General features: G+C 39.1%; 53 protein-coding genes (2 of these 53 cut by a window edge). 27 read left to right on the forward strand and 26 right to left on the reverse strand.

Annotated features, from left to right (window positions below):
* The 4 genes from rsmE to ruvX all read left to right on the forward strand — a co-directional run.
* A protein-coding gene (rsmE, locus tag AAEY62_RS08125) for a 16S rRNA (uracil(1498)-N(3))-methyltransferase (protein WP_350634781.1) crosses the window boundary here: on the forward strand, window positions 1–513 show its 3' portion. 222 nt of this gene lie to the left of the window's left edge; the window shows 513 of its 735 coding nt (coding positions 223–735); its start codon lies off the left edge, out of view; the stop codon is at window positions 511–513.
* Between the two features lie 54 nt (window positions 514–567).
* Entirely contained in the window at window positions 568–1,518 is a 951-nt protein-coding gene (gene gshB, locus AAEY62_RS08130) for a glutathione synthase (RefSeq protein ID WP_024590680.1), read from the forward strand.
* A gap of 115 nt (window positions 1,519–1,633) precedes the next feature.
* Complete coding sequence (locus AAEY62_RS08135; RefSeq protein ID WP_007585401.1) at window positions 1,634–2,191, forward strand: YqgE/AlgH family protein; 558 nt, start codon at window positions 1,634–1,636, stop codon at window positions 2,189–2,191.
* Between the two features lie 38 nt (window positions 2,192–2,229).
* A complete protein-coding gene (gene ruvX, locus AAEY62_RS08140; RefSeq protein WP_008170791.1) occupies window positions 2,230–2,679 on the forward strand; it encodes a Holliday junction resolvase RuvX in 450 nt (149 codons plus the stop codon).
* A gap of 89 nt (window positions 2,680–2,768) precedes the next feature.
* Here the strand turns inward: ruvX and AAEY62_RS08145 are convergent, their stop codons facing one another.
* Together AAEY62_RS08145 and AAEY62_RS08150 are read right to left on the reverse strand one after the other, a co-directional pair.
* Window positions 2,769–3,905 (reverse strand): PilT/PilU family type 4a pilus ATPase, encoded by a 1,137-nt coding sequence (locus AAEY62_RS08145; protein WP_010553294.1) that lies wholly within the window; start codon window positions 3,903–3,905, stop codon window positions 2,769–2,771.
* A gap of 9 nt (window positions 3,906–3,914) precedes the next feature.
* Window positions 3,915–4,955, reverse strand: coding sequence for a type IV pilus twitching motility protein PilT (locus AAEY62_RS08150; RefSeq protein WP_007585408.1), 1,041 nt, complete (start codon window positions 4,953–4,955; stop codon window positions 3,915–3,917).
* 2 nt (window positions 4,956–4,957) lie between these two features.
* Between AAEY62_RS08150 and AAEY62_RS08155 the strand changes: the two genes are divergently transcribed.
* The 8 genes from AAEY62_RS08155 (at window position 4,958) to AAEY62_RS08190 (ending at window position 11,973) form a co-directional block, all read left to right on the forward strand.
* Complete coding sequence (locus tag AAEY62_RS08155) at window positions 4,958–5,671, forward strand: YggS family pyridoxal phosphate-dependent enzyme (protein ID WP_007585410.1); 714 nt, start codon at window positions 4,958–4,960, stop codon at window positions 5,669–5,671.
* Window positions 5,672–5,688: 17 nt separating this feature from the next.
* Window positions 5,689–6,510: a pyrroline-5-carboxylate reductase gene (gene proC, locus AAEY62_RS08160; protein WP_024590679.1), complete on the forward strand. Its 822-nt coding sequence runs from the start codon at window positions 5,689–5,691 to the stop codon at window positions 6,508–6,510.
* Window positions 6,511–6,536: 26 nt separating this feature from the next.
* Window positions 6,537–7,070, forward strand: a complete 534-nt coding sequence (locus tag AAEY62_RS08165; RefSeq protein WP_007585413.1) for a YggT family protein — start codon at window positions 6,537–6,539, stop codon at window positions 7,068–7,070.
* Window positions 7,071–7,130: 60 nt separating this feature from the next.
* Complete coding sequence (locus tag AAEY62_RS08170) at window positions 7,131–7,574, forward strand: DUF4426 domain-containing protein (RefSeq protein ID WP_024590678.1); 444 nt, start codon at window positions 7,131–7,133, stop codon at window positions 7,572–7,574.
* Between the two features lie 4 nt (window positions 7,575–7,578).
* On the forward strand, window positions 7,579–8,178 hold the full coding sequence (gene rdgB / locus AAEY62_RS08175; protein ID WP_024590677.1) for an RdgB/HAM1 family non-canonical purine NTP pyrophosphatase: 600 nt from the start codon (window positions 7,579–7,581) through the stop codon (window positions 8,176–8,178).
* The gene (gene hemW / locus AAEY62_RS08180; RefSeq protein ID WP_024590676.1) at window positions 8,175–9,311 is read left to right on the forward strand and encodes a radical SAM family heme chaperone HemW; all 1,137 of its coding nucleotides are present in this window, start codon (window positions 8,175–8,177) and stop codon (window positions 9,309–9,311) included. Before rdgB ends, hemW begins: the two co-directional genes overlap by 4 nt.
* 68 nt (window positions 9,312–9,379) lie before the next feature.
* Window positions 9,380–11,215, forward strand: a complete 1,836-nt coding sequence (locus AAEY62_RS08185) for a DUF885 domain-containing protein (RefSeq protein WP_024590675.1) — start codon at window positions 9,380–9,382, stop codon at window positions 11,213–11,215.
* Between the two features lie 89 nt (window positions 11,216–11,304).
* Complete coding sequence (locus AAEY62_RS08190; protein ID WP_024590674.1) at window positions 11,305–11,973, forward strand: hypothetical protein; 669 nt, start codon at window positions 11,305–11,307, stop codon at window positions 11,971–11,973.
* On the opposite strand, the gene AAEY62_RS08195 is transcribed toward AAEY62_RS08190, so the two are convergent.
* Together AAEY62_RS08195 and AAEY62_RS08200 are read right to left on the reverse strand one after the other, a co-directional pair.
* On the reverse strand, window positions 11,956–12,399 hold the full coding sequence (locus AAEY62_RS08195; RefSeq protein WP_007585421.1) for a hypothetical protein: 444 nt from the start codon (window positions 12,397–12,399) through the stop codon (window positions 11,956–11,958). The two genes, AAEY62_RS08190 and AAEY62_RS08195, sit on opposite strands and share 18 nt — an antisense overlap.
* Window positions 12,400–12,673: 274 nt before the next feature.
* Window positions 12,674–13,390, reverse strand: coding sequence for an SIMPL domain-containing protein (locus tag AAEY62_RS08200; RefSeq protein ID WP_024590673.1), 717 nt, complete (start codon window positions 13,388–13,390; stop codon window positions 12,674–12,676).
* Between the two features lie 114 nt (window positions 13,391–13,504).
* Here AAEY62_RS08200 and AAEY62_RS08205 point away from each other — a divergent pair, with 114 nt between their 5' ends.
* Window positions 13,505–16,174 carry a bifunctional acetate--CoA ligase family protein/GNAT family N-acetyltransferase gene (locus AAEY62_RS08205; protein ID WP_007586928.1) on the forward strand — a complete coding sequence of 890 codons (2,670 nt, stop codon included), beginning with the start codon at window positions 13,505–13,507 and terminating at the stop codon, window positions 16,172–16,174.
* Entirely contained in the window at window positions 16,174–17,127 is a 954-nt protein-coding gene (locus AAEY62_RS08210; protein WP_024590672.1) for an ion transporter, read from the forward strand. Before AAEY62_RS08205 ends, AAEY62_RS08210 begins: the two co-directional genes overlap by 1 nt.
* Before the next feature lie 16 nt (window positions 17,128–17,143).
* On the opposite strand, the gene AAEY62_RS08215 is transcribed toward AAEY62_RS08210, so the two are convergent.
* From AAEY62_RS08215 to AAEY62_RS08225, 3 genes are read right to left on the reverse strand one after another with little or no spacing between them, the layout of a single operon-like run.
* Window positions 17,144–21,646: an EAL domain-containing protein gene (locus AAEY62_RS08215; protein WP_024590671.1), complete on the reverse strand. Its 4,503-nt coding sequence runs from the start codon at window positions 21,644–21,646 to the stop codon at window positions 17,144–17,146.
* Window positions 21,647–21,671: 25 nt separating this feature from the next.
* The gene (locus tag AAEY62_RS08220; protein WP_024590670.1) at window positions 21,672–22,073 is read right to left on the reverse strand and encodes a GNAT family N-acetyltransferase; all 402 of its coding nucleotides are present in this window, start codon (window positions 22,071–22,073) and stop codon (window positions 21,672–21,674) included.
* 14 nt (window positions 22,074–22,087) lie between these two features.
* Window positions 22,088–22,291 carry a DUF3283 family protein gene (locus tag AAEY62_RS08225; RefSeq protein WP_002962585.1) on the reverse strand — a complete coding sequence of 68 codons (204 nt, stop codon included), beginning with the start codon at window positions 22,289–22,291 and terminating at the stop codon, window positions 22,088–22,090.
* Between the two features lie 118 nt (window positions 22,292–22,409).
* Between AAEY62_RS08225 and AAEY62_RS08230 the strand changes: the two genes are divergently transcribed.
* A complete protein-coding gene (locus tag AAEY62_RS08230; protein WP_024590669.1) occupies window positions 22,410–23,108 on the forward strand; it encodes a transporter substrate-binding domain-containing protein in 699 nt (232 codons plus the stop codon).
* Here the strand turns inward: AAEY62_RS08230 and AAEY62_RS08235 are convergent.
* Complete coding sequence (locus tag AAEY62_RS08235) at window positions 23,105–23,350, reverse strand: DUF1289 domain-containing protein (RefSeq protein WP_007586940.1); 246 nt, start codon at window positions 23,348–23,350, stop codon at window positions 23,105–23,107. The genes AAEY62_RS08230 and AAEY62_RS08235 overlap by 4 nt on opposite strands.
* 105 nt (window positions 23,351–23,455) lie before the next feature.
* A complete protein-coding gene (locus AAEY62_RS08240) occupies window positions 23,456–24,589 on the reverse strand; it encodes a 1-acyl-sn-glycerol-3-phosphate acyltransferase (protein WP_024590668.1) in 1,134 nt (377 codons plus the stop codon).
* Between the two features lie 387 nt (window positions 24,590–24,976).
* On the opposite strand from AAEY62_RS08240, the gene AAEY62_RS08245 reads away from it, so the two are divergent.
* Together AAEY62_RS08245 and AAEY62_RS08250 are read left to right on the forward strand one after the other, a co-directional pair.
* Complete coding sequence (locus AAEY62_RS08245; RefSeq protein ID WP_024590667.1) at window positions 24,977–25,921, forward strand: D-2-hydroxyacid dehydrogenase; 945 nt, start codon at window positions 24,977–24,979, stop codon at window positions 25,919–25,921.
* A gap of 185 nt (window positions 25,922–26,106) precedes the next feature.
* Window positions 26,107–26,487, forward strand: coding sequence for a DUF3192 domain-containing protein (locus AAEY62_RS08250; protein ID WP_024590666.1), 381 nt, complete (start codon window positions 26,107–26,109; stop codon window positions 26,485–26,487).
* A gap of 278 nt (window positions 26,488–26,765) precedes the next feature.
* Here the strand turns inward: AAEY62_RS08250 and AAEY62_RS08255 are convergent, their stop codons facing one another.
* From AAEY62_RS08255 to AAEY62_RS08265, 3 genes are read right to left on the reverse strand one after another with little or no spacing between them, the layout of a single operon-like run.
* Window positions 26,766–27,665, reverse strand: a complete 900-nt coding sequence (locus AAEY62_RS08255) for a diguanylate cyclase (RefSeq protein WP_024590665.1) — start codon at window positions 27,663–27,665, stop codon at window positions 26,766–26,768.
* The gene (locus AAEY62_RS08260; RefSeq protein WP_101163681.1) at window positions 27,649–31,458 is read right to left on the reverse strand and encodes a PAS domain-containing hybrid sensor histidine kinase/response regulator; all 3,810 of its coding nucleotides are present in this window, start codon (window positions 31,456–31,458) and stop codon (window positions 27,649–27,651) included. Before AAEY62_RS08260 ends, AAEY62_RS08255 begins: the two co-directional genes overlap by 17 nt.
* A 51-nt stretch (window positions 31,459–31,509) precedes the next feature.
* Window positions 31,510–32,907, reverse strand: a complete 1,398-nt coding sequence (locus AAEY62_RS08265; protein WP_010553307.1) for a PhoH family protein — start codon at window positions 32,905–32,907, stop codon at window positions 31,510–31,512.
* Between the two features lie 305 nt (window positions 32,908–33,212).
* On the opposite strand from AAEY62_RS08265, the gene rapA reads away from it, so the two are divergent.
* Together rapA and AAEY62_RS08275 are read left to right on the forward strand one after the other, a co-directional pair.
* Window positions 33,213–36,107 carry an RNA polymerase-associated protein RapA gene (gene rapA / locus AAEY62_RS08270; protein WP_101163682.1) on the forward strand — a complete coding sequence of 965 codons (2,895 nt, stop codon included), beginning with the start codon at window positions 33,213–33,215 and terminating at the stop codon, window positions 36,105–36,107.
* A 335-nt stretch (window positions 36,108–36,442) separates the two neighbouring features.
* Window positions 36,443–37,216 (forward strand): YggN family protein, encoded by a 774-nt coding sequence (locus AAEY62_RS08275; protein ID WP_007581974.1) that lies wholly within the window; start codon window positions 36,443–36,445, stop codon window positions 37,214–37,216.
* 110 nt (window positions 37,217–37,326) lie between these two features.
* Here AAEY62_RS08275 and AAEY62_RS08280 read toward each other — a convergent pair whose 3' ends face one another.
* Window positions 37,327–39,756, reverse strand: a complete 2,430-nt coding sequence (locus tag AAEY62_RS08280) for a zinc-dependent metalloprotease (RefSeq protein WP_350634782.1) — start codon at window positions 39,754–39,756, stop codon at window positions 37,327–37,329.
* 154 nt (window positions 39,757–39,910) lie between these two features.
* On the opposite strand from AAEY62_RS08280, the gene AAEY62_RS08285 reads away from it, so the two are divergent.
* Window positions 39,911–40,879 (forward strand): class 1 fructose-bisphosphatase, encoded by a 969-nt coding sequence (locus AAEY62_RS08285; protein ID WP_350634783.1) that lies wholly within the window; start codon window positions 39,911–39,913, stop codon window positions 40,877–40,879.
* A gap of 176 nt (window positions 40,880–41,055) precedes the next feature.
* Here the strand turns inward: AAEY62_RS08285 and AAEY62_RS08290 are convergent, their stop codons facing one another.
* Window positions 41,056–41,382, reverse strand: a complete 327-nt coding sequence (locus AAEY62_RS08290) for a hypothetical protein (RefSeq protein ID WP_024590658.1) — start codon at window positions 41,380–41,382, stop codon at window positions 41,056–41,058.
* A 43-nt stretch (window positions 41,383–41,425) separates the two neighbouring features.
* On the opposite strand from AAEY62_RS08290, the gene AAEY62_RS08295 reads away from it, so the two are divergent.
* Entirely contained in the window at window positions 41,426–41,785 is a 360-nt protein-coding gene (locus tag AAEY62_RS08295) for a DUF5522 domain-containing protein (protein ID WP_350634784.1), read from the forward strand.
* 450 nt (window positions 41,786–42,235) lie between these two features.
* Here the strand turns inward: AAEY62_RS08295 and AAEY62_RS08300 are convergent, their stop codons facing one another.
* From AAEY62_RS08300 to AAEY62_RS08330, 7 genes are all read right to left on the reverse strand, one after another.
* A complete protein-coding gene (locus AAEY62_RS08300; protein ID WP_350634785.1) occupies window positions 42,236–43,069 on the reverse strand; it encodes a sulfurtransferase in 834 nt (277 codons plus the stop codon).
* Window positions 43,069–44,163 (reverse strand): capsular polysaccharide export protein, LipB/KpsS family, encoded by a 1,095-nt coding sequence (locus AAEY62_RS08305; protein ID WP_350634786.1) that lies wholly within the window; start codon window positions 44,161–44,163, stop codon window positions 43,069–43,071. Before AAEY62_RS08305 ends, AAEY62_RS08300 begins: the two co-directional genes overlap by 1 nt.
* 177 nt (window positions 44,164–44,340) lie before the next feature.
* Window positions 44,341–44,760, reverse strand: a complete 420-nt coding sequence (locus tag AAEY62_RS08310) for a group I truncated hemoglobin (protein ID WP_350634787.1) — start codon at window positions 44,758–44,760, stop codon at window positions 44,341–44,343.
* On the reverse strand, window positions 44,760–45,593 hold the full coding sequence (locus AAEY62_RS08315; protein ID WP_350634788.1) for a DUF3034 family protein: 834 nt from the start codon (window positions 45,591–45,593) through the stop codon (window positions 44,760–44,762). Before AAEY62_RS08315 ends, AAEY62_RS08310 begins: the two co-directional genes overlap by 1 nt.
* Window positions 45,580–47,895, reverse strand: a complete 2,316-nt coding sequence (locus tag AAEY62_RS08320) for a bifunctional diguanylate cyclase/phosphodiesterase (protein WP_350634789.1) — start codon at window positions 47,893–47,895, stop codon at window positions 45,580–45,582. Before AAEY62_RS08320 ends, AAEY62_RS08315 begins: the two co-directional genes overlap by 14 nt.
* Window positions 47,888–48,550: a methylamine utilization protein gene (locus AAEY62_RS08325; RefSeq protein WP_007581955.1), complete on the reverse strand. Its 663-nt coding sequence runs from the start codon at window positions 48,548–48,550 to the stop codon at window positions 47,888–47,890. Before AAEY62_RS08325 ends, AAEY62_RS08320 begins: the two co-directional genes overlap by 8 nt.
* 122 nt (window positions 48,551–48,672) lie before the next feature.
* Window positions 48,673–49,776, reverse strand: a complete 1,104-nt coding sequence (locus AAEY62_RS08330) for a phosphoribosylaminoimidazolesuccinocarboxamide synthase (protein WP_010553317.1) — start codon at window positions 49,774–49,776, stop codon at window positions 48,673–48,675.
* A 178-nt stretch (window positions 49,777–49,954) separates the two neighbouring features.
* Between AAEY62_RS08330 and AAEY62_RS08335 the strand changes: the two genes are divergently transcribed.
* The 4 genes from AAEY62_RS08335 to AAEY62_RS08350 are packed head-to-tail and all read left to right on the forward strand — an operon-like array spanning window position 49,955 to window position 53,502.
* Complete coding sequence (locus tag AAEY62_RS08335) at window positions 49,955–51,025, forward strand: CDP-glycerol glycerophosphotransferase family protein (protein WP_350634790.1); 1,071 nt, start codon at window positions 49,955–49,957, stop codon at window positions 51,023–51,025.
* Window positions 51,026–51,032: 7 nt separating this feature from the next.
* Window positions 51,033–51,731 carry an ABC transporter ATP-binding protein gene (locus AAEY62_RS08340; protein WP_101163691.1) on the forward strand — a complete coding sequence of 233 codons (699 nt, stop codon included), beginning with the start codon at window positions 51,033–51,035 and terminating at the stop codon, window positions 51,729–51,731.
* Window positions 51,728–52,987, forward strand: a complete 1,260-nt coding sequence (locus AAEY62_RS08345; protein WP_350634791.1) for an ABC transporter permease — start codon at window positions 51,728–51,730, stop codon at window positions 52,985–52,987. The genes AAEY62_RS08340 and AAEY62_RS08345 overlap by 4 nt, the downstream gene beginning before the upstream one ends.
* Window positions 52,988–53,001: 14 nt before the next feature.
* Entirely contained in the window at window positions 53,002–53,502 is a 501-nt protein-coding gene (locus AAEY62_RS08350; RefSeq protein ID WP_350602938.1) for a DUF3299 domain-containing protein, read from the forward strand.
* A gap of 77 nt (window positions 53,503–53,579) precedes the next feature.
* Here the strand turns inward: AAEY62_RS08350 and mutM are convergent, their stop codons facing one another.
* Together mutM and AAEY62_RS08360 are read right to left on the reverse strand one after the other, a co-directional pair.
* The gene (gene mutM, locus AAEY62_RS08355) at window positions 53,580–54,389 is read right to left on the reverse strand and encodes a bifunctional DNA-formamidopyrimidine glycosylase/DNA-(apurinic or apyrimidinic site) lyase (protein ID WP_007581941.1); all 810 of its coding nucleotides are present in this window, start codon (window positions 54,387–54,389) and stop codon (window positions 53,580–53,582) included.
* The gene (locus AAEY62_RS08360; RefSeq protein ID WP_007581940.1) at window positions 54,389–54,904 is read right to left on the reverse strand and encodes a hypothetical protein; all 516 of its coding nucleotides are present in this window, start codon (window positions 54,902–54,904) and stop codon (window positions 54,389–54,391) included. Before AAEY62_RS08360 ends, mutM begins: the two co-directional genes overlap by 1 nt.
* 118 nt (window positions 54,905–55,022) lie before the next feature.
* On the opposite strand from AAEY62_RS08360, the gene AAEY62_RS08365 reads away from it, so the two are divergent.
* On the forward strand, window positions 55,023–55,949 hold the full coding sequence (locus AAEY62_RS08365; protein WP_197173269.1) for a manganese-dependent inorganic pyrophosphatase: 927 nt from the start codon (window positions 55,023–55,025) through the stop codon (window positions 55,947–55,949).
* Window positions 55,950–56,084: 135 nt separating this feature from the next.
* On the opposite strand, the gene rpmG is transcribed toward AAEY62_RS08365, so the two are convergent.
* The 3 genes from rpmG to radC all read right to left on the reverse strand — a co-directional run bounded on the left by rpmG (window position 56,085) and on the right by radC (window position 57,437).
* Entirely contained in the window at window positions 56,085–56,240 is a 156-nt protein-coding gene (rpmG, locus tag AAEY62_RS08370; protein ID WP_004335545.1) for a 50S ribosomal protein L33, read from the reverse strand.
* Between the two features lie 11 nt (window positions 56,241–56,251).
* The gene (rpmB, locus tag AAEY62_RS08375) at window positions 56,252–56,488 is read right to left on the reverse strand and encodes a 50S ribosomal protein L28 (protein WP_004335549.1); all 237 of its coding nucleotides are present in this window, start codon (window positions 56,486–56,488) and stop codon (window positions 56,252–56,254) included.
* A 274-nt stretch (window positions 56,489–56,762) separates the two neighbouring features.
* A complete protein-coding gene (gene radC / locus AAEY62_RS08380; protein WP_007581936.1) occupies window positions 56,763–57,437 on the reverse strand; it encodes a RadC family protein in 675 nt (224 codons plus the stop codon).
* Between the two features lie 144 nt (window positions 57,438–57,581).
* Between radC and coaBC the strand changes: the two genes are divergently transcribed.
* On the forward strand, window positions 57,582–57,671 hold the start of the coding sequence (coaBC, locus tag AAEY62_RS08385) for a bifunctional phosphopantothenoylcysteine decarboxylase/phosphopantothenate--cysteine ligase CoaBC (protein WP_350634792.1). Its footprint extends 1,104 nt past the window's final position; only the first 90 of its 1,194 coding nucleotides appear in the window; its start codon is at window positions 57,582–57,584; its stop codon lies beyond the right edge, outside the window.

Here is a 57,671-nt window from a genome sequence, read left to right on the forward strand (position 1 = left end):
GAATCCCCACTTAAAATTCATTTAGGCCAGTGTGTATCCCGTGGTGATAAAATGGATTTTACAATTCAAAAGTCAGTTGAACTGGGAATTACCGAAATTACCCCTATTTTTAGTCAACGCTGTGGCGTGAAACTAATGGGCGATCGTATTGAGAAAAAACACCAACAATGGCAAAAAATTGCAATAGCAGCGGCAGAGCAATCTGGGCGTAATTTTGTGCCAATTATTCATCCCCCTGTAGATTTAAAACAATGGCTTGCACAACAAACCAATGCAATTAAGCTCACTCTTCACCCTCGTGCTGAGCACAGCATTAAAACCATTACGGTACCTAAAGATGGCGTACGCTTTTTAGTCGGCCCAGAAGGCGGCTTTACCGACGATGAAATGGCACTAACTAAACAACTAGAATTTGTGGATATTCGCTTAGGCCCGCGCGTTTTACGAACGGAAACAGCCGCTTTAACGGTCTTAAGTGCATTACAACTTCAATTTGGCGATTTAGCTAATTGAAATAACTAAAAGCACCCTCATATAAACAGTAACATTTATAGTAAGGCAAAGCGCATGGCAATTAAGTTAGGTATTATTTCAGATCCTATTAGTGGATTTAACATCAAAAAAGACACCGGTTTTGCAATGATGATGCAAGCGCAAGAACGCGGCTACGAAATTTATTATATGGAGATGGATGATTTATCTCTTCGTAAAGGTAAGTCGTACGCTACAGCGTCTAAAGCGCAAGTGTTTAATAATGCAGAAAAATGGTACGAGCTTGAAGAAAAAGCCACTATAGCCCTTGCCGACCTTGATGTTATTTTAATGCGAAAAGATCCTCCTTTTGATACCGAATACATTTACGCGACGTATATTTTAGAGCGTGCAGAACAAGAAGGTACGTTAATAATTAACAAGCCACAAAGCCTTCGCGATGCTAACGAAAAGCTATTTACAGCATGGTTTAGCGAACATACGCCAGACACACTTGTTACACGTAGCCAAAAACAAATTCGTGAGTTTTTAGCCGAGCATAAAGACATTATTTTAAAACCCCTTGATGGCATGGGTGGCGCATCTATTTTCCGCCTTAGAGAAGACGATGCCAACATTGGTGTAATTTGTGAAACGCTAACCGAGCACGGCAGCCGCTTTGCTATGGTGCAAAATTACATCCCAGAGATCAAACAAGGCGACAAGCGCGTATTGGTTATTGATGGTGAGGTTATTCCGTATTGTTTAGCGCGAATTCCACAAAATGGTGAAACACGCGGTAATTTAGCTGTTGGCGGTCGAGGCGAAGCGCGTCCACTTAGCGAGTCAGATTTAAAAATAGCGCAAGCGGTTGCACCAACGCTTAAAGAAAAAGGCTTAATATTTGTAGGTTTAGATATTATTGGCGATAAATTAACTGAAATTAACGTAACTGCACCAACGTGCGTGCGCGAAATTGAAGCTGCTTATGATATTTCTATCACGGGTATTTTATTTGATGCCATTGAGCGTAAATTAGGTAAGTAATTACCACAATAAAAAGCCCATTAGTTTAAGCCTTTCATGCAATTAATGGGCTTTTTATGTCTATTTAAATAACTATGCCATACTCAAAGTTCATTAACTAAAAAGGGTGAAATCTATGCAGTCATTAGAAAATCATTTTTTAATCGCGATGCCGTCGATGCAAGACCCTTTTTTTAAACGTGCTGTTACCTATATTTGTGAGCACAATGAAGATGGGGCTATGGGCTTGGTAATAAACCAACCTATTGATGTTACCGTTGGCGAACTTTTAGATAAAATAGAAATTGATAACGACAAAACGCAAAACGCAGCAAAAGTAAGTGTGTTTGCAGGCGGACCCGTTAAAACTGACCGTGGTTTTGTTTTGCACTCTCCTCAATCAGGTTATTCAGCAAGCCAAAAACTCAGTAGCGATATTATGATCACTACCTCAAAAGACGTTTTAGCAAGCTTAACTACCGCACAAGCACCTGAACAATTTATTATTACATTGGGTTATTCAGGATGGGAGCAAGGACAACTCGAACAAGAGTTACTTGATAACAGTTGGTTGATCATAGAAGCCGATCCGAAGATCATTTTTGACACCCCCGTTGAAAAACGATGGGAAAAAGCAGTTTCAATGTTGGGCTTTGATATTAGCCAACTCAGCCCTGAAGCTGGTCACGCATAATAGTAATTTAACCCTTAGCAAACTTAAACAAGATACACATGACAAAAAAATCGCTTAAGCCGCAAGGCGAACGCACTGTAATGGGCTTTGACTTTGGCACCAAAAGTATTGGTATTGCTATTGGGCAAGAGCTAACAGGCAGCGCGTCTAGCCTTAAGGCTGTAAAAGCACAAGATGGCATTCCTAACTGGGACCATATTGCTGTACAAGTAACCGAATGGCAGCCTGACTTAATGGTTGTTGGCTTACCACTAAATATGGATGGAACGTCACAAGAGGTTACCTTTAAAGCAAAAAAGTTTGCCAACAGATTACATAATCATTATGGCATTCCGGTACAAACACAAGACGAGCGTTTAACGACTGCGGATGCTAAAGCGCGACTTTTTGAAAGTGGTGGCTATAAAAACTTAGGCAAAGGTAACGTAGATAATATGTCTGCGGTTATTATTTTAGAAAGTTTTTTTGAGTCTAGTTACGGTGAATAAACAGGCTATATAAATAACCTGTTATATAAATAAAAAGCGCCAATTGACGCTTTTTTTATATTAAGTATTTATATTCATTACTTTTTAAATCATTGATCGCTATTTTTATCGTCAAGGCCATCAATAGTAACGCCTTGTAAAAAGCCCGCACCTTGCTGCTCGTTATTGCGCAGTTTAATCATTAAGCGTAAATCATTTGGCGAATCAGCATGATGCAGTGCATCAGCGTAATTAATTCGCTGCTGTCTATACAGCTCAAATAATGCTTGGTCAAAGGTTTGCATGCCCATTTCTTTCGATTTAGCCATTGCCTCTTTAATACCACCAATATCACCGTTTTTAATCAGTTCAGCAACCATTGGTGAGTTAAGCAATATTTCAATAGCTGCAACACGGCTTTCACCATCAGCAGTCGGTACTAATTGCTGAGCAACAATTGCACGTAAGTTAAGTGCTAAATCGTACTTAAGCTTATCGTGTTTTTCTTTTGGAACTAAATGCATAATACGGTCAATCGCTTGGTTAGCATTATTAGCATGCAGTGTTGCAACACACAGGTGCCCAGTTTCGGCAAAGCTTAGTGCGTATTCCATAGTTTCTTGAGAGCGAATTTCACCAATCAAAATTACATCGGGAGCTTGGCGTAATGAGCTTTTAAGTGCTGACTCAAAGCTTTCGGTATCAAGCCCTACTTCGCGTTGAGTAATAATACTTTTGCGATGCTCATGAACAAATTCAATCGGATCTTCAATAGTCAGTATATGACCACGTTGATGTCGGTTACGGTAACCAATAAGTGCGGCTAGCGAGGTTGATTTACCCGTGCCAGTACCACCGACGAACAAAACAAGGCCACGCTTAGACATAATTACATCGGTAAGAATAGAAGGAAGACCTAGCTCACTCACATCAGGTATTTGCGTAACAATACGGCGAATAACCATACCTGCTTTATCGCGTTGCCAAAAGGCAGAAATACGAAAGCGCCCTTCGTCAGTGGCAATCGCAAAGTTACATTCTTTCGTTGTATGAAACTCTGCTTTTTGCTTTTCGCTCATTGCAGATTCAACTAACTCAAGCGATTGCTCATCTGTAAGCCTATCGTCACTGAGGGCTGTTAGCTCGCCGTTTATTTTTGCACTTACAGGTAGCTGACTCGATACAAATAAGTCAGAGCCTTTTTTCTCAATCATGATGAGTAAAAAGTCGTTTAAAGATAAAGCCATAATAGTTTCTTACCCGCCAAATTGTGTTTTGTCTTGTGCTTTTTCTTTCGCTGCCGCATTTGTAACAATGCCGTGATTAACTAAATTAGTTAAACATTGATCCATTGTTTGCATGCCCACAGACGCACCGGTTTGAATAGACGAGTACATTTGTGCAATTTTATCTTCACGAATTAAGTTACGAATAGCAGGTACTGCAATCATAATTTCGTGTGCTGCAACTCGCCCGCCACCAATCTTTTTAAGCAGTGTTTGCGAAATAACAGCACGCAAAGATTCAGATAACATTGAACGTACCATTGATTTTTCTTCACCTGGGAATACATCGATAATACGGTCAATGGTTTTTGGTGCAGATGTTGTATGCAACGTGCCAAACACTAAGTGGCCTGTTTCGGCTGCGGTCATTGCAAGACGAATTGTTTCTAAATCACGTAACTCACCAACCAATATTACATCTGGATCTTCACGCAATGCACTACGTAGCGCATTTGAAAAGCTATGAGTATCGCGATGTACCTCACGTTGATTAATAAGGCTTAATTTATTATCGTGAACAAACTCGATTGGATCTTCGATTGTTAGAATATGGTGATGTTTATTTTGATTTATATAATCGACCATAGCGGCAAGTGTTGTTGATTTACCAGAGCCCGTTGGGCCTGTCACTAACACGAGTCCACGTGGGGTATCGGAGATTGTTTTAAAAATATCTGGCGCACCTAAATCATCAAGCGTTAACACTTCACTTGGTATGGTACGAAATACCGCAGCAGGCCCGCGATTAGAGTTAAACGCATTCACACGAAAACGTGCTAAATTAGGCACTTCAAACGAAAAATCCACTTCGAGATTTTGTTCATAGTCCTTGCGTTGATTATCGTTCATAATATCGTAAACCAGACTGTTTACGTCTTTGTCTGCAAGGGCTGGTATATTAATGCGGCGAACATCACCGTCTACGCGTATCATAGGTGAAACACCCGACGATAAATGTAAATCGGATGCTTTGTGTTGCACACTAAACGCTAATAATTCGGTAATATCCATTTATGACTCCACAACTAACTGATAAATATATGGTTACAATAGCAGAACGACTCACATCCGCCTACGCTAGAATTGCAGACGCGGCAAAAATTGCACAACGAAACACTAACGAAGTCACTCTACTGGCAGTGTCTAAAACTAAACCAAGCGAAGATGTTATTGCAGCTTATGAGCATGGTCAGCGCGAATTTGGTGAATCTTATGTTCAAGAGGCTATAGATAAAATAGCTCAACTACAGTCATATAGCGACATCATTTGGCATTTCATTGGCCCGATTCAATCTAATAAAAGTGCTTTAGTGGCTGCCAACTTTGATTGGGTGCAAAGTGTTGATCGCATAAAAATAGCGAAACGATTAGATTCCCAGCGCCCAGACGATAAACAGCCTCTTAATATACTTATTCAAGTAAATATAAGTAATGAAGAAGCGAAGTCGGGTTGCCACCGCGATGAAATAGATGAACTTGCCGATTTTATTAACCAATGTGAGCACTTAACACTTCGAGGTTTAATGGCGATTCCCGCTAAAAGCAACGATCTGGATACGCAAATTCAATCTTTTGAGCAATTACAAACTTGCTTTGATAAACTAAAGACCCAATATCCTCAAGTAGATACTTTGTCGATGGGTATGAGTAACGATGTTGAAGCTGCCATTAGTGCAGGCTCAACCATGGTAAGGATCGGCACAGACATTTTTGGAACACGAACTTAAAAGGTGATAATAGATTTATGTCAGATAAAAAAATCGCATTTATAGGCACAGGTAATATGAGCTACGCCATTATTGGTGGCATGGTAAAAAACGGTTTTAACGCAAGTAACATTATTGCGACTAACCGCAACCAAGAAAAGCTTGAAAAGGTAGCAGCCGATTTCAAGGTGCAAACCACCAGTGACAATAACGAAGCCCTGCGCGATGCTGATGTAATTGTTTTGTCTGTTAAACCACAAATGATGGGCGATTTATGTAAATCGTTTCAAGAGTCGGGCGTAGATTTTAGCGATAAACTGTTTATTTCTGTTGCTGCTGGCTTAACTGTAAAACGTTTACGTGAAATGCTAGGTCAAGACGTTAAAATGGTACGTTGTATGCCAAATACACCGTCTTTATTAGGCCGTGGTGTATCAGGTTTATATGGTGCGGGCGAAACACAAAGCGAACACGAATTTGTACAACAAGTTTTTGAATGCACGGGCATTGTTGTATGGGTGGAAAAAGAGTCACAAATTAACGATATTATTGCTGTAACCGGCTCATCACCTGCTTACTTTTTCTTATTTATGGAAGCCATAGAAGAAAAAGCTAAAGCTCTGGGCTTTAACGATGAAGACGCTCGTCGCCTGGTACAACAAACAGCCCTTGGCGCCGCCGAAATGGCACTTAGCCAGCCTGATATTACTATTTCGCAACTACGTTCAAACGTAACATCTAAAGGCGGTACTACTCACGCAGCTGTTGAGCACTTAAAAGATGAAGGCTTAACTAAAACCGTTGGCGATGCAATGGATGCGTGTATTGCGCGTGCAGAGCAAATGGAAAAAGAACTTTAAAACCACTTTTTATTGAAGGTTACACTATGAATGCCATGCAATTTTTAATCAGTACCCTGTTTGATTTGTTTTTAATGGTGGTATTACTGCGCTTTTGGCTGCAGTGGGCAAAAGCCGACTTTTATAATCCAATGAGCCAGTTTGTGGTTAAAGCCACGTCGTTTGCGGTAAAACCACTGCGAAAAATCATTCCGGGGTTTGGCGGACTTGATCTAGCATCTCTGTTGCTGGCATTTATAGTGGCTGTAGCCAAAATTAGTACTTTAATGCTTGTTATATATAATGCGTGGGCAATACAGCCTGTAATTATACAAGCACTTATAACGGTACTAAAAGAAGGCCTTAACTTAGTTTTTTGGGTACTTATTATTCGCGCTATTTTAAGCTGGGTTAGCCAAGGTTATAACCCTATAGAAGCGGTTTTCCATCAGCTTACTGAACCAATGCTAAAACCAATTCGTAAAATATTACCATCAATGGGTGGCTTAGATTTATCAGTTTTAGTACTTATTATTGGTATTCAGTTTTTGCAAATGCTGCTTATGGATTTTTTAGTCTAATATGGATTTTTTAATTAGAGGCCCAAAGGCCTCTTTTTTATATGTTTTGAGGAATACATAATGAACCGTTTAATTAAGTTTTGTTTTATTGCTTGTTTAGCATTTGCATTTAACGCGCAAAGCGAAGAAATGCAAGGCGCACAATATAAAGAGCTTGGCCCTTGGCAAGTGCATTACATCGCCTTTCCTTCTACTTTTATTCAGCCAAAAATAGCAAAAGCGTATGGCCTTGAGCGAAGCGGATACAAAGGCATTGTGAATATTTCTATATTAAAAAATGATGCCGAAAATACAGCCCAAACAGCAAAGCTTACTGGCACAGCTAGAAACCTACTTGGCAATAAACAAACGCTTACTTTTAAAGAAGTAAAAGAAGGTGGTTCAATTTATTACCTTGCCCAAGTTGATTATACCAACGAAGAGATTTTACGCTTTGAGATTGAAATACAACAAAGTAATCAATTTCAAAAATTACAGTTTCAGCAAAAATTTTACGTAGATTAATAACATGACCAAAACTTTAGTACTTGCTACAGGTAACCCTGGCAAAGTAAATGAGCTAGCTAACATGCTAAGCCCTCTGAATATTAATGTAGTTCCACAGAGCGATTTTAACGTAGGTGAAGTTGCCGAAACCGGCACTACCTTTGTTGAAAATGCCATTATTAAAGCGCGTCATGCCGCTAAAATTACTGGCATGCCTGCTATTGCCGATGACTCAGGTTTAGAAGTTGATGGCCTAAATGGCGCACCCGGTGTTTACTCTGCCCGTTTTGCAGGCCCAGGTGCCAGCGATCAAGATAACATTGATAAGTTACTCGTAGACTTGGGTAATAACCCTATCCGTAGTGCTCGTTTTTGGTGTGTACTGGTATTAATGCGCCACGCAGATGACTCTACCCCCCTTATTTGCAGTGCAAGCTGGGAAGGCGAAATTACGCTCACTCAAAAGGGCAACGGTGGCTTTGGTTACGACCCTGTATTTTTTGTAGCAGAGAAAAATTGTACCAGTGCTGATCTTACAAAAGAGCAAAAAAATGCAGTGAGTCATCGCGGCCAAGCACTACAAAAACTATTGCTAGAGCTACAGCAAAAAGGCGGCCTGTGAACCTTCCACCACTGAGCTTATATGTGCACGTACCTTGGTGCGTGCAAAAATGCCCGTACTGCGATTTTAATAGCCACGGACAAAAAGGTGAAATACCTGAAGCTGAATATGTTCAGCATTTAATTGATGATTTAAAAGCAGATTTGCACTTAGTGCAAGGACGTAAAATTCACAGCATCTTTATTGGTGGCGGTACTCCGAGCTTATTAACTGGTGCGGCTTATACTCGTTTATTAAATGAAGTCGACAACCTAATTGGTCTTGAAGAGCACTGCGAAATTACCCTTGAAGCCAACCCAGGTACAGTAGAAACAGGTCGTTTTAAAGATTACGTAAAAGCAGGTATTAACCGTATTTCGATTGGCGTGCAAAGCATGCAAAACGACAAGCTAAAAGCACTGGGGCGGATTCATGGCAGTGACGAGGCTAATTATGCTGCGCAGCAAGCTAAAGAAGCCGGTTTAAATAGCTTTAACCTTGATTTAATGCACGGCTTACCAGGGCAAACACTTGACGATGCACTGAGCGATTTAAAGCAAATAATAGCGCTCGATCCTCCTCATATATCGTGGTATCAACTAACTATTGAACCCAATACTCAATTTGCTTCAAAGCCCCCTACCTTGCCACAAGACGAAACACTGTGGGACATTCAAGAGCAAGGGGTAGAGTTACTAGCTCAAGCAGGTTACATACAATACGAAATATCGGGCTATGCAAAACCGGGCTATCAATGCCAACATAACTTGAATTATTGGCGTTTTGGCGATTATCTCGGTATTGGTTGCGGCGCGCATGGTAAGGTTACTGATGCAAATACAGGGCTTATTACGCGTACTGAAAAGGTTAAACACCCACGCGGCTATATGGATTTAATTAAACCGTATATGTACAAAAGCTGGCATGTAGAGCAAGACGATTTAGCGTTTGAATTTTTTATGAATCGCTTTCGCCTTGTTGAGCCTTGCCCAATTAATGATTTTAATAAACTTACAACACTGCCACTGCAAAGTCAGCAAAGTGCATTAAACCAAGCAATTAATAAAGGTTTATTGACTCAAACAGACAGCCATTGGCAGGTAAGTTTAAAAGGTCATCGCTTTTTAAATGACCTGCTAGAATTATTTGTGTAGCCCCCAGCGCTACACAAAAAATAAATATAAAACACCCTAATGGGTTTCTAACAACAAAAGGGAAAACAATGCGTAAACTTACTTTTATTGCGGCCGCAGTAAGCGTTGCACTACTTGCTGGTTGCCAGCAAACAACACAACAAGCGACTTCAGCTCCTATTGCACAAGCAGTTCAATCACAACAAAGTGAAATAGACAAAGCCAATGCATTTTTTGAAGATACATTTAACCGCGACGTAATGAGCAGTCCTGTATATCAAACATACATGGGTATTAAGCAAGATTACGATAAGTGGGATGATGGCAGCGAAGAAAGACAGCTTAAAGATTTAGCGCAAACGAAAGCTGACCTAGTTGCACTAAAAGCAATCAGCCGTGATTTATTAGATGATGCAACAAAAGTTAGCTACGACTTAAAAAAACAAGATCTTGAAAGCTCAATTGCTGACTTTAAATGGCGCTACCATAATTACCCTGTGAACCAAATGTTTGGTACGCATTCTATGATCCCTGCATTTTTAATTAATCAGCACTCAATTAGTAATGTAAAAGAAGCTAAAGACTACATTTCTCGTTTAAATGGTGTAACTGGTGTTATTGATCAGCTTATCGTTGATTTAACTGTACGTGCAGAAAAAGGCATCATAGCCCCTAAGTTTGTATTCCCGCATGTTATTGATTCAAGCAAAAACATTATTCACGGTGCACCGTTTGAAAAAGGCGATGATTCTACATTGCTTGCTGACTTTAAACGTAAAGTAACAGCGCTTGAAATTAGCCAAGACGAAAAAGACTCGTTAATCAGCGATGCATCAGATGCATTAAAATCGGCTGTTAAACCATCTTACTCTAAGTTAATTAATTACCTTGCACAGCTTGAAAAACGCGCAGATGATCGCGATGGCGCATGGAAATTACCTGATGGCGAAGCGTTTTATAACAACGCACTTAAGCGCACAACTACAACAGATTTAACGGCTAAAGAAATTCATGCAATTGGTCTATCTGAAGTGACACGTATTCATGATGAAATGCGTGAAATTAAAGACAAAGTTGGCTTTAAAGGCGACTTAAAAGCGTTTATGCAGTTTATGAAAACTGACAAGCAATTTTACTACCCTAATGATGCACAAGGTAAACAACGCTACCTTGATGAAGCCACTGGGCTTATTGATACAATGAAAACGCGTTTAGATGAGCTATTCATTGTTAAACCAAAAGCTGATTTAAAAGTAAAAGCGGTTGAAGCATTCCGTGAAAAAGCGGCAGGTAAAGCATTTTACCAACAGCCAGCTCCAGATGGGTCACGCCCAGGTGTTTACTACGCTAACCTTTACGATATGGAAGCAATGCCAACGTATCAAATGGAAGCACTGGCTTACCACGAAGGTATTCCGGGACACCACATGCAAATAGCTATTTCGCAAGAGCTAGAAGGTATTCCTAAATTCCGTAAGTTTGGTGGCTACACAGCGTATATTGAAGGCTGGGGTTTATACTCAGAGTTCATTCCTAAAGAAATGGGCATGTACTCAGACCCTTACTCTGATTTTGGTCGCCTTTCAATGGAATTATGGCGCGCATGTCGCTTAGTTGTTGATACAGGTATTCACGCAATGAAGTGGACTCGCCAAGAAGGTATTGATTACTACGTAAATAACACCCCTAATGCTACATCTGACGGTGTTAAAATGGTTGAGCGTCACATTGTAATGCCTTCACAAGCAACCGCTTATAAAGTGGGTATGCTTAAGATTTTAGAACTTCGTGAAGACGCTAAAAAGCAACTGGGTGATAAATTTGATATTCGTCAGTTCCACGACGTAGTGCTTAAAAATGGTCCTGTACCACTTAATGTACTAGAAAACTTTGTTAATGAATGGGTAGCAAGCAAAAAGGCTTAAAACCAATTTAAACAATTGCTTTAAATATGAAAGGTCGCATTTGCGGCCTTTTTTGTTTTATAGTAGCAAAAAAGATTTTGGAAATAATAATGGATTTAAGCATACAACTACTTAATGCGCGTATTTCAAAGCAGCAGTTAAATGAACTCGATAACGACTTTAGACAGTTAAGCCCTGCTCAGCAAACTTTGCAGCTTAACCATTTATATGACAGCGCCCAACGGTTGAGTGTTAAGTATGACTTTATGCAAAACATAGCAATCCGTATATTAAGTACTAATACAGCACCTTCTCTATTTATTAACCAACTCACTAATATTGACGCATTGAGCTTTTTCACCCCAGCGCTGAGAGTAAATAAAGGCTTTTTAGTACAAGATACTCAAGGAAATAACGTACTGCACAATGTGTTTAAGCATGCCGATGCTACAAAGCTACCATTTAACTATGTACGCTCTTTAATGTTGTTTGAATCAAATGATGACTTAGTTAAAGCACTCGCGCAGCCCAACTCTCACGGATTAACACCAGTTGCCTGCTACATTGCCTATGCAAATAAACCGAGCACACCGGTAAAGCATGAATTTTCAGCTTTGTTAGCATTAATGGAAATAGAGCAAAAACAAAACCCTAACGCAAAACAGCAGCTTGCCAACGTACTAAAAGGGCAAAAAGTTAACGAGACCACAATTTTACTGAGCGCCGCTTACTTGCAACGCTCAACGGCGCAAGTTGCTCACTTAATCAAGGCGCTTTAATTCACTCACAACTTCTGTACGCACACTGTCTATGGCATGTGTAATAGATTGCGCAGCACTTTGCTGATCAACCATATTTGGCCAATTTGTTTGCCAGACCTTTTGTAAGTCTTTTGTTTTTAAATGTACTTTATCAACGGCTAAGTAGCTTAAGTCATGAATTAAGTTAACTTTAACCCAGCCTTTTCTAGGGCTGCCATCTATTTTGTTATTATCGTAATGTGCGGCAAATACAATAAGCTCAAGCTCGGCTAGTTCTTGTAAAATTTGAAAGCTAGCAATGCGTGTATTGTTGTTCTCTTCACTTGCCTCCATTCGCCATGCATTATAACTAAAGCCTATAAACGCAAACACTACGCTCGCTATAGCAGTAAAAAAATACGAACGGGGCGCCAGTACAAACTGACCATATTTAGACTCTGACATATTATTTCCTAGGGCCTGTTTATCTTTCGAGGTTAAATTTGCAGCAGTATGTTTGGTATTTAGGCAAGGCAGAGCCTATGCAGTGTGGTTATTCCCCATAAATAGGCGATAACGTGGAATAAATGCCAAACATACGCTGCCCGAAGGGTTCTGCCTAGGGGCAATTTACTCTTTGTTGCTCGGTTTTTACTTAGCCCGCTAGGTTACAAACCTCACGCCGCGATTAAATCGCCCCTAGATTGAACAAATTTTAATCCTGAAAGGTCAACAGGCCCTAGTCATTTAAATAATATTCAACACTGGTTACCACTCTTATATTTTTTATTTGCGGTGTGTTTGAATCTCGATTACTGATACTAAATTGCCCTTGGCGAGCTGTTTTTATTTTGCCTAATTTTGAATTAGAGTCTTTAGCAAATTTATTAGCGACTTCACGCGCTTTTTCAGTTGCTTCTTGCACCATCGCAGGTTTTACATCATTGAGGCCAGTAAAAATATATTCAACTTTTGTTTCGTAGCTGTCCTGCACTATTGCGATATCTTGTTTAGCAAGTTGGCTCACTTTGCTCAACGCGTTTTGCACTTTATCTGGCGCATCAGAATAAACAATAATATTTGAGCGCACTATGTATCTAAATTGCTGATTTTCATTACTGTATTCACGTGCTTGCTTATCAATAACTGACTGGCTGCCTATTGTTATTTCATCGTCGTCAAAACCATGCAGTTTTAAAAAAGCAGTTACAGCATCATTTTTTTTCTCAACTCGGCTGACTAATTTTTCAAGATTATTGTCGGCATCACTAAATTGCAGAGGCCAAATTACCGTATCGGCTATAACTTCTCGCTCGGCCAATCCCTTAACCTGCACAGTACGTTCCATCTCTTTTACACTGAGAGCTGTGCTCTTTAAAATAAACCCTAAGCTAATTAAGCCTATACTTAAACAAATAGCCGCTATAACAATGTAAAAACCGGGGGTTTTATTCACAATAATCTCCTTGATTGATATCAATAATAAGCATCTAGACGCTCGAAATAACACAGTAAACAGGGTACATTGAGACTATAAATAACGCAAAATTTAATCAGCCTAGGAAAAACCATGAGCCTTAAGCGCATTACCCAGTTTTTTAACCCAAGCTCAGTGGCCGTTATTGGTGCCTCTAATATATCAACTCGTGCTGGTTTTGTGGTTATGCGCAACTTACTTCAAGGCGGTTTTAAAGGGCCGATAATGCCCGTTACTCCAAGCCATAGCGCAGTACATGGCGTACTTGCTTACCCCTCTATTGCTGACTTACCAAAAGTACCCGACCTTGCTGTTATTTGTACTAACAAAAATACCTTAATTGATATTATTGAGCAGCTTGGAGAGCTTGGCTGTAAAACGGCTATTGTTATTGCAGATGGGCTTTCTGGAGAGCAAAAAAGCGCACTTAAAGCATGCGCTCAAGCCAAACAGGTTACTTTGCTTGGACCCAATTGTTTGGGCTTGCTGATCCCTCATATTGGTTTAAATGCGAGCTTTTCACATACCGTGGCGAGCCCAGGTAAAATTGCATTTGTATCGCAATCAGCAGCTGTATGCTCAACCATTTTAGATTGGGCTAAAAACAAAGAAATTGGCTTTTCATATTTTGTATCGGTAGGTGATTGCCTTGATATAAACTTTAATGAACTACTCGACTTTTTAGGTCGTGATGCTAAAACCAAAGCTATTTTACTCTACATTGATAACATTGAAGATATTCGTGGCTTTATATCAGCAGCAAGAGCCGCGGCCTTTAGTAAACCTGTAATTGCAATTAAAACAGGTAAAACAAGTGCAGGCGCACTTGCAGCCGAAATTCACACCGGTGGAAAGCAAAGCTCTGATGCTGTTTACGATGCGTTATTTCAACGAGCGGGTATGCTGCGCGTAAATGATTTACGAGAGCTATTTGCAGCGACACAAACACTCGCCATGCATCCAAAATTATTAAAAGTAGAGCAACTGACAATTTTAACTAATGGTGGCGGCCCGGGTGTTATGGCCGTTGATGAGCTAATTCAAAGCTCCGGTAAATTAGCAGAACTAAGCATTGAAACCCGAAATGCGCTAAATAAAGTTATTCCGCAATCAGAAACCACCTCAAACCCTGTGGATATTTTTGGCGACTCAGCACCTGCGCGTTATAAGCAAGCATTAGAAATTTTACTGCACGCAAAAGAAGTTAAAAACTTACTGATTATCCATACTCCCTCAGCGCTTGCGCCCAGCGAAGACTACGCCAACATTATTGTAGAAACCTTACAAACATTACCCAAAATGGCACGCCCTTACGTTATAACTAATTTTATGGGTGAAGACGCATCTTACGCCGCCAGAAAAGTGTGCTCAAACAACGCAATACCAACTTATAGAACACCAGAGGGTGCTGTTGGCGCGTTTATGCACTTGGTAACGTATCGCCGTAACCAAAAGCATTTAACGCAAACACCTGAGTCGAATACTGATGACGCAAAAATAAATAAAGTAGCAGCTAAAGCGCTTATTAATGAGTTTTTAGATGACGGACAAAGCTACTTACCTACCCATCAGGCAAGCCAAGTATTAAATCACTATGGTATTACATGCATTCAAACTGAGGTGGCTTACACCCCAACAGAAGCCAGAGAGCAAGCCATAGAACTTGGTTTTCCGGTCGCGTTAAAACTTATTAGCCCAAGTATTGCTTCAAAGTCTGAAGTAGGTGGTGTGGTGCTTAACTTAAACGACGCCAACGAGGTTGAACAAACCGCTTTTGCAATGCTTATCCGTATTAAAAACACTTATCCGGATGCTGTTATTGAAGGGTTTTCATTACAAAAAATGGCGCCGCGAGCAGGCGCAAATGAGCTGCGAATTGCAATTAAAACCGAGCCTAATTTTGGTCCTGTTATATTATTAGGTGAAGCAGGAACCGGCCTTGAATATGCGCAAGCCGCCGTTGCTCTGCCTCCACTAAATATGAACTTAGCAAAGTATTTAATTGCGGCAGCGCACGATAAAGGCGTACTAAAGGAGCGCATATTACCCGAAAAAGTTGATAAGTATCGTTTGTGTGCACTGCTAACGCGTATTTCTCAGTTAGTTATTGATCAACCTGACATAAGCTCAATGGAACTTAATCCTATTCTTGCCAGTAATGGACAGTTTTTAGTGCTCGATGCCACCATGACACTTAGCCGCTATCAAACTCAGAGCAATCGTAAGCGCTTATCTATTCGTCCCTACCCTATTGAACTTGTTGAAGTGGTAACACTTAAAAACAACACCCAGGCTACGCTCAGGCCAATAAAGCCAGAAGATGAACAAGCTCATAAAGCATTTGACGAGTCACTTAATAAAGAAGACAGATATAAACGCTTTTTTGGCGAACTACCACAATTTAACCACGATCAACTCGCTAAAATGACGCAAATTGATTACGACCGTGAAATGGCGTTTATTGTTTGCCAGCGCTTTGAAGGTAAAACACGTACATTAGGTGTATCTCGCGTCATTATGGACCCCGATAACCTGCATGCTGAGTTTGCCATTGTAGTACGCTCAGATTGCCAAGGCTTAGGGCTTGGTCGCATACTAATGAGTGCTGCAATTAACCACTGTAAACGCCAAGGTGTTGAGTCGATTGAAGGCATAACTTTACCAGAGAATACGGGGATGATTGAGCTTGCCCGTAAGTTAGGCTTTAAAATTAGTCGCGACTTTGAAGAAGGCAGTATTAATATGGTACTTAAACTTAAATAATGAATGAACCACACACTTTAAGACAAAAAATGGCTTGCCTGTTTGAAGGCACAGGCCAGTACCATCGAGCAGGACATATTCTTGATATTGCACTCATTAGCTTAATAATGATTAACGTTGTAGCCATTGTTATTGAATCAATTCCAAGTGTGGCAGAGCAGTATTACAACGAATTCTTAGTTTTAGAAATTGTCTCGGTCGCTATTTTTGCTATTGAGTACTTAGCCAGACTTTGGGCTTGCGTAGATAAAACACAATATGCAGCAATGGAAGGGTCTCATACCAAACGTCGGCTTAGCTATTTTTTCTCCCCTTTGGCAATTGTTGATTTAATTGCGATTTTACCAAGCTTAATGATGTTTTTATTTCCTCTCGATTTACGTTTTTTACGCGTGCTCCGACTATTAAGGGTATTTAAACTCACTCGCTACTCACGCGCCATGCAGCTACTTTTAAAAGCCTTTAACGATGAAGGTAGTTCATTAATGGCTGCTTTTTTTATTATGGCCGTCGTGCTTATTTTAGCTTCATGCGGAATTTACTTAATTGAGCACGACATACAACCCGATAAATTTGGCTCTATTCCTGCGGCTATGTGGTGGGCAATGGCAACATTAACAACCGTTGGTTATGGCGATGTAGTACCTATAACGCCATTGGGTAAGTTTTTCGGCGGTGTTATAACACTACTGAGCATGGGAATGGTTGCGATACCTACCGGTTTACTGGCGTCTAGTTTTTCAGAACAAATACGTAAACGCCGCCAATTTTTTGAAGATGCCGTACATGAACAAATTCAAGATGGCACTCTTAATGATACTCAACAAGAACACCTAGAAGAACTACGCTATAAATTAGGCTTGAGTAAACTAGAAGCTAATAAGGCCATTAAAACGCAGTTGAATGAGCATAATAGCCATTTGTTTTGCAGGCACTGCGGTAAAAGGCCTTAAATAAGTACTGCTATTATTAATTAAATATGTCACTCCAATTGCGATTAATAAGCGGGAGTACTTCGGTATTAGGTACCGGTTTACTAAATAAGTACCCTTGGAAATGCATGCATCCTCGCGCCTTTAAAAAGGCGAGTTGGTGCGAGCTTTCTACGCCTTCAGCTACACATTCTTTACCTAAACTATCAGCAAGCGCGAGTATTGATTGAATAATAGCTTCATCGTCAGAATCTATGCCTATGTCTTGTACAAAGCTTCTATCTATTTTTAATACATCAATAGGAAAACGCTTTAAATAAGTAAGCGATGCGTAACCCGTACCAAAATCATCCATATACAATCTACAGCCCAACTTTTTAAGTTGTTCCATGCTGTGTAGCGCTTCTTTTGAATCACGCATTAATATTGATTCGGTTATTTCAAAAACAATTGCCTCAGACGACACTCCTGAATTACTTAACGCTTTTTTAATTTCAGGAACAAGGTCTTTAAACTCAAAATCAAGAGCCGATAAATTAATAGATAAATACAGGCTAGGTGAGGCTTTTCGCCACTCTTTTAGCTCTAATAAAGCGCGCGCAAAAGTCTGCAGCATAATTTTTGTAATTAGGCCTATACCTTCTGCTGCCACCGAAAACTCTTGAGTTTGCACAAGCTTATTTTCAGGCCAACGCAGCAGTACTTCAAAGCCTTCTGTTTTTTGACTTTCAGCGTTAATAATAGGCTGGTAGTAATTACAAAATTCTTCTTCTTGATACGCTTTAGTTAGCTGAGACTCAAGATGCAGCGCTCTTTGAACATGCTGATTCATCTCTTGCTTATAAAACTGATAACGCCCCTCTAAAGAGTCTTTTGCATGATATAACGCTATGCTCGCAGCTTTTAAAAGCGCAGAGCCTTGCTGTGCATCATCTGGTGATATAGACACACCAATACTTAAATTAACGTTTACAACTTGGCCATTAATCGTAATATTTTGATTCACACAATCCATCAACTTAGTGCATATAATGAGTACTTGTTCGATTTGCTGAATATCTTCCACCAGTACTACAAATTCATCGCCACCAAATCGAGCAACACTATCCGATGGACGCAAGGAGCATTTTAAACGCTCAGCAACCTCTTTAATTAGCTCATCAGCAACTGCATGCCCCAAAGAGTCATTAAAGTATTTAAAACGCTTAATATTTATATGTAATAAAGCAACTTTACATTCGTGCAATTTTGCTTGCTCAAGGGCGTGTTCAACGCGGTCATTAAATAATGTACGATTTGGCAACCCTGTTAAGGCATCGTAGTTGGCCAATAAGTGCAGCTCATTTTCGGCTGATTTTTGTGCATTTATATCGGTTAAAATAATGACATAGCTATTAAGGCGCTGTTCGTTATCGGCCACTGCACTTATTTTCACAAGTACATGGCGTGGCTCACCACTTGCTAAAACTACACTGTCTTCACACGAAAAGTGCTCTCCAATGGATAGCTTTTGCATTATGCGTAAATAATCAAAACGATTGCTGCGCGATATACCTAAATTTAATGCTCGACTAGATAACGACTCAGCAGAGAAATTAAAGGCGGTTTGCAGTGATTTATTAGAAGCCCGAATATTTAAATTTTTATCGAGGATAAACACCCAATCACGTGTTTGCTCAAATGCTGCCGTAAATAGTAAAGCGTGTTCTTCAAACACCATCTCACGGGTCATATTTGTGTAGGTACCCGCTACTTTTTGTGGCGTTTTATCATCCCACTCAACGACTTTTCCAAAATCCTTATACCAGCGCCAATAGCCTTTTGCATGGCGCAGGCGGTAGGTGCAATTAAAGTAACCTTTATCGGTAGATAAAAACTCAAGCCACTCTAAGCGAAATAGCTGTTTGTCTTGCGGATGAATTTTAGATAAATATTCATCAAGGCTCACGGTTTCATTTTCGTAACCTAACTCACTCGCTAAGCGAGGTTGGTAAATACTTGGATTGCTTGATTCCCAATCCCAAACACCCGATTCGCTGCCTTCAAGCGCTAGCTTTAAACGCGCTTCGCTTTCTTTACTTTCTTTATTTGCTGCCAATAAAATACGCTGAATTTTATTACGGCGCATAACCCACATAGCAACAAAGCCAATAAACAGCATGCCATAAAGCACCATAAAATAAGGTGCACGCCAAAGTGGATACTTTACTTTTATTTTTAAAATAGCAGGCGAGGTATATTCGCCAGTCAGGGGGTCTTTAGCCCAAACTTTTAATTGATAATTACCTGGATTCAATTTTGGAAACAATACACGGTTGTTATTTCGGGTATAACTTTTTTGTCCGTTATCGAGTTGATACTCATAAATGATGCGTTCTTGATTACTAAATGCCATGGCCGAAAATGCAACTTCAAGCCCTATATCATCATGGTTTAACACAACCTCGTTGAGCGGTTGTTTTAAATCAAGCGATAAATCTCGTGACATTAAATCAACTCGCGTAATATTTACGTGATCAATAAGCGACTGATAGTTTTGGTTTTCCATTGGATGAAAATAAGTAAAACCTTTTAAGCTACCATACGCAATATGGCCATCTTTAAGCTGTGCCATGGCGTTGCTATTGAACTCAGCAGAGAGTAGCCCTTCTGATGTAGAAAATTGCTGAAAATGAAGTGTTTCTGGGTTTAATCGCCAAATGCCTTTATGGCTACTCATCCAGATCATGCCATCATCATCTAGCACCATATCGTATAGCAGAGTGCCTAATTTATTCCTCTCTAAATCGATTGTATGGACTAATTGATAAGTAGATGCGTCAAGGCCTATTAAGCCGAAATTAGAAAGTGATATCCACAATATATTGTTGTTATCAATTAAGTAAGAAAGCACACTAATGGCTACGTTTTCATGCTGTTTTGGCACTTTATAAATCATTTTAAGTGCTAAATCACTTGGGTTTACTTGGTATAAAATACCGGCATTAAAAAATAATGGTGAATCTGGTTTATTGCTCAGCGCAGGTAAAAAGCCATGGGCTAAAAAGGGTTCAAATTGATCAAACTGACCACCCAAACGCGTTATTACTTGAGAATCTATATTGTATATAAATACCCCATGATCTGAGTGCACAAAGTATAGATCGCCATTTGGCATTAATGTAACGCCATGTACCCTACCGGTAATTAACTCCTGATTAGCAGGGTTATGTACTTTAGGTTCGCTAACTTGATGCGTTACAGGGTCAAAAATAAACAAACCACGATTTGTATAAAGCCATAAATTATTTTTATAAGGCGTTATTTCATATACGGTAAACTCAGTGGTGAGTAAGTCGACTTTGTAATCTTTTAAATAAGCTTTACCAATATTTGTTTTTAAATCAACCTCGGTAATACCGTTATGCGTTGCAAGCCAAAGCTTGTCTTTATATTCGGTAATCCCCCAGATAGAGTGATGCGATAAACCATCCCCCCCGAGCAAAGTGCCATCGACATTATTAAAATGATAGCTGTCATGAGATAAATAAAACGCACCATCAGTCTTAGTCGCAACCCATGTACCACCCGATTTATCTTTAGCCATATCAATAATACTGGTATCGGCAAGTGTGTACTTACTTTGGGCTATTCGAGTATTTTTAATCATCTCCCCGGTGTTTAAATCAAATTTAAACAAGCCTTTATCGGTAGCTAAATCTATTTTTCCGTGTTCGTTTACTATGCTCCAAACATTTAGGTCACTTAGTAATACCTTACTTTCAAAAGGCAAATCGGGGCGTTCAAACATTTTTGATAAGTTACTAATATCAACTTCGTATAAACCTTGGACCGCCCCTACTAACAACTGTTTATTTTCACCTAATGCGAACGACTTAACATTATTTTGGTAAATATGCTCAGCTTCACCTTTTAAGTGCTGTAGGGGTCTAACTTGCTCTGTTGCAATATCAAATACATATGCGCCATGGCTTGTACCTATAAATATATAACCATTGTAGGCAAAGAGCTTTCTCACAAGGGTGTTTTTATATTTAGCCGGAAGCTCAAAAATAGTTGTGATTTTTCCGGTTGCTATATCAAGCTTTGCAAAGTCGCGGCCTCGGCCAATCCAAAGTGTTTTTTTATCAACGGCCACCATACTAAAAACAGACTGATTGATAATTTCTTCTTCACTGGTAGGTTTTTCTAGAAATTGCTGATATGAATCTGTTACGGGGTCGTATCTAAATAGGCCTGCAAGTAAAGAGGCTATCCAAATGTGCCCTTGAGGGTCTTGGTAAATACGATCAATGATCGCTTCTTCTAATTCACCATTAGGGCCGTTTATTGGAATAACTTGATAGCCATCATAACGATTAAGCCCAGCCTCAGTAGAAAGCCAAAGGTAACCATTAGTGTCGATAAGCATTGTATTAACGTAGCTTTGCGATAAGCCTTCGCTTGGAGATAAACGTTTTACTTGTGCGCCTACTTGGCAACTTAGGATAGTTATTAAAACTACAAAGCAACTAATGATCCCATTAACGCATTTACTCATGCTTATTCCATATTATTATTTATTATTATGGGTACTCTAGAGCGACTATATTTCGATGTTTGTAAGTATCAAAAAGTACTTGTAAAGCAAGAGTATATGTTAACACCTGGTTAAAACCAATAGCACAATATAAATCAACTACGTTTTTATATGCGAAGGTATTAATCATCTTATCTTGCGACTTTAAGAGTGTTGATAATAGCTGTTTAGCAACACCTTTACCGCGATGTTCCAGCACAACAAACATGGTAGATAAAAATAAGAACTCTGTTTTATCTTGCAGCCTACATGCTGCAACTATTTCATTATTATAGTAAGTAACCCATACCTTATCTTGTTTATTAGCCCGCCCTCTTACATTATGTTTTTTATAAAATTTATTAACGAGTGGAACTTTTAGCCCATCCAGCAACTTAACTATATACATTTTTATATCAACACTTAGCTAAGCATTAGCGCTAAATATTGCTCAAACTTTTGCTTCAAAACCATTTGTTCAGCCATTGGACGGCTATGGATTGTATTATAAACTTGCTCTCTCGTTTTTTTATTTCGCTTAATTTGATACGCCCAAAAAGACGCTTCATAATCTAACTGAATTTGGTATTTTTCTTCACGTGGCAATAGGCATAAATTAAAACTCACAATACTTCCTCATTCGCTTTTAAAATTATTTGATTAACCCCGAAACTGGGCAAGAGGTAATCTCCTTGTTATTATACGCGTCTTATTTTATTTATTTCTGTAGTAATTGGAACTGATAATGAATAGACATTTTAGTATCTTGTTATTATTGGTAAATTTATTTTTTAGTGCCTCTTGTTTTAGTCATCAATACAACCTCACTTTTAATCGTCCGCAAAGTACACCACAAGCTGATTATGCCTTAGAGTTATTAAAGTTAGCATACGCAGATATCGGTTTTAAAATACATATAATCGATTTTAGCCACCAAAATGCTTTGCTAGCTGCAAATAATGGCGTACTTGATGGGCAGTTAGGAAGAGATGCAAGCGTTGAAGAAAATTACGAAAACTTAATTAGGGTCGATTATGAGCTCTTTAAGTTTGACTTAGTATTGTATAAAAACTGTTTACCTAGCAGTTTAGAACAGCTCGATAGCGTCGCAATTGTTGATGGCTACCCTGTCCAAGAACATTATTTAGCAAGCACACAGTTTGCAGGGAATATTATTAAAGTTAAAAGCATGAATACCCAACTTAATTTGCTTGCTCAGAAAAAAGTACAGGGAGCTTTAATGATTAACTTTATAATGCAAAACAATGAGCTACCTTCACCTCAAGGTTGCTTTGAAAAAGAAGTGTTGAATACTTATCCGCTTTATCATTATTTAAATAAGCGTAATGAAAACTTGGTAGAAAAGCTTAAAATGTCATTAATTAACTTAACTAACAATGGCACTGTATACGCACTAAGAGCCAAGTATGGATTAAGCTTTTAAAAGTCGAACCCTTGCTGCTGCGCCTGTGTGCTTGGCACTGCATTTTGCTGCTTTTTTTGAAGATAACGTTTGTAGCGCTGCTGGCACAAACTAAGCACCTTCTTTTTTTGGTCGTTGGTTAAGGTATTCCACGAAAAGCGTTCATCCCGACTACGATAACACCCTTTGCAATACCCTCTGTTATTAACTAAGCAAATACTCTTGCAAGGACTTGGAATATCAAATATTTCAATTTGTTGCATGCATAAGTACCGCCCAGTTGAAGAGGAGGTATTAGTATAGCGTTATTTTTGAGCAAAAAAAAAGCAGCAATTTAATTGCTGCTTAGTTTCATTGAGCTGTGAGTATTAATGTTCACAGCTATTAGTATTTATCTCTGTTTTACGGTGAAATGGCTTAGCGTACATAGCTAGCACTAATGGTTTTAACTCTTCAGGTACACAGGCTAAACGTTGTTCAAATGTCGCTGTATCAGGAGAGTCTATTACCGCATCTTTGCAACCACCAGCGATGTAATTGCCTGGGTGTAAATAAAACGAATCAACAATTTGCCTATCAATTGTTTTAGCAAGCTCTTCAGCACTATCACATTTAGATTCAATTGGTTGCCCAAATGCTAAATGCACGTGCCCTTTAGCAGTACTAAAGCCTTCAACAATGCTCGCAATATCTTCACCAGCCGATTTAACGTACTCACCATGATGTTGCTTGTGGTAAAGCTCTTTGGCTTTAGCAATTGCACACGGCTCATATTGATAAGAAATAGAAACAGGCACTATTTTTAACTCTTTAATATAATCGCCAAACTCTTTCTTTTGTTTACGCCCATTTAATTGCAGCATTTTTAAAAGCGCAGGATCAGTTTGATCAAAACCGTCTTTTGCACGCCCTTCTTTTTGCGCAATCCAAATAGAATTTCCACCGACCACAGAATCGTAAATGTATGACGATAGTTGAGTCAGTGCTTTTAACATCTCTTTTGGTGCTTTAGCAGAGCGCTTAACTATAAAGCTTTTATTTAGACGCATAAGCTCAGTAATGTAAGGTATTTGCAATAAATTATCGCCAATAGCAATACGCACTGTTTTCATTTTATGTTGGTATAAACCCCAGTTAACTAATGCAGGATCAAGCACTATGTCTCTGTGGTTTGAAATAAATAAATAGGCCTGGTTAGCATCTAACTGTTCTAACCCAGAAAAGGTAACTTTTGATGTGGTGCGCTTCACTAGTTTATCTAAGTATTGTGCCACTTCATTTTGCACATCTTCAACGGTGCTTACTTTGCCCCATTTTTTACGTAACTGACTTCTTACCATTGGACGCGCAATAAAAGGCACTGCCGATAAAAAGCGCGGTAAATTATACTTTGCTATTACATCAATAAACGCATCATCGTTAATTAAACGTGTAAGCGACGCCGCAACTTCGTCGTCGTTGTATGGGCGTATATCTGCGTATTTATCTTCTAATTCACTCATTACTACATCTACAGTGTTAAAAAACGGTACGCCAAAGCGCACCGTTTATGTCTATACCCGATTATAACTCAGCCAATCTAAAATGCGAAATAACCAAAAAAACGATTTTTATTTTTAGCAACTTGTTTTAAAGCCGAGTTTAATTACCTTCTATGACCATGAGCTTGCTTAAAAGTGCAAAAATCTGATCAGTCTAGCAAAATACCATGTTCTCAATCTGCTAGTGGGCAGACCACTAATACAAAGCCCTCTAATCATTTGGTAGTAATACCATTAACAAAGCCTTTCTTTCGTAGTACCTTAAGCTCGTATTTTAGATTTTTGATGGATCGTAGGCATCTTTTTACGATTTTAACTCTTTCAGATCCACTTATTTTAGGGCTCATAATGAACATTACTATTCTTGATAACGCAACGTTAGCTAAAACGTCTCTTACTGGTATTGAACAACTTGGTAAATTAACGACTTATGAACTTACTAGCCCAGAGCAAGTTATTGAACATTGCCAAGGTGCTGATGTATTAATCACTAATAAAGCAGTTTTAAATCGCGACACGATTAGCAAACTTACACAGCTTAAATTAATTTGTGTAAGTGCAACTGGTACTAATAATGTTGATCTAGAAGCCGCTAAAGAATTTGGTATTGCCGTAACTAATGTAGCTGGCTATTCAACACCTTCTGTTGTTCAACATACGTTTTCTTTAATTACTAACTTACTGGGTAACACACACCGCTATCAGGCGGATTGCCAGCAAGGCGCGTGGCAAAAAAGTGAAATGTTTTGCATACTCGATTACAGCTTTAACGACTTACAAGGTAAAACATTTGCCATTATAGGCGGTGGTACGCTAGGTAAAGGCGTTGCTAAAGTGGCTGAGGCATTTGGCGCAAATGTTATTGTTGCAGAGCGCAAAGGTGTTGCATGTCGTGATGGTCGTACGCCTTTTGAAGACGTCATTAAAACAGCCGATATAATCAGCGTACACTGCCCTCTAACAGATGAAACACGTGATTTAATTGCACTTAATGAGCTTAAAATGATGAAGCCAAGCGCTATAATTATTAATACAGCACGTGGTGGAATTATTAACGAATCCGACTTAGCTACAGCGCTTGAGCAAAACCTAATTGCTGGAGCCGGTGTTGATGTACTAACTAAAGAACCTGCTGAGCTTTCAAACCCACTTGCTAATTACAAAGGTAATAACCTTTTACTTACTCCACATATAGCATGGGCAAGTACTGAATCTATTGTGCGTTTAATTAATGAAGTAAGTTTAAATATTGCTGCATTTAATAAAGGCGAATCACGTAACCGCTTGGTGTAGTGATTTTATTGTAGTAATCAAATAAGCTAAAAAATGGCTGTTTTTACTAATACATTTAATATTTTATTAGATAAAAACAGCTTAACCCACTTAACAAACTGATTAATAACAACTTATAAATATGGTCTACTCTTTGCTTTAATACAGCTAATAACCAATTAAAAATCTTATTAAGGTAAATAAAAATGAAAAAATCACTTTTAGCAGCCGCTTTAATCGCTCCATTTTTAACAGGCTGTGTTATTGCCGTATCAGATGGTGAAGCTGAGACTCATTGGGCTGGTAAGAATTCATCTAGCTGGCAAGCACAACATAAAAATAATCGTGAAGCTATATCAGAGCTAAAAATGGATAGCAGTTATCAATCTGTTTTAACGCAATTAAAAACGCCTAATTTCACAGAGCTATTAAAAAAAGATGACGATGTATACCAAGTACTTTTTTATGTAACTCATAGTAAGCATTCAGATTCTAAAACAACGAAAGATGAATGTACGCCACTTGTATTTAAAAATGATAAGTTAGTGGGCATTGGTGAAACCGCTTTAGGTATGATCACGCAGTAACCTATAATACCAATCCGCAATAATACTTAATCATTTTGCGGGGCTAAACGTGTCGCTACCTGTGTTAAAAAACTCTCATTTACGACTGCATGGATGCAGAAGGTAGAGCAATGCAGGAGCAATTGCCGAGAACAACTAAATAGCGAATTTTTTGCCTAGCTATCAACACGTTTTTCCATCCTCAAAATAGATCACTTAATTAAGCGAATTGGTATAAAAAGTAGTTTGATACAAAAACGCCAATATATGAATATTGGCGTTTTTTGTATATTAAGTTTTTAGCGTGCGACTATTCTATCTCGCCCTGCATCTTTAGCGGCATATAAGCCTAAATCGGCCTCTTCTAATAACGCTTGCTCAGCATATACTTTACCACTTTGAGTGGTGGCGATACCTATACTAATAGTGATGTGGTCTGCATTTAATGAGGCTTTATGTTCTATATTCAAAGCATTTACAGCATTGCGTAATTTATTAGCAAACTCCACAGCTTCATGCCTATTCATTCCAGGTAATACAGCTGCAAATTCTTCACCACCATAACGAGCTATAAAGTCACTACCACGTTCACATTGAGCTGCGAGTGCTTGTGCAACATCCTTTAAACATTCATCGCCAGCACGATGTCCGTAGCAATCGTTGTAACGCTTAAAGTGGTCTATATCCATAAGTAACACTGATAGCGGGGTTCCACTGCGTTTACTTCGGCGCCATTCACGAGCTAAGTTTTCGTCTAGGTAGCGTCTATTTGGGATTTCAGTTAAGCCGTCGATTGAGGCTAGCATCTCTAGCAGATCATTTTTTTGCTTTATAAGTAATTGGTTACGTACTCTAACGCGCACAATAGAAGGGCTAAATGGCTTAGTGATATAATCCATAGCACCGAGTTCTAGGCCCTTAGCTTCGTCGTCATGGCTACGATTAGCTGATATAAATATAACGGGGATCGATTGAGTTATCGGATTTTCTTTAAGTTGCACAAGCACTTCATAGCCGTCAATTCCTGGCATAATCACATCAAGGATAATTAAATCAACTTGCGCAGTTTTTACAAAGGTCAGTGCTTTTTCACCACTTTCAACTAAGAATACGTCGTGTTCTACTTTAAGTGTTTTTTCAAGTACTAATCTGTTGATTGGATCATCATCTACAATAAGTACTTTAGCTCTTTTCGACATCCCTAGCCCCTACCCCTTTTATAAAAACAATTACCTGTTCTAACTGCATAATAAGCTCTTTCAGTGTTATTTCAACAGGCTTGTTAGTTGTTTTAAGTGTTCTTTCACACAATAAAGCGCAGTGAGACAATCGTCTAAAACCTAAATTACCTGCTACACCTTTTATACTATGCACTAAGCGTACCAAATCATCCTTATTGGTTGTTTCTTCTATTTGCAATAGCTGGGTTTCGCATAAATTAGCAAATTTACCAATCATTGTATTGAGGAGCTTTTCATCCATACTAAACTGCGTTAATGCGAATGATTTTTCAAAAAAGCTTGGTTTAACTAAGTTTAAATCGGCAATTGCATCAATAAGTACCTTAGCAACAACTGGTTTAGTTAAATGCTTATTCATACCGCACTTTAAAGAACGTTCAATATCAGCGGGTTCACAATGAGCCGTTAAAGCAAAAATAGGCAGTTGCTTTGCGTCAAACTGTTGACGAATTAAAGCCGTAGCTTGGCAGCCATCTATTTGCGGCATTTGCACATCCATCAATATTAAGTCAGGCTTTAAAACTTGCAATAATTCCATGCCGATAGATGCGCTTAAAGCGGTAACAACACTTACGTTTGCTTGGCGTAATACACTGCTAATTATTTCTAAATTAAGTTGATTATCATCAATGGCTAATACAAGTAGACCCGATATATCAACTTTAGTTTCAGCAATATTATATATTACGGCATTGGTACTAGCTTTAGGCTGTTGCTGAGAGTTCAAGCTAAATAGCCTTTGTCCCAATGCCGATGCTTTAACGTGATGCGCAGCTAAATGCTCACTTGTTGGTAAATTAAGGGTGTGCTGATGATTAATAATAATTACCGATGTTTCTTTAGCTGATAACGAATCATTAATTGCTTCAATATTTAAAAGTGCAGGTAAGTCGGCCGCATCGATTATTATTTGCTGAGTATTGGAGAGCTTAATTGGGTATTTAAGTACTTCATCTAAATTAATATTAGCAAGCTCTGTATAAGCATTTGTTACTTGCTTAAGCTCTTTGCTTTGATCCGATAAAATAGCCAATGTATTAGTCGGTAACATCGTATTTTTAGTGGTATCAACCAAAAAACTAACGCTGAAGTAAAACTCACAGCCATGACCTTTTTTACTCTTTAAAGCAATCTCCCCTCCCATTAATGACACCGCATGTTTAACAATCGCTAAACCTAACCCAACACCATGATGTATACGTGTTGAAGACTCATCACCTTGCGTAAAGGCGTCAAATAAACGCCTCTGATCGGCTTCATCTATGCCCATACCGGTATCAATTACTTTAAAGCAAATATGCTGTTGCTCTAGGCTATCGCTTTCAATAAGTTCCATTTTTAAAGTGATAGAACCTGTTTTTGTAAACTTAACAGCATTTGTTAATAAATTACCTAATATTTGCTGTAAGCGAATACTGTCGCATATCAAATCAGGCGCTATTAACGGGTCAATATCAATAACAAATTCAATACCTTTTCCTTCGCACAATGGAGCCGTTAAACTTTCACAAATATCCACCAGCTCAACCATACTAAAAGATGCTTGTTTTAAATCGGTTTGCGAACTTTCTATGCGTGCAAAATCAAGCATTCTATTGAGCATTAGCAACAAGCTTTGTGCTGCATGCTTAGCTTGATCCGTTTGTTGTAATTGCTTTTGCGTTAATCCTTGCTCAATAAGCATATCAAGCAGCCCTAAAACAGCATTAAGAGGAGTGCGTATTTCATGACTTAAATTGGCTATAAAGCGACTTTTAGCAAGGGTTGCTCGTTCGGCATCTAGTTTCGATTTAGTTAATGCGCTCACATCCTGAATGTGAATAACGTAATAAGCTGGGTCGCGGTTTTCATCCCATACAAGCGATACACTCAGTTGCAACCAACTTGTTAAGCGCCCTTGAGCAAGCGTTAAGTGGTATACGCGTTTTTTGTCATCTAGCAATTGCGCTAAAGTGCTTTTTATTTGCTGCCATTGAGTATCGTCAAACAATGCTTTTAACTGCTCACCAACCAGTACTGGCTGTTCAGAAAACTGCTTTCTTGCCGCTTTATTTACTTGTAATATTGTGTGCTCAAGCGAGAGTAAAACCACACAGTTAGCCGCAAATTCAATCGCACTTCTAAATTTAGATTCTGATGCTTTTAAGGCCAATAATGCTTGTTGCTGTTCGGTAATATCGCGACCAATACCCATAGTCCCCAACAGATGTTGGTGCTCGTTATAAAAAGGTGCAATAGTAAGTTGATACGTTTTTTTATCAGTTTCTATTCGCTGTTCAACACTGTTTCTATTTTGTAATACTTGTTTTTCAAGCGCATTTATTTGTTGATCGTTATCACCTAAATCATCTACATATTTACCGACTAATGCAGTTTGATCTTTACCGATGTACGCCTCAAATGCTTTATTGCATCCTAAGAATGATCCATCAATATTTTTAAAATAAATAAGATCTGGCACACTGTTTAGCATAGTGTTGAGCAAAGCCAAGTGGCGCTCTTTTGCTTCGTAACTGCGGCTTAGTTTTTCTGATTGCAACTGAACCTGGTCGTCCAGAGCTTTATTTGCACTTTGTAATGAATCAACTAACTGTTTGTTTTTAGTAAATACACGCTTCACTTTAGAAAACCAAGGCTGCCAGCTCAGCGGTACTTTATAATCGAGCTGCACTTCTTGCTGTGTACCGTTACTCTCTAGGTACGACATTAAGTGAGTCATTGGCTTAATAAAAATGCGCTGACTTAACCAAAAAAACACGCCAAACATAATACTTAAAAATAGCGTTAAAAATGCGAACTCTAATAGTATTTCATACTTAATTGGGCTTATTAATTGGGGTTTGTGCTCGTAAAATGCTGCGTGAATAGGTAACTCATCCATAGGCTGCATAAAGTAATTACTATCACTAGTTAATACTGTTTTTTTACTATGGTGCTGGGCCAAATCAGGCCAATAATTTTTTAATGCTGTTGCTTGCTCTATTAACTGTTTAGAGCTGGCGATAACTTGATGTGATTGGTTCATAAAAACGTATTCACCACTGTTCGGTGAAACCTTTTTTAACCACCCAGAAATTGCCTGAACATCATAAATCAAAATAATGTAATCGGCTGAGCCGGTGCTTCGTTGTCGGCCAATAGCAAAATACGATTTATCATTCACTTTAACAATGGGACTTGAAGTAAGTTTGTTTGGTGAAAATTTTGGCTTGAATTTTCCATCTAGAATTTCAGTAAGCATTAAACTTTGGCTTTTGTTGCGCCTGCTTACATAAGCAAAGCCATTATTATCAACATATGCTACAGCAGACAACGACTGCATTAATGCAAGCGTTGTATTAAACGAAGGCCCTAATGTAATAGCCTGCTGCCACTGCATTAATGCCTTAGCAGATAACGCAAACTCCCCCTTACCTACAATTTCAGTGCCTTGCTCACTAAAGTGACGGTAATAGTAACCATCATATTGATTTATGCCCTCGAGTAAGCTTTGGTTTATTTTTGGATAGGTCGTTTGTTCGTATAAGCTAAACATGGTGGTGAGTAGACTACTCACCGACTCCATCCCGTGAGTAACATGTGCTGAAACATTCGTAAAATCGGCTTCGCGTTTTTCAACCGCCCGCTCAAGCTTTATATTATATAAGTGCAAGCACAGTAAAAAAGCGACAATCAATGGCACTAAAAGCGCAATAAATAATGAACGATAATAATGCTTCAGAGGTAAAAAATTCAATGTACTGCCTGCCATTTGGCTCGAAAATCAATCGATAGACTATCGAGCCAATTTGTTAAGCGCAAGTTATAAATTTTCTTCTGCAAATGACGCTAAGCGACTACGTACAACACCGTTGAGGTTTATAGTTGCGCTGCCTTCAAAGTTTTTAAAGCGCTCTACTATGTACGTTAAGCCCGATGTTACTGGCGTTAAATAGTTACTATCTATTTGCGCCAAGTTACCCGTACAAATTAATTTAGTACCTTCGCCGCAGCGAGTAATAATTGTTTTAAGTTGAGATGCCGTTAAATTTTGGCTCTCATCTAAAATTACCACCGCATTTTGAATACTACGCCCACGCATAAAGTTAACCGATTTAAACTGCACATTGGCTTTTTCCATAATGTAGTTTCGGCTTGATATCGGATTTTCGTCGCCTTTGTGCAATACCTCCAGCGTATCGGTAATGGCTGCAAGCCATGGCGCCATTTTTTCCTCTTCTGTGCCGGGTAAAAAGCCAATGGACTCTGCTATTTCTGGCGTATTACGAGTGACTATTACTTTATCGTAAATACCTTTTTCGATGACCATCTCAAGGGCGCTGGCAAGTGCTAACAAGGTTTTACCGCACCCTGCTGGTCCTGTTAAAATAACAAGTTCAATACTTGTATCCAGCAGTGCATCTAATGCCATCCCTTGATAAATATTTTTGGGCTTAACGCCCCATGCTTGTTGATGCATTAAACGCTCAACACCAATATCTTTTAGCGTTATGTGCTCGTCATCGTACGATTTAACACGCGCCGCAAACTGATCCCCTCCATCAAGTAAATATTCATTACAAAATACATCAGGTATTAAGTTTTTAGGCACATGATGAAGCGTATCTCGTCCGTGTTGCTGCGTATTACATTCCCCTACATGGTCCCAAAAATCCCCTTCAATTTTTTTATAACCACTAGTGAGTAAGCTGATATCGTCAATAAGTTGGTCGGTACGGTAATCCTCAACATATTTAAGCCCTGCGCCTTTGGCCTTTAAACGCATGTTTATGTCTTTTGTTACTAATATAACTTTTGAATCACTGTGCTGCTTTTGTAAATACACGGCGCAATTAATAATACGATGGTCGTTTTCGTTACCCGGCAAACCAGAAATGGAGTCGGCAAATAAATGGTCGTTTACAATAATAAGCGTACCCGCAGAACTCGCTTTTGCCTTTTTGTTACTCGGCAGCGCCACGCCTTGTAGCATTTGCTCAGGCGTTGCATTTTTAAGTACCTCATCTAATCCACGAATAGCGACGCGCGCATCGCGGCTTACGTCGTGTTTTCTGTCTTTTATGTGGTCGAGTTCTTCAAGCACCGTCATCGGAATTACAACGTCATGTTCTTGAAAAGACAAATAAGCGAGGGGTTCGTGAAGTAGTACGTTGGTATCTAGCACATACATTTTACTTTCAAGGTTCGAAGCTTTTTCCATAGCACTTTCCTTACGTTTTATGATTTTTATGCTATACCAAAATAACTAAGTAAAACGGGCAAAACTTAAACCTGCAATACTTAATTGCCAAGGCATAATGTAAGTTTAGTCTATTTGTCATAAAAGTCCGTTTTATTACAAACTGTAATTAGTTTTGATTTACCTAAAAAAGAGTCATAAACAAGTTGTTTTAATAGTAATAATTAACACTTACAAAATTAATTAAAAGTGAGCCAAATAGCGCCTTGCAGTGGTGTTAGCTTACAGGTAACATAGCCGCCTTTTTCATCATAGACGAGACATACATGAATTTTTCCTTAGGTCAGCGTTGGATCAGTGATACAGAGTCAGATTTAGGATTAGGCACCGTTGTTGCCATTGAAGGCCGTCAGGTCAGCATATTATTTCCTGCCAGTGGTGAGAGCCGTGTTTATTCTTCGGCAGAAGCACCTGTTACCCGTGTGGCATTTAATCCTGGCGATGTGATCAAAAGCGTTGAAGAATGGGAATTAGAAGTAGAGTCTATTGAAGTACAAGGCGAGTTACTGTGTTATCACGGCACCCGTGTTGATAACGGCGAAACTGCCAAGCTTAAAGAAACCTTTTTAGATCATTTTATTAAGTTTAATAAACCACAAGATCGTTTATTTGCGGGCCAAGTCGATCGTTTTGATCGCTATACACTTCGCTACCAAACGTGGTTACATAAATTTGAACGTGAACAATCGCCTATTAAAGGCTTAATTGGTCAACGTGCTAATCTTATTCCGCACCAGCTTTATATTGCCCAAGAAGTGGGTAAACGTTTTGCACCACGCGTACTTTTATCAGATGAAGTAGGCCTTGGTAAAACAATTGAAGCGGGCATGATACTACATCAACAAATTATTAGTGGTCGTGCGAGCCGCGTACTTATTGTTGTACCAGAAAATCTACAGCACCAATGGTTAGTAGAAATGCTACGCCGCTTTAACTTACATTTTTCTATTTTTGATGAAGAACGCTGCGACGAAGCGTTTGCAGATTCACCAAACGTGTTTGATACAGAGCAATTGGTACTTACCAGTCTTGAGTTTTTAACCAAGAAAAAACGCTGGTTTGAACAAGCAACACTTGCTGATTGGGACTTACTAGTTATAGATGAAGCCCATCACCTAAGTATAAATAACGGCAAGCCAAGCTCAGAGTACCAACGTATGGCAGAGCTTAGCCAAGATATTCCTGGCCTTATTTTACTTACCGCAACGCCTGATCAACTTGGTCACAGCAGCCACTTTGCACGTTTACAGTTACTCGATCCTGACCGTTTTTACGACTACGACGTGTTTAAAGAAGAAGAAGCAAATTATAAAGACGTTGCTGAAGCTGCAAATCAATTACTGCAAGAGCAAGGGCTAGACGACACAGCCAAAGCCACACTAATTGAGCTATTAAAAGAAACCGATATTACTGATATTCTTGTAAAAGCACAGCAAGGTGATTTACCAGCACGTAAAGAAATACTTAACATGCTGCTCGATCGCCACGGCACGGGTCGCATATTATTTCGAAACAGCCGCAGCGGCATTGATGGCTACCCAAGTCGTAAATTACACGCCTACCCTATGGCACTGCCAAAACAGTATAAAACGGCTATGTCGGTTCTTGGTAACATGGGCGGCATTCAAAACCCTGAACTAAGTGCACACCGTGCTCTTTTCCCTGAAAAAATATTTCAAGAGTTTGAAGGCGAAAGCGCAAGCTGGGGTCTATTCGATCCACGTGTAGATTGGTTAATCGACACTCTTAAAACGCTTAAGCGCGAAAAAGTACTACTTATATGTGCTAAAGCTGAAACAGCTATCAGCCTTGAGCAAATACTGCGTGAGCGCGAAGCAATTAAAGCGTCGGTATTCCACGAAGGTATGTCTATTATTGAGCGTGACCGCGCTGCTGCATTTTTTGCAGACGAGTACGATAATGCACAAATATTACTGTGTTCAGAAATTGGCTCAGAAGGTCGTAATTTCCAGTTCTCGCATCACTTAGTACTGTTTGATTTACCACTGAACCCAGATTTACTAGAGCAGCGTATTGGTCGATTAGACCGTATAGGTCAAACACAAGATGTGAACATTCATGTGCCATATTTTGAAAACACCGCTCAAGAAGTATTGCTACGTTGGTACAACGAAGGTCTAGATGCATTCGAATCTACCTCTTCAACGGGGCAAATGCTTTATAAAGAGTTCCGTGATGATCTACTTGAATATATTTCTGCGCATAACTGCGATGAAGACGAACTCGATCCATTACTTGAGCAAGTAGCACAGCAAAATGCAGTACTGCGTAAAAAAATGGAAAGCGGACGAGATCGTTTACTAGAGCTACATTCATCGGGTCAAGGTGCTGCAGATTCACTTGTAGCTGAAATCGAAAAACTCGACAATCAGTTTGAATTACCAAGCTACATGATCAACGTGTTCGACACATTTGGCGTAAGCCAAGAAGATAAAGGCGAAAATACCATTATCTTAAAGCCAACTGAGCATATGTTAAACCCATCATTCCCATCGCTTAAAGAAGACGGTATGACCGTTACCTTTGATCGCGACACGGCACTTTCGCAAGAAGACGTGCACTTTGTTAGTTGGGATCACCCAATGGTGCAAGGCACCATGGATATGATTTGTGACGACGACTTTGGTAGCGCATCGGTTGCATTGCTTAAAAACAAAAAGTTACCGCCTGGTACCTTTTTTGTTGAGCTTATTTTTGTTGCAGAAGCAATGGCACCAAAAGTATTACAGGTTGGTCGCTTTTTACCGCCTACACCAATTCGTATATTACTTGATAAAGCAGGTAATAATTTAGGTGAGAATGTGGCATTTGAAGGCTTTAATCAGCAGTTATCAGCCGTTGGCCGCCAAACAGCAAGTAAACTTGCGGGTGCACTGCAAAGCGCTGTTCACCCTATGATTACTACCGCTAAAGATATGGCACAAGAAAAACTTGAAGTTATTCGTGCAGCGTCGCTTGTTAAAATGCAAACGTCACTCAGTGAAGAGCAAGAGCGACTGGTAGCCCTTAAGCAAATTAACCCGAATATTCGCCAAGAAGAAATTACCTTCTACGATAAGCAACGCAACGACCTAACTACGTATATTGAAAAAACGCAGTTACAACTTGATGCAATTCGATTAATAGTGGTTTCACACTAGAGATTTTGGCTTTTAACCGCTAGCCTTTTAAGCTGACTCCAGAGTAAATTTGGAGTCAGCTATTAAAAGCTTAATTAACTAAATAGCTGTATCTTTTTAAACTTCATTTTTAAAACCACGTGTTCTTATTTAGATGTGAGCTAACACTACCTCTTTAGCTTTATACTAAGTCCTTTGTTGTACTGTTGATTTTACTCAACATAGCCGTATCTAAAAACTCAAGCTACGCCCTATACAGCTATTGTTTGAGATAGTTGATAGGTTTATTTTCCCTTGCATAAAGTTGTTTTTTTGTTAACCTACTCGCCTTCCATTTTAGTCTTTTTGAGGTGTTTATGGCGTTTCTATCTCGTTCGATATTGGCGTTGTCCATAGCGCTCTCAAGCAGCAGTGTCTTTGCTCAAGCCCAATGCGATGTTGAATTACGTCATGGTTTAATTATTACTGACGATGCAATTCGCATATTAGATAAAGGCCAGACTCGTGTACAAATTAATAACAATAACCAACTATTTATTCGCGGTTATTGGGTTGATTTAAGCGATGACGAAAGCAAAGTACTCGAACAGTTTAGTAATGGTATTCGCCACACAGTCCCCGAATTAGTAAATCTGGCTACAGATGGTGTTAACTTAGGTTTAAGCGCTATTGAACACGTAGTTGAAGGTATGTCAGACAAAGAACCTGAAGTACTTAAAACACAACTAAAGTATGTAGAGCGCGCGCTAATGGATAAGTTTAAGCGCGGCGATGACTTCTTTTTTATAGCCCCTCAGTCACTTTCGCAAATAGATGATTTTTTTACTAAAGAGATCAGCCAGCAAATTCACTCTGCAGTGCATGGATCGTTAGGTGCTATTTTGGTATCACTCGGAGATGCGTTCAAATCGCGTGAAGGTAATATAGAAGATCGTATTAACGACATGGGGCAACGCATGGATATTATCTCAAGAGAAATTGATAAGTCGCTACAAAAAAAGGCGCATCAATTAGAGCTTAAAGCTTCTGAGTATTGCGAATGTTTAAATGCACTCGATGTAACCGAGTCTCGCTTACAGGCAATAGTACCTGGTATGGCCGATTACGATTTAGTGCAAATAAAGTCTTAGAGCACGTATTCGTTTTTATAATCAAATAACACCGAGTATGAACATACTCGGTGTTTTGCTTTATGATTGATTAAATGATTGATTAAAAATAAGCGCTTCTACTTTTTATTCTAAATTGGTGAGCCCGGTGGTATTAGCAGCACTTTAAAGTTATTTGGCCATTGCCCTTTAATTAAAAACTGATTTACTTGCTCAGCTAAATATTGCTTAAACGCACTCTCGCCAGTACTTGTATGGCTCAGCATTGAGTTTTGGTTAAAGTCTTCACTCAACTTAACTAAGTAGTAACGTAACTGCGCTTGCACTTCAGGGCTTGCACTATCGCTTGCTACTAAATCAGCCATAGCTTTTGCTGTTAAAAATTGCACGCGCTGAGTGATTTTACCTGTCATTGTATTAGGTGATGACACGTTAAACACTTGGCTATATAGCTCCTCAAGTAACTCATCTAAACTATAAAAGTCATTACTACGCGCTTGTTGCTGCGCTAAGCGATTTAAACGCTGTGCATTTAATAAAAGCGACAAGCTGTGCTGCACTGCAACCTCGGGTAATGCCATTGCATCGAGCGTTAACCCTGTGCGCCCAACTATGCTCTCGCGCGATTTAGACTCGCCATATGCTTTTGGCGGAATTAGCGATAACACAGATTCAGGAAGTAATAAGTTACTTGGCTTAAGTGTTGCAAAAATAGCGTTTACCGCTTCTTGCTGTGTTTTTTTATTAACGACTTGTGCGCCTATTACGGGTGAGTCACCGCGTGTTTCGTATTCATAATCAACACCGGCTATAAGCTTAACCGCAGCCTCAAGCTGAAAACGGTGAAACAGATAAAGCGGAACTAGTTTTTCCTCTAATTGCGATAATGAGTCGCCCGTTTTAATATTATTAATACCAAACTGCGAAAGCGCTTTTTTACGTACGTCGAGTACTCTTAAAAGTTCCTGCGAAGGATTAGTGCCGTTATCCCATAAATGAGCTGTTGGATGCGCGCCACCTTTAGCACGAGCATCACTATCTGATATAAACTCAAGGCCTTTGGCTTTGTTCTCTTTTAAAATAGCAGCAAGTTCTGCGCTTTCATCTTGGTTAGTAAAATCGCTATAGCCATATTTAATTACTTGGGTATCCCACACGCCCATGCCTGTTGCATAGCCGCGCGTTACATCAAGCTTACCTTGTTCATTAAAACTAAGTAGCGGATGTGGGTAATCCATTACTGAGGCTCTATCCCCTACCGATGCTGCAAAGTTATGAGAAATACCTAACGTGTGGCCAATTTCATGTGCGCTTAATTGGCGAATACGATCAAGCGCCATTGCTTGCAAGTTTTTAGCAACTTCATTGCCTTTTAAATAAGGAGCAGCAAGAGCTTCGGCTATTAAAATATCTTGGCGAACACGCAATGAGCCGAGTGTTACATGCCCTTTAAGTATTTCACCTGTACGTGGGTCGATCACCGAACTTCCGTATGACCAACCACGCGTTGCACGGTGTACCCATTGAATGACGTTGTAACGAATATCCATAGGGTCGGCGCTACTTGGCAGCACTTTTACTATAAATGCATTTTTATATCCTGCCGCCGTAAATGCGTCGTTCCACCACTTTCCACCTTCAAGCAAAGCGCTTTTAACGGGCTCTGGAACGCCAGGATCAAGGTAATATACAATTGGTTTAACAGGCTCACTAATAGGTAAACTTGAATCCTTTTTAGTTAAACGATGACGCGGTATATAACGCACGTACATAGAGTCACCAAGCGGCGCTGCGTAATCTTTATGTTCTATACTCCAAAAACCTGATTGCGGATTAAACTTACGGGGCGTGTAGTTATCATCTGGTAATTGAATAAGTGAATGATGCATGTGTACGGTAAGTGCGTATGGGTCGGCACTTACTTGGCGAACAAATTCACCTGGTTTTGTGCCTTTAAATGTAAGTACAGCTTCAAGCTCGGTGTTTTTTACAAATGCTTTTGAGCGATTCATATAAACGGCGCTACGTGACTCATCAAGGCTAAAGTTGCCTTGCTTTCGTGCAGCAAGCGTCCGGCTTACGCCGTGTACATCACTTAATAAGTAAGGCGTGTAATCAATAAGTGCTGTGACTTTATCTTCTGCGACTACTTTAAAACCAGCAAGTATACTTGATGCAAACGCTTCTTTAATACTTTGCTGTTCGGCCTTGTTACTTGTGTTGGCACGATAGTAAGTATTTACAGCGCGTAACATTACTTTGTCGCCAAAACGCTCAAACTGCACAAGGTGAGTATTACCAAGCTGACCTCTATCAAGACCTATGTCGTTAGAGCCAATACCGTAAGGCAAGCTTTGCTGCAGTAAAAATTGCTGTTCAAACTTATCAACTTTTAAATATACTTTTCCGTTTTGGGTATCGTAAAAAAACGAATAATAGCCCGGAAAATGATTCATTTGCGTAGTAAATTCATCAATTGACTTAATTGCTGCGTGCGCTTGAGTTATGATAGAGCACAGCACAGTAAAGAATATGTAACTTAGTAGTGGTATTTTTTTCATAATCTTATCTTTGTTATTTGTGTTTTAAGTACGATTAGGTGGTCCCATTATAGGGTGCTATTTAAACAATACAGTTATTTAAGACGAATTTCAGCGCTCTAAGCTAATCTCTCTCACATTATGATTGGTTTTAACACGTTATCAGGAAAATAGAATGCGTAGACTCCCTCCAGTATTACTTGAAGATGGTTGTTCAAGAGAACTTTTATCATTAATTCGAACAATTTTAGCAGCATGTAAAGAAATTTCGTTTCGCGTTGGTCAAGGCGCGCTTTCTGGCGTATTAGGCTCAACCCTTGATGAAAACATTCAAGGCGAAACTCAAAAAAAGCTCGATGTATTATCTAATCAGCTGTTAAAAGATATTTTACTGGAATCAGGTACGGTTAAAGCAATCGCGTCTGAAGAAGAAGACTACACAGTAGCAGGTAACCCAGACGCTAAATTTATAGTGGCATTTGACCCACTCGATGGCTCGTCAAATACGGATATTAACTCACTTGTGGGTACTATATTTTCTATTATGGAAGCGCCTGAAGGCTCCGACGCTGCTGATCAAAGCATATTTATGCAGCCCGGCCATAAGCAAGTTGCTGCAGGTTACGTACTTTACGGGCCATCAACAATGCTTGCGCTGACTACAGGTAAAGGCACGCGCATGTTTACCCTTGATAAAACACAAGGCAGCTTTTTACTTACACAAGATTTTGCCGAAATCCCTGCTGATACAAACGAATTTGCCATTAATACGTCTAACCAACGCCATTGGCAACCAGCGATGCAAAACTACATCGATGATTTGCTAGCAGGCGATACAGGCCCGCGCGCTAAAAACTTTAATATGCGCTGGATTGCAGCAATGGTGGGCGATGTACATCGCGTGCTTAGCCGTGGCGGTTTATTTACTTACCCTACCGACACCAAAGATCCTAAAAAGCCTAATAAATTACGCCTACTTTACGAAGCAAATCCAATGGCTATGTTAATAGAGCAAGCTGGCGGTATCGCTTCAACCGGTACCGAGCGTATTATGGATATTCAGCCTGATGCAATCCACCAGCGTGTAGCCGTTATTTTAGGTTCTAAAAACGAAGTAGAAACGTGCTTGGGATATCATAAATAATCGCTTAAAACGATTGTCTTCAATTTAAAAAAACCGCATTCAATTGAAGTGCGGTTTTTTGTAGGTGAGGTTTTACATTTCGCTTTTTAAACACCAAAGCCACGTTACATGAGCGCGAAGTAAATTCGCACCTACAGGGTTGCACATATTGTAGGTGAGGTTTTACACCTCGCTTTTTAAACTTTTACTAACGCAACTATTTGAGCAAGCTTTTGATGATTAAGATCTCCCATTTGCTCGCTATTACTGAGCGCATAAATAAAACCTTCATGCTCAGCACAATCAATGTCATCTCGCGATTCAATTACGTTTGCCCAAAGCTCTAAATCATCTAAGTCTATTTCGTTACTTAAACAGCGCTTAAGAACATCAATTAAAACCTCGGTTGAGAGAGTATAATGAGTTTTATTGCTATCAGCAGGGCTTGAAACGATAACCGATATAGCTTCGTCCCTTTGCTCACCAAATGTAATAAATTCAGCTAATGCTTTTTGTGTATTCATAATATTTGTTATTCTTGGCTCACTGTTACTAAAAAGAATTATAATGACTCAACTTAACTGCGCTCAATGCCACAGTACTCTAACGTGTAATGTAGACGATATATCAGCGTGTTGGTGCAATGAGCTGCCGGCTATTTTACCGCTTGATATCACAGCAACAAGTTGTTTATGCCGCAAGTGCACGCTTAATAAAATAAATACTTTTTTAAAGGGTGTTTATACACAACCTATTAAAACTCAAATAGACTTTGCAAAACAATTTAGAGGTAACGAAAATTTAATTGAAGGGCTCGACTACACCATGCAAAGTGGTTACATGATATTTAGTAAGTGGTTTTTTTTAAAGCGTGGTTCGTGCTGCAAAAATGGTTGTAAAAGTTGCCCTTATGGTTTTAGAAAGTAAAAGCTATTTAATACAAATACGAACAAACATTGGTTTTTACCTTCTCATTTTCTTCTCTTTCACTTCTCCTTGTGAGTAATATTTTTAAATACTGTTATTCACAAAGAGGTTTAGAGACGCTGCGCTTTTAGAGTAAGTTATTGTATAAAAATAGTATTCAAATACGAGTAAGCACTGGTTTTTATCTTCTCATTTTCTTCTCTTTCACTTCTCCTTGTGAATAATATTTTTAAGTACTGTTATTCACAAAGAGGTTTAGAGGCGCTGCGCTTTTAGAGTAAGTTATTGTATAAAAACAGTATTCAAATACGAGTAAGCACTGGTTTTTATCTTCTCATTTTCATCTCTTTCACTTCTCCTTGTGAGTAATATTTTTAAATGCAATTATTCACAAAGAGGTTTTGAGGCGCTGCGCTTTTAACGTGAGCAAGCTTTACATATGCAACATGTCTACTTTTCTCCCGTGGCGATGGGCAATGAATCACTTGCGCCCCACTCACTCCACGAGCCATCATAAACACTTAAATTACTGTAACCACACTCGGTAGCAAATAACGCTAAAACACAGGCTGTAATACCTGAGCCACAGCTAAATTGTAGCTGCTGCGCATCACCGACCACGTCATTAAATATCGCTTTAATTTCAGTAAGTGGTTTTGCTTCACCTTTATTAAGTAAATCCATAAAAGGTAACGATCGACTATTTGGGATATTCCCGCTACGCATACCTTTTCGGGGTTCACTTTCTTCGCCTGTAAAACGTTTATAAGCACGTGCATCTAGCAATACAGTGTTAAGCTCATCGATTGCGTCAACCACTTGTTGGCTATTAATAAAATACTCAGAATTATAGTTTGCCGTAAAATCACCTTTACCTGACGCTTTGCTATAACCTTGTTGTATGGCGTAACCGCTCTCTAACCACTTTTTAAGGCCACCACTGAGTACTTTAACATTGTGATGCCCCATAGCTTTAAACATCCACCACGCTCTTGCTGCACTAAATAAACCGCCATCTTCGTATACAACTATAAACGAGTCGTTATGTACGCCTGCATTTTGCATCACGTGGGTAAACTTCTGCTCGCTGCATACCGTACTTGGTAAGGGATTTGATCTATCGGCCAATTCGTTTTTTATGTCAAAACGTTTAGCGTTAGGAAGCATTGCTTGCGGCGAATAAGTACCCAAAACACCTGGGCGCAGCATACCTGCATCAAATATCACTAATGCAGGGTTGTGGAGTTGCTCGTGTAATTGCTGACAGCTAATTAGGTTTTTCACTACGATTCCTTATCACCATGATACTTAGCAAACTCATCGTTACCCGTAAAACGCGCTTCAATCGCTTTAATGTGTTTATCTTCAGTGTGTTTCCAAACGCCAGGAATACAATATACATGTTCAATAAAGCTAAAAAACTTATCCTTTAATAATGCATTTGGTTGCCAGCCCTGTACTACTTCGTTCATATTCTCTGCTAGCTGCTCTGCAGTGCTTGCATGCTTTACCAAACCCTCAATGTTGTAACAGGCTTGTCCAAGAGTTAAAACTCGTTTATTTAGCAGTAATGCTTCTAAGCCGACCGTTGAATTAATCGTTAATACGGCTTCAGCGCACTTAATCAAATCACTTGTTTGATTTCCATTAGCAAAAATTGCAATCGGATCTTTTTCATAAAGATGAGCGTAATGTTTATGCCACGACGGATGCTCTTTAAAAACCACTTTTAAACTTGGATCGTTTAAGCTTTTGACGGCTTTAATCACCTCGTCGTAAAACATGTCCATAGAGTTTATCCATGGAGAAAAGCTAGCTAATTGAGTATCGTGAGGTACTTGAAAAGGCGCAAATATATAGCGTTCTGGCACATCGGCGCATTCAAATTCACAGCGCTTTTTATGATCAGCTCTTGGAATTAAATCCGGCGCACAAAAATTCAACTTATTTTGTGGGTCAAAATTTAGATAAAAAGAAGGGTCACGGCTTAACGACGCATTATAGTTAATACCGCTAGGGTCTAAACTACTTGTACCGGGTAGTAAACCATTTTCATAATAAAATTGCTTAACACCTAATACTTTTGCAGCCATAGCAACGGTCGTATTTGGAAGTTTATTGCCATTCCAAATAACAATGCAGTCAGGATTAGTCTCGGTTAATAAGGCTAAATACTTAGCGTATCGTAATCGTTCAAATAAAACTAACCCAGCACTATAAACTGCAGTAATGATAGAATTATTCCAGATAGCATTACGTGCTCTTTTGCGTTTTAGTTGAGAGTTAACTACATCAGTAAAGTTAACTTGAAACGCATCTTTTAAATATTTAACAGCAGAAAGCTTAGGCGCTCCCATGATGTGTAATTGGCAATCCATCGACAATTTTTTGATTATTTTTTTATAGTATTTTGCGTGTACATTTTTGCGAGAGATAAATAGATAAGCCATACAAGCTATATTTGCCAATTGTTGTTTTTATGAAATAATTCTATGTGGACAATGCCATCAAAGCAAGGTTCCCTTTACTTAATAATTACTTTAAAAGCTTTATAGTTACATTTTTATAATTTCACCACGAAGTGGTGCCATTCTAGAGAGAATATCGTTTTGCAAACTATGGCTAATGTTCTGCTCATTCATTGCATTTATAAGTAAATCAACCACATGATTAAAGTCTTTCTCTGTAATATGCATACCAGTATGAATAGCCACCATAGAGTCGCCATCATATGTACACGGGCCTTCTACTAGCATGCACATATGAGTAATAAACCCTTGGCGAAAGTACGCTATATTGCTGTGTTCAAAGTAATGAATTATCTGCTCGTCATTACCTATTTGATAGATAAAGCTATCAACAATTCTGCCTATCCCCGCTTTACCATCCAGCTTTTGATAAAGTGAGAGCTTAGTAGAGTTCGCGCACCCACTAAGCAACCCTAAACAAATCAAAAAAATACTAGCGCTTTTCATTACCAATACCCTGTTACCGATAAATACCAACCTGTTTGATCGTCAGCCCCTGCAATGCTTCCTAAATCAAGGTAAGCCGCTGTCACACTTACGTGCTTATTAGGCATCCATGCTACAAATAAATCTTTCCAATCTTGTTCGCCTAAGTTTAAGTTATTTGATTTTTGACGATACTCAACACCTACGGCTATTTCGCGACTAAAAAATATAGCTGTGCTGCCTTCAAATAGCACTTTTCCACTACCATTTTCTCCACCGTAGCCAAGCAAACCAAGTTGATTAGCTTCGCTGTATCGTGTAGTTACGTTCCAAAACCAGTTATAGCCAGCAATAGCCCCTAAATGTAATTTACTAGCAGCGAGGTAGTAGTCAGTACCGCTAGTCTCTTCTGCGCCTACAAGTGTTGCAATACTGCCATCATCCAGTGATTTATGCTGAATACCTAAGCTAAGTTGTGGCCAATCACTGTAAACAATATCACCATATAAACGTATTTTAGCACCTGTAATTGATTGCTCTATTTCAGCATCAAGTGCTGGTACATCAAAGCGCTGTTGGGCATAACTGAGCTCAACACGATTAAATAAATTAAGTTGTGCACCACATACGTCAAGTGTGTAGTCGGTTACATCTGCGCGGCTACAAAAGCCATTTACCGAAAATTCATCATCACTTGCGTACCCAGCAAGTTGTGCCCACGGTACAATACCACCGCCGCCACTGCCTTCAATTTGAGAAACTCCCGGTGTAGCTAGCAGTTTTCCATTGCTTGCAATGCTCGGTACACTAATTATTAAAAACAAACTTGCTAATAAGTATTTAATTTTTTTCATAGTATTCCTCCAGCCATTCTTCTAATAGTTCTGCTTTTAAAGGTCTACTTAAGTAATAGCCTTGTGCATGATCGCACTGCATACCTCTAAGTAAATTTAATGAGCCAAGTGTTTCAACCCCCTCAGCTACAACCGAGAAACCTAGCTGATGCCCCAACGTAATTGATGATTGCACTATAAATTGATCTTTTTGCGATTCATCAAGTTTTAGGATAAAGCACTTATCTAGCTTAAGCTCATCAATCGGTAACATTTTTAATCGACCAAGTGATGTTTGCCCTACACCATAATCATCTAATGATATTTTAACGCCAATTGCCTTTAGGTTTTCGAGCGCTTTAATACCTTTTTCTTCGTTTTCGATCATATCGCGCTCAGTAAGCTCAATAGTGATCAGCTTAGGATCTACTTTGTACTTTTTAAGCGTACGAACTAATGCAGCATGAAAGCCCGGAAATGCTATGTCTTGCGCAGATACATTTATTGCAGCCTGTAAGTTTATATTTTTAAACTGCCAATCAGCTACTTGTGCTACAACCGTATTAACAACCCACCCTGTAAGTTCAACAATAAGGCCCGACTGCTCAGCCAAGTCAATAAACAGTTCAGGATTAACCCAGCTACCATCTTTTCGCTGCCAGCGAATAAGCGACTCAACTTTATCTATTTTTTGCGTTTTCATGTGTAATTTTGGCTGATAGGTCATAAATAACTGACCATCATCATCACTAATAGCCTGCTTTAATTCATCAAGCATTATTAAGCGCTCTAAGTGCGCCTCGTCTTCACCATTTTGATAATAATGTATACTCTCTTGTGTGTTTGCAGCACTTTCAACAGCAATTAGCACGCGGCGCATTAAGTCATCACTTGCAATTCCTTGGGTAGGATACTGCACAATGCCCGCACTAAAGCGTAAGTTAATTTTTAGTTTTTGAATGGTGTAGCACGCTTGTAATTGTGCTATTAAGCCAACAATCCCGCTTTTGTGTTCGCGCGCTGCAGCCGTCGGAAACACAGTTAAAAACTCATCGCCGCCAATACGAGCATGAAAGCCCCCTAACTCATCCGAAAACTCACTTATTCTGCAAGCAACAGCCTTTAGGCAGTCATCACCAATGCGCGGACCGAGCTTATCGTTTATATGGCGAAGACCTTTGATGTCTATTGCAACGAGCGTGTACTCGGCTGATGAATCTAATTCATCATCAAGCACCTCAAGCATTGCTGAGCGGTTATAAAAGCCTGTTAGGGAATCGTGTCTGGCTTGAAAGCTAATTTGTTGCTCGCGCTGATTAATATCATTACCCATGCTATCAAACGCTGCGACTAGCGTGTCTATTTCGGTGCTTTGCCTTCGCCCTTTAAATTCAAATGCATAATTCCCTTGCGCAAATTGCCTTGCTATTACAGCTAGTTGAGTAAGTGGCGTAGTTAAATTATTTGCAAATATGCTGCTCGTAATAACACCTACAAACATAGTTAAAATAGCTAAAATAATAAGTGTAAAAAGAAGTTTTTCAAAGTCACTATAACTTTGTGTTAAATCGGCGCTCAGTAAAATAATTATAGGATGGGTCAACAACGATGGTAAATCTATATCTCGGTTACGATACACCAAATATTCACCAAAAAAACGCGATGTGGTTACGGTACTAAAATAGCTAACAGGTTCAAATTGCTCAGGGCGATTAGCTAATGAACTGATAACAATATCGTCAGCGCTGCCTATAAAACTTACATCCATTCCTGTTAAGCTTTTTAGTTCATGGGCTACATTGTCATCAATTTTAAAACCCACCAAACTATATGCCACTGTACGTGGCGCTCTCACAGGTAATAAAATAATTTGGTAAAGCTCGTTATTTAGCACCACAAAACTAGACTCTTCTGGCGCACTTAAAAGCTCTTCCATCAACGGCTTTAAGTTGTGTGCAAAAACGTCTTCGTCAGTATTGGCGGAAATTAGCTTACCCGATAAATCAAGTAACAGCATTAATTCGGCATCAATACGTTGGCTATGATTAAACAACACACTGCTTATTGTCCCGGCATCTCGCGTTGCTACAGCTTGCTTAAAACCAAAGTCGGAGGTGAGTACTTTTGCTGCGGTTAGTAGTAGGCTTTCTTTTGATTTTAAATATTGCTTATAAACATTTTGCGCTACGGTAATGTCTTGATTTACTTTTTCTTCTTGAAACTTACTCGTAGACCACCAAAAACTAAACAAGCTGACCATAGTGGTTAATAACACTAAGCCAACACATAAAATGGTTATGCGATTTCGTAAACTATTAGTCATTACCAGCCTTAAACTTACTACCAAAGGTATTTCTAGGTGCTGGGGTCGATGTGTTTACTGTTATCTGTAACTGTTTTTGAGAATTAATTGTTATCATTTTTTTATTCTCCAATGGCGCTGTTTGTAAAGGGTGCCACACACTCACTTGTGCAGGCAGCGTATTAATAGGCAAACTAACATAGCCTTTTTTATCTGTTTTATATACGGATTCACTACTCGCTACATAGATATAGCCAACCATAGAGTCATGAATATTACACCCTAAAACAACAACCCCTTGTTGCTCAAACGTAATGGGCTCTTTTGGTTGCCCTGAATATAATCTTAGTTGAAAAGGCTTAGCTTGTGAAAAAGAATAAACATGATGGCGAATATTATCGCTGTTAGGAAAGTTAACTTTTTGACCCTGTTGTACAACTAATAATTCGGGTAAAAACTGCTTATGGACTTGATCCATTATAGCAATGGGCAAATTTGATGGTGTGGCTTGTTTGTCAGCAATATTAAGCTCAACCACTGCACCTGATAACTTTTGGCCGTGTTGATCTTCTATTACTAATTCAATATTCGCACTTAAAGCAAATTGACTAAAAAACAAACCTATAGCTAAAAAGTAATGACTTTTAGCAAACTTTTGCAATGCCCGCTCAAACATAACAACACCTAAATATTAATGTTAGGTTAAGTTAATTAGAGACGAGCACTAATTGCAAGAATTATAGCCCAGTAACTAAAAATAAAGACTTAGTTACTGGCTTTGTTAGCACTTAAGTGCTGCTATTTAACAATTAATCCGTAATCGTTATCTAAAATAGTAATGACTTCTTGACGAGGATTCTCAGGGATCACAATATCTTTACCTACAATTTTGCTCGCTATGCCAACATAGGTATTTGACACTTCAAGCATTACTGATTCTGGTAAAATATAATCTTTTGCTAATTGCTCACGCTCACTCATGCGATCTTTATTTAATAATACGTCGCTCTCTGGCACATTATTAATAAGTAATTGGCGAAAACCTTCTTTAGAATTTTCAACAATTTTACCATTTTTGTATGCTGCTTCATCCCAAATACGTGACGAATCAGGCGTGCCTACTTCATCAATATATATAAGCTGTTGCGCGCCATTTAAATCCTCTACATAACCAAACTCAAATTTTGTATCTACAAAAATTTGGTTAAGCTTCGCTAGCTCATCACTAATTAATTTAAAACCTTCAACTAACAGTTTTTCGTATTTGGTTACGTCATCTGCCGATTTAAAGTTAAATACATCTAAGTTATTAGTAATGTTAGCGCGAGTTATATTTACATCATCAACTGGCGGAATATCAGCAACGCCTTCAATAATACCTTTTGTTGATGGCGTAATTAAAACGTTATCAAGCTTTTGGTTCGCTTTTAAGCCTTCTGGCAAGTCAATACCACAAAAGTTACGTATGCCTTTAGCGTAGTCACGCCACATGCTACCCGTAATATATTGGCGAGCAATTGCCTCTACTTTTACTGTACTGGCTTTGCGTACAATCCACACATACGGATGCGGAATATCAACAATATGATTACCCGCAAGGCCTGCTTTATCAAATAACTTAAACCAATGGGCTGCCACTGAGTTTAAAGCTATACCTTTACCCGGTACGCCATTTAAACCATTTTCGCCTTGCCAAATGCAATCAAATGCAGAAATTCGATCTGAAATAACCATAATAGCAAGCTCAGTACCTGTCGGTACTTGGTAGCCTTTGTCTTTAATTAATCGCGCGCTGTCTTCATCAGTTAACCAATAAACTGAACGAACTTTACCGCTGTGTACTTCACCTTTGGTACGAATGGGTAAATCATCGTTTACGTCTAAAACTTTATAGCTAGTCATGCTATCTCCGGGGTTAGGGATGCTCTTTGAGCAAAGTATGGTATGGGGTTATATGGATTGTATAATAATCTAGCCGACCTCAAAGCTCAATCGGATGCTTAAAACAAATAAAGGCATATATTTATAAGCGAGTCGCAATGGGGTAAACTTAATGTGCCAACCAGCCTGAGGAGATAGCTTGAACTACTTAACTGCCACTAAAAATAAAAAATACTTGATGTATATCTCTCAAAATTATTCGTACGCTATCTTGAGGCCTATTCAGGCTGCAGTACTAGCTAATGGTGGCGAAGTGCGCTGGTTTTTAGCGGGTAGCGAAGTAAATCCCGATTTTTTAACCACAAACGAGCAGCGTTTACATACCATAAAAGATGTTAAAAGCTGGGCTCCAAACATTACATTTATACCGGGCAATATAATTCCTAATTTTATTCCTGGTAAAAAAGTGGCTGTATTTCACGGGTTCAATTCAGGAAAATTAAATCGGAAAGGGCATGAGGATCACTTTAACATTCGTGGTTGTTACGATTTATATTGTACGCAAGGTCCAAATACAACAACCCGATTTAAAGAGCTAGCTAAGCAGTATGGTTTCTTTAAAGTAACTGAAACTGGCTGGCCAACGCTCGATCCACTTTTTAGTAATACTTCAAATAATCCTTATGTAAGTGACGACTCTCGCCCTACTTTACTTATATGCTCTACCTTCTCACGAAAGCTATCACTTGCTCCTAAATTATATGAGCAAATAAAACATTTTAGTGAACAAGGTAATTGGCGTATTTTGATGCAATTTCATCCTAAAATGCCTGCCGAATGGGTTAATAAATACAAAGCGCTGAGTAACGAAAACCTAACATTTATTGAAACAGATAACGTCTTGCCGTTACTGCAAGCTGCTGATGTTATGCTGTGCGATACATCGTCAGTTCTTTTAATGTTTTTACTACTACGTAAACCTGTAGTCACATTTTGTAATCAAAAGCCACTTCCTCATTTACTTGATATTACCGACGCTGATGAAGTAGAAGCCGCTATTGAACATGCGCTTACTAAACCTAGTGATTTAATGCAAAATATTGAAAGCTATTGCCAGGAACTTCATCCATACACCGATGGCCAATCTAGCCAGCGCGTATTAAATGCAGCTAATGAATTTTTACAAAGTAACGATAAACTAAAACCCAAGCCACTAAATATAATAAGACAGCTAAAAATGCGCAAAGATCTAAACTACTGGGGTTGGTAACAAGATAATGATCAACCTAAAAAATGTAACTTTTAAGTGGCATAAAAGCGATAGCTCACCCACGCTCAACATAAAAGAGTTAGTTATCGAAAAAGGTGAGCATATTTTTTTACACGGTCCTAGTGGCTCAGGTAAATCGACATTATTAGCGATTCTTGCTGGCATTAATACAGCCACTAGCGGTGAGGTATCAATTTTAAACCAAAACCTAACTACATTAAGCAATACTACCCGTGATGTTTTTAGAGCGGATCACATTGGCTATATTTTTCAAAACTTTAACCTGCTTCCTTATTTAACTCCTATTGAAAATATAACGCTTGGGTGTGAGTTTTCAAAAAGCCGAAAACAAAAAATATTAAAGCAATCATCAAATAAAAACTCTGCCTTACAAAAAGAAGCGATGCGGTTATTAAATGCTTTAGGCCTTACTGCGCAGTATCACCATAAAGATGTAGCGACATTGAGTATTGGACAGCAACAGCGCGTTGCTGCAGCTCGCGCATTTATAGGCAGCCCTGAATTAATAATTGCTGATGAGCCCACATCTGCACTCGATACAAATAACCGTGAGAGCTTTATAAAGCTACTGTTTGAACAAGCAAAGTTATCTAATAGTACATTGGTATTTGTGAGCCACGATGAAACACTAAAGCCTTTATTTGACCGCTCCATTGACCTTATAAGCTTGCAGGAACAAGTATGATCATCGCTAAACTTGCTTACAAAAGCTTATTAAACCGCCGCGCAAGTGTACTGCTTACATTATTTACTATCGCAATTAGTGTAATGTTACTTTTAAGTATTGAGCGTGTACGAATTGATGCTAAAAGTAGTTTTAGTAATACTATTTCGGGCACTGATTTAATTGTTGGTGCGCGTACCGGCGACATACAGTTATTGCTTTCGTCAGTATTTAGAATTGGCCATACTAATAACGGCGTAAGCTGGAAAAGTTATGAATACATAACAAGTCAGCGAGGCGTAAAATGGAGCATACCTATAAGCCTAGGCGACAGCCATAAAGGCCAAGCGGTACTAGGCACAACACTTGATTACTTTAGCCATTATCGCTTTGCAAAAAAACAAAATTTAACCTTTAACAAAGGCCACCCTTTTGCTGCAATTAACGAAGTGGTGCTAGGTAGTGAAGTTGCAAATAAATTAGGTTATAAACTTAACGACTCTATTGTTATATCGCACGGTATGGGGAACACCAGTTTTCATCATCATGACGATAACCCATTTAAAGTCGTTGGTATTTTAAACCCTACAGGCACGCCTGTTGATAAAACGCTGCATATTCCTTTGGCTGCAATCGATTTAATTCACGGCGGTAAAGCTAGCCTTGAGCATGAGCATGAGCATGAGCATGAGCATGGCGAACATAACAACCTAGTTGGGCACCCAAAACAAATCACAGCTTTTTTAATGGGATTCAAATCGCCTTTATACACACTACAAATTAGACGCAATATAAATCAATATAAGCCAGAAGCCTTGCTTGGGATTATGCCAACCGTAACACTTAAAGAGTTATGGGAAATGCTCGCCATAGTAGAAAAAATACTTTTGCTATTCTCAGCTGTTGTCGTGTTAGTAAGCCTACTTGGCATGTTAACGACATTGCTTGCAAATTTAAGTCAGCGTCGCCGCGAACTTGCTATATTACGTTCGGTGGGCGCTCGCCCTTGGCATTTATTTACACTTATAAGTATTGAGTCACTACTTACCACTTTACTTGGTTGCCTAGTAGGTAGTGCGCTTTATTACTTAATGATTTTTTCAGCCAGCGGTTACTTACAAAGCCATGCCGGTATAAGCGTAAATATTACAACGCTCTCTTACTATGAACTGGGCTTAATCGGCGTTATTATGGCTGCTGGTTTTATTATTGGTTTAATACCCGCTACTCGCGCTTATTTTTATTCACTCAGCGACGGCATGAGTATAAAAACATAATTTTTAGGTATTTTATGACATTTTTTAAAACAGCAGTTAATTACAGCTTGTGTATTAGCTTATTATTTATAAGCTTTATAAGCAGTGCCAACCCACCAAAAGAAATTTTTTGGGAAGACTTAATCCCTAAAAACCACGTGCAAATAGACACTCAAGCACAAGCTAATCACGAAGGTAGTGATCAAAACTGGGTGCAACCCGATTTAGATGCTCCAGTGGTAAAGGCACTTGATGGCCAATCGGTGAGTTTGCCTGGTTTTGTTGTGCCACTTGAGGGCGATAGCGAAGTAATTACCGAGTTTTTACTCGTTCCTTATTTTGGCGCCTGTATACACGTACCACCGCCACCGCCAAATCAAATAGTCCATGTAACAATTAAAGGTGGAGTACCAATAGATAGCCTATACGACGCAATTGTTGTAACTGGAATAATAAGTACTGAAACATGGTCGGGCGAAATAGCGCAGGTAGGATATAAAATGAAAGCGGTCGGTGTAGCACCGTTCGAGCTTTAAAATAAAGGGCCCGTTTTTAAAGCTGGCCCTTAAATATCATTAAATTTAGAATCGATAAAATTTAAATAACTAGATAACTACTTTTGGCAATTTGAGCAAAAAATAGTACTGCGCTGCCCCAATCTAATTTCTTCCAATTCGTTTTCACACGTCATACATGGCTTGCCTTTGCGCCCATATACTAATAACTCTTGAGCAAAATACCCAGGCTTACCATCACTTTGTGCAAAGTCTTTAAGCGTTGTACCACCTTGCATAATGGCCGCAGCAAGCGTGTCTTTTATAATAGGGATAAGTGCTTGATAACGTTTGAGCGATACTTTTCCCGCTTCTCGCTTTGGATGTATACCCGCTTTAAATAACGATTCATTCGCGTAAATATTACCAACACCAACCACCACTGCGTTATCCATAATAAATTGCTTTACGGGTACTTTTTTATTGCGCGACTGTTCGTACACGCGTTTAGCAAAAAAATCATCGGTAAGCGGCTCAGGGCCTAGCTTAGAGAGTAGCTTATGCACTTCACCTGGCTCTTGCCATAAGCAGCAACCAAAGCGACGAGGATCGTTTAAGCGCAGTGCTTTACCGTTGCCAAAAATAAACTCTACGTGGTCATGCTTTTTAAGCGGCTCACTTTTATCTACAACACGTAAATTACCTGACATACCCAAATGTAAAATAGTGCTCCCAAGCTCACAGTGCAAAAGTAAGTATTTAGCTCGTCGTTCAATACTAGTAACAATTAGCCCTTCAAGTTGATACACGTCATCAGGCACTGGCCAGCGCATACTGGCATTGTAAATATTTACCTTTGTAACAACTTGGTTTTGTACGTGGGGAGTGATGCCCATTCGGCTCACTTCTACCTCTGGTAATTCAGGCATTAATTAGACTCACTTTGTGAAAAATCAAAACTAGGAAATAACTGCTGTGCAGTTTTTAAATCGAGTGCGAGTATTCGTTGGCTACTCTTTTCGAGTAAGTAATATTGCCCATCGCCTTTATAAAGCAAATAAACCCAAGGTAAACTCTCGCCAGCCAACTCAAATGTAGCAACATATAAAGGCGCATTAGGATTAAAAACAACAGATTCGTTAACGCCCATTAACTGCGCGCTTTGCCATTGGTTAATTAAATCACTAAGTTGCTGCTCAGATGCTTGCCACACAAGCGGTATGTCTTTTTGTAGTGGGGTTGTACGCCAGCTTGTTCCTATTCGCTCAATTTTTTGATCAACAAATTGCAGTGTCAGTACAAAACTTTGCTGGGGGAGTACGGCTTGTAATGTTGGTTTATCCTCCCCTCCCAAAAGTTGCTTATGCCAGCCATTTAAGAAGAAGATCATAATCAACATCGAAAATATTATAACGTTGTTCCAACCTTTACGGCCCAGTCGCATATTAATACACCTAGTAAATTCAAGATTTTAAAGTGTAACTAAAACTTAATTGCGCTGTCTATATGTTAAAGGCCGCAGACTTTGTTAGAATATCGGCAAATTTAAAGGAGTTCCGTCAATGTCTATGTATGTAGTGGGCCATAAAATCCCAGATTCAGATTCTATTTGTGGTGCAATTGCACTGGCTTATTTAAAAAACCAAATCGATGAGCCTGCAATTCCAACTCGTCTTGGTGAAATTTCACCTGAAACTCAATTTATCCTTGATAAATTTGGCTTCGAAGCACCAGAGCTTAAATTAAGCTACGCGGGTGAAGATGTGTATATTGTAGATCACACAGAAAAAACACAAGCACCCGATGATATCGACCAAGCTCGCGTTGTTGGCGTGGTAGATCACCACAAATTAGGTGACTTAACATCATCTACTCCGCTTGAATGTTGGATTCGTCCTGTTGGTTGTTCAAACACCATTATTAAAATGATGTACGACTTCTACAGCGTAGAAATCCCTAAAGACATCGCGGGTATTATGATGTGTGCAATTTTAAGCGACACAGTCATATTTAAATCACCAACATGTACCACTGCCGATATTAAATGTGTTGAAGCGCTAGCTGAAATTGCAGGCGTAGAAGACTTTAAAGAATTGGGTATGGATATGTTCCGCGTTAAATCTGCGGTAGAAGACACACCAGCACGTGATTTAGTAATGCGTGACTTTAAAGATTTCAACATGAACGGTAACCTAGTAGGCATTGGCCAACTAGAAGTAATCGACCTTGCTGTTTTTGACGATATTAAAGCAGACCTTGCAGCCGATATTGCTAAGCTAAAAGTTGAGGGTAATCGCCACTCTGTATTTTTACTGCTTACCGATATAATGAAAGAAGGCTCAGAAATGCTAATTGTATCTGACGATGCAAACTTAGTTGAGCAGGCTTACGGTGTAAAACCAGAGGATGATAAAGTATGGTTAGATGGTGTACTGAGCCGTAAAAAGCAAGTAGTACCACCACTACAAGATGCATTCACAAAAATCTAATTGTGTTTTCATTTATTGATTTAAAAGCCTTGTTGGTTATGCCAACGAGGTTTTTTTATATCAATTCACTAATCATATTTTTAAAAACAAAAAACCCAGCCTAAGCTGGGTTTTTAAATTCTAAAAGAACTAAAATTACTTAATTTTAGCTTCTTTAAAAAGAACATGTTTACGAATCTTTGGATCAAACTTTTTGATTTCCATCTTCTCAGGCATGTTACGTTTGTTTTTGTCAGTAGTGTAGAAAAAACCAGTACCGGCAGTTGAAACTAAACGGATTTTATCGCGCATGATTCAGATCCTTAAACTTTAACGCCGCGAGCACGGATTTCTGTAAGAACCGTGTCGATGCCTTTTTTATCGATAATACGCATACCTTTAGTAGTAGTGCGTAATGTTACAAAACGTTTTTCACTTTCAACCCAAAAACGGTGTGTTTGTAGGTTAGGTAGGAAACGACGTCTAGTCGCGTTTCTCGCGTGTGAACGGTGATTACCAACCGCAGGACGCTTACCTGTAACTTGACATACTTTAGACATGTCTATATATCTCCAATAACTTCGCTCGAGCTTAATTTAATCTAAGGCCGTGTATTTCCGCCCTAGAGATAAATCGAAGGGCGCTCTTTATACAGCTTTTACAGGCAAAGATCAAACACTGATCTATCCAATCAGCTCATATATGTAAATTTGATAGCGGCTAATTATAAAGATCGAATGCCCTTAGGGAAAGTAAAAACTGCATTTAAATTAAACTAATTTGCCAAAACACGTTAAACAGCTCATTTTTAATACACTTCTGTATCTAACAAAGCTAAATCAGGCCTCGCTCGGCAAACGAAACACACGTTTCTCCACCAACAATGATGTGATCGAGCACACTTATGTCGACCAATTGCAGTGCTTGCTGCAATTTATTAGTAATAAGTTTGTCTGCTTGGCTCGGTTCTGCAATACCACTTGGATGATTATGCGCAAAAATAACAGCGGCTGCATTATTTTTAAGGGCAGCCTTTACCACTTCACGCGGATAAACGCTGGCAGAATTAATTGTGCCATAAAAAAGTATTTCATCTTTTACTAATCTATTTTGGCTATCTAGGTATAACACCATAAATACTTCTTGTTGCAAACCTCGCATTTGAATTGTTAGGTAATCGTAAACTGAGTTTGGCGAATTAAACACGGCGTCTCGTTGGCAACGCTCCTGCATATAACGTTGGCTTAGCTCTAACACAGCTTGTAGCTGAACATACTTAGCGGTCCCTAACCCCTTTTGAGAGCAAAACTCCTCAATGCTGGCATTAAACAAATTATGAAGTGTTTTATTCTCGTTTAATAAATGCTGAGCCAACTCAATTACATTCATTCCCGGTAACCCTGTTCGTAAAAATATGGCAAGAAGCTCTGCGTCAGTCAGCGCCTTAGCCCCCTTTGCTATGAGCTTTTCACGAGGTCGAAGTGAGTTTGGTAGTGACGTAAGTTGCATTATTCATCCTTGAGAGGCGAAAGTGTCTTATAAATGTAATGCAAATTTGAAATTTAGCCTGTTATTTCGAATTAAAAAACTTCGCTGTATGGGTAAAGATTTGTTATTTTAAGCCCAATATTTAATAAAAACTGATGAACATCCATGACTAACTTAACAAACAAAAAAATTGTACTAGGTATTACCGGCGGTATTGCAGCTTATAAATGTGCAGAACTCGTTAGGCGATTAAAA

Source organism: Pseudoalteromonas sp. GW168-MNA-CIBAN-0100 (assembly GCF_040309225.1).
Classification (GTDB): domain Bacteria; phylum Pseudomonadota; class Gammaproteobacteria; order Enterobacterales; family Alteromonadaceae; genus Pseudoalteromonas; species Pseudoalteromonas arctica.

What these genes read in the sequence shown, in the direction of transcription:
- AAEY62_RS08265 (WP_010553307.1), bottom strand. Translation starts at nt 32,907, where the DNA reads ATGGAAAAAGCTTCGAACCTTGAAAGTAAAATGTATGTGCTAGATACC.
- mutM (WP_007581941.1), bottom strand. Translation starts at nt 54,389, where the DNA reads ATGCCTGAATTACCAGAGGTAGAAGTGAGCCGAATGGGCATCACTCCC.
- AAEY62_RS08230 (WP_024590669.1), top strand. Translation starts at nt 22,410, where the DNA reads ATGAATAGACATTTTAGTATCTTGTTATTATTGGTAAATTTATTTTTT.
- AAEY62_RS08150 (WP_007585408.1), bottom strand. Translation starts at nt 4,955, where the DNA reads ATGGATATTACCGAATTATTAGCGTTTAGTGTGCAACACAAAGCATCC.
- AAEY62_RS08145 (WP_010553294.1), bottom strand. Translation starts at nt 3,905, where the DNA reads ATGGCTTTATCTTTAAACGACTTTTTACTCATCATGATTGAGAAAAAA.
- AAEY62_RS08235 (WP_007586940.1), bottom strand. Translation starts at nt 23,350, where the DNA reads ATGCAACAAATTGAAATATTTGATATTCCAAGTCCTTGCAAGAGTATT.
- AAEY62_RS08275 (WP_007581974.1), top strand. Translation starts at nt 36,443, where the DNA reads ATGGCGTTTCTATCTCGTTCGATATTGGCGTTGTCCATAGCGCTCTCA.
- AAEY62_RS08250 (WP_024590666.1), top strand. Translation starts at nt 26,107, where the DNA reads ATGAAAAAATCACTTTTAGCAGCCGCTTTAATCGCTCCATTTTTAACA.
- AAEY62_RS08135 (WP_007585401.1), top strand. Translation starts at nt 1,634, where the DNA reads ATGCAGTCATTAGAAAATCATTTTTTAATCGCGATGCCGTCGATGCAA.
- AAEY62_RS08310 (WP_350634787.1), bottom strand. Translation starts at nt 44,760, where the DNA reads ATGAAAAGCGCTAGTATTTTTTTGATTTGTTTAGGGTTGCTTAGTGGG.
- AAEY62_RS08325 (WP_007581955.1), bottom strand. Translation starts at nt 48,550, where the DNA reads ATGTTTGAGCGGGCATTGCAAAAGTTTGCTAAAAGTCATTACTTTTTA.
- AAEY62_RS08240 (WP_024590668.1), bottom strand. Translation starts at nt 24,589, where the DNA reads ATGAGTGAATTAGAAGATAAATACGCAGATATACGCCCATACAACGAC.
- rpmG (WP_004335545.1), bottom strand. Translation starts at nt 56,240, where the DNA reads ATGCGCGATAAAATCCGTTTAGTTTCAACTGCCGGTACTGGTTTTTTC.
- AAEY62_RS08365 (WP_197173269.1), top strand. Translation starts at nt 55,023, where the DNA reads ATGTCTATGTATGTAGTGGGCCATAAAATCCCAGATTCAGATTCTATT.
- AAEY62_RS08340 (WP_101163691.1), top strand. Translation starts at nt 51,033, where the DNA reads ATGATCAACCTAAAAAATGTAACTTTTAAGTGGCATAAAAGCGATAGC.
- AAEY62_RS08290 (WP_024590658.1), bottom strand. Translation starts at nt 41,382, where the DNA reads ATGAATACACAAAAAGCATTAGCTGAATTTATTACATTTGGTGAGCAA.
- AAEY62_RS08210 (WP_024590672.1), top strand. Translation starts at nt 16,174, where the DNA reads ATGAATGAACCACACACTTTAAGACAAAAAATGGCTTGCCTGTTTGAA.
- AAEY62_RS08190 (WP_024590674.1), top strand. Translation starts at nt 11,305, where the DNA reads ATGGATTTAAGCATACAACTACTTAATGCGCGTATTTCAAAGCAGCAG.
- AAEY62_RS08220 (WP_024590670.1), bottom strand. Translation starts at nt 22,073, where the DNA reads ATGTATATAGTTAAGTTGCTGGATGGGCTAAAAGTTCCACTCGTTAAT.
- gshB (WP_024590680.1), top strand. Translation starts at nt 568, where the DNA reads ATGGCAATTAAGTTAGGTATTATTTCAGATCCTATTAGTGGATTTAAC.
- AAEY62_RS08255 (WP_024590665.1), bottom strand. Translation starts at nt 27,665, where the DNA reads ATGTCGAAAAGAGCTAAAGTACTTATTGTAGATGATGATCCAATCAAC.
- ruvX (WP_008170791.1), top strand. Translation starts at nt 2,230, where the DNA reads ATGACAAAAAAATCGCTTAAGCCGCAAGGCGAACGCACTGTAATGGGC.
- proC (WP_024590679.1), top strand. Translation starts at nt 5,689, where the DNA reads ATGTCAGATAAAAAAATCGCATTTATAGGCACAGGTAATATGAGCTAC.
- AAEY62_RS08260 (WP_101163681.1), bottom strand. Translation starts at nt 31,458, where the DNA reads ATGGCAGGCAGTACATTGAATTTTTTACCTCTGAAGCATTATTATCGT.
- AAEY62_RS08330 (WP_010553317.1), bottom strand. Translation starts at nt 49,776, where the DNA reads ATGACTAGCTATAAAGTTTTAGACGTAAACGATGATTTACCCATTCGT.
- AAEY62_RS08345 (WP_350634791.1), top strand. Translation starts at nt 51,728, where the DNA reads ATGATCATCGCTAAACTTGCTTACAAAAGCTTATTAAACCGCCGCGCA.
- AAEY62_RS08205 (WP_007586928.1), top strand. Translation starts at nt 13,505, where the DNA reads ATGAGCCTTAAGCGCATTACCCAGTTTTTTAACCCAAGCTCAGTGGCC.
- AAEY62_RS08295 (WP_350634784.1), top strand. Translation starts at nt 41,426, where the DNA reads ATGACTCAACTTAACTGCGCTCAATGCCACAGTACTCTAACGTGTAAT.
- AAEY62_RS08360 (WP_007581940.1), bottom strand. Translation starts at nt 54,904, where the DNA reads ATGCGACTGGGCCGTAAAGGTTGGAACAACGTTATAATATTTTCGATG.
- rpmB (WP_004335549.1), bottom strand. Translation starts at nt 56,488, where the DNA reads ATGTCTAAAGTATGTCAAGTTACAGGTAAGCGTCCTGCGGTTGGTAAT.
- AAEY62_RS08170 (WP_024590678.1), top strand. Translation starts at nt 7,131, where the DNA reads ATGAACCGTTTAATTAAGTTTTGTTTTATTGCTTGTTTAGCATTTGCA.
- AAEY62_RS08305 (WP_350634786.1), bottom strand. Translation starts at nt 44,163, where the DNA reads ATGGATTGCCAATTACACATCATGGGAGCGCCTAAGCTTTCTGCTGTT.
- AAEY62_RS08165 (WP_007585413.1), top strand. Translation starts at nt 6,537, where the DNA reads ATGAATGCCATGCAATTTTTAATCAGTACCCTGTTTGATTTGTTTTTA.
- AAEY62_RS08285 (WP_350634783.1), top strand. Translation starts at nt 39,911, where the DNA reads ATGCGTAGACTCCCTCCAGTATTACTTGAAGATGGTTGTTCAAGAGAA.
- radC (WP_007581936.1), bottom strand. Translation starts at nt 57,437, where the DNA reads ATGCAACTTACGTCACTACCAAACTCACTTCGACCTCGTGAAAAGCTC.
- AAEY62_RS08280 (WP_350634782.1), bottom strand. Translation starts at nt 39,756, where the DNA reads ATGAAAAAAATACCACTACTAAGTTACATATTCTTTACTGTGCTGTGC.
- AAEY62_RS08195 (WP_007585421.1), bottom strand. Translation starts at nt 12,399, where the DNA reads ATGTCAGAGTCTAAATATGGTCAGTTTGTACTGGCGCCCCGTTCGTAT.
- AAEY62_RS08245 (WP_024590667.1), top strand. Translation starts at nt 24,977, where the DNA reads ATGAACATTACTATTCTTGATAACGCAACGTTAGCTAAAACGTCTCTT.
- AAEY62_RS08215 (WP_024590671.1), bottom strand. Translation starts at nt 21,646, where the DNA reads ATGAGTAAATGCGTTAATGGGATCATTAGTTGCTTTGTAGTTTTAATA.
- rapA (WP_101163682.1), top strand. Translation starts at nt 33,213, where the DNA reads ATGAATTTTTCCTTAGGTCAGCGTTGGATCAGTGATACAGAGTCAGAT.
- AAEY62_RS08155 (WP_007585410.1), top strand. Translation starts at nt 4,958, where the DNA reads ATGACTCCACAACTAACTGATAAATATATGGTTACAATAGCAGAACGA.
- AAEY62_RS08350 (WP_350602938.1), top strand. Translation starts at nt 53,002, where the DNA reads ATGACATTTTTTAAAACAGCAGTTAATTACAGCTTGTGTATTAGCTTA.
- AAEY62_RS08185 (WP_024590675.1), top strand. Translation starts at nt 9,380, where the DNA reads ATGCGTAAACTTACTTTTATTGCGGCCGCAGTAAGCGTTGCACTACTT.
- AAEY62_RS08320 (WP_350634789.1), bottom strand. Translation starts at nt 47,895, where the DNA reads ATGACTAATAGTTTACGAAATCGCATAACCATTTTATGTGTTGGCTTA.
- rdgB (WP_024590677.1), top strand. Translation starts at nt 7,579, where the DNA reads ATGACCAAAACTTTAGTACTTGCTACAGGTAACCCTGGCAAAGTAAAT.
- AAEY62_RS08315 (WP_350634788.1), bottom strand. Translation starts at nt 45,593, where the DNA reads ATGAAAAAAATTAAATACTTATTAGCAAGTTTGTTTTTAATAATTAGT.